The sequence below is a fragment of the Sanguibacter inulinus genome (genome assembly GCF_013415325.1).
GTDB classification, from domain to species: domain Bacteria; phylum Actinomycetota; class Actinomycetes; order Actinomycetales; family Cellulomonadaceae; genus Sanguibacter; species Sanguibacter inulinus.
In genome coordinates this window covers 1-57,671 of sequence record NZ_JACBYE010000013.1, presented here as the reverse complement: position 1 = coordinate 57,671, position 57,671 = coordinate 1, and the positions used below count along the sequence as shown (strand labels likewise).

46 protein-coding genes and 3 tRNA genes (1 of these 49 running past the window's edge) are annotated in these 57,671 nt (G+C 71.2%); 32 read left to right on the top strand and 17 right to left on the bottom strand.

All coding sequences use genetic code 11. The features are described from left to right. Positions 1-712, top strand: partial view of a phosphatase PAP2 family protein gene (locus HZZ10_RS07470; protein WP_179913031.1) — the 3' portion only. The gene continues 107 nt to the left of window position 1, outside the view; 712 of the gene's 819 nt are visible here — the last part of the coding sequence; the start codon falls outside the window, past its left edge; it ends in the stop codon at positions 710-712. 144 nt (positions 713-856) lie between these two features. On the opposite strand, the gene map is transcribed toward HZZ10_RS07470, so the two are convergent. Both map and rnhA read right to left on the bottom strand, forming a co-directional pair. Continuing rightward, on the bottom strand, positions 857-1,624 hold the full coding sequence (gene map, locus HZZ10_RS07465) for a type I methionyl aminopeptidase (RefSeq protein WP_056129693.1): 768 nt from the start codon (positions 1,622-1,624) through the stop codon (positions 857-859). Between the two features lie 36 nt (positions 1,625-1,660). Then, a complete protein-coding gene (rnhA, locus tag HZZ10_RS07460) occupies positions 1,661-2,149 on the bottom strand; it encodes a ribonuclease HI (protein ID WP_179913030.1) in 489 nt (162 codons plus the stop codon). A gap of 143 nt (positions 2,150-2,292) precedes the next feature. Between rnhA and HZZ10_RS07455 the strand changes: the two genes are divergently transcribed. From HZZ10_RS07455 to HZZ10_RS07405, 11 genes are all read left to right on the top strand, one after another. Beyond that, positions 2,293-2,368: transfer RNA gene (locus HZZ10_RS07455), tRNA-Arg, on the top strand. Positions 2,369-2,755: 387 nt separating this feature from the next. Continuing rightward, on the top strand, positions 2,756-3,208 hold the full coding sequence (locus tag HZZ10_RS07450) for an ATP-binding protein (protein WP_179913029.1): 453 nt from the start codon (positions 2,756-2,758) through the stop codon (positions 3,206-3,208). Between the two features lie 444 nt (positions 3,209-3,652). Beyond that, positions 3,653-8,209 carry a DUF7927 domain-containing protein gene (locus tag HZZ10_RS07445; protein ID WP_179913028.1) on the top strand — a complete coding sequence of 1,519 codons (4,557 nt, stop codon included), beginning with the start codon at positions 3,653-3,655 and terminating at the stop codon, positions 8,207-8,209. Between the two features lie 329 nt (positions 8,210-8,538). Beyond that, positions 8,539-9,456, top strand: a complete 918-nt coding sequence (locus HZZ10_RS07440) for a tyrosine-protein phosphatase (protein ID WP_179913027.1) — start codon at positions 8,539-8,541, stop codon at positions 9,454-9,456. A 64-nt stretch (positions 9,457-9,520) separates the two neighbouring features. After that, positions 9,521-11,176, top strand: a complete 1,656-nt coding sequence (locus HZZ10_RS07435) for a GTPase domain-containing protein (RefSeq protein ID WP_308507523.1) — start codon at positions 9,521-9,523, stop codon at positions 11,174-11,176. 1 nt (position 11,177) lies between these two features. After that, the gene (locus tag HZZ10_RS07430) at positions 11,178-12,767 is read left to right on the top strand and encodes a GTP-binding protein (protein WP_179913025.1); all 1,590 of its coding nucleotides are present in this window, start codon (positions 11,178-11,180) and stop codon (positions 12,765-12,767) included. Positions 12,768-13,000: 233 nt separating this feature from the next. Continuing rightward, complete coding sequence (locus HZZ10_RS07425) at positions 13,001-13,603, top strand: single-stranded DNA-binding protein (RefSeq protein ID WP_179913024.1); 603 nt, start codon at positions 13,001-13,003, stop codon at positions 13,601-13,603. A gap of 177 nt (positions 13,604-13,780) precedes the next feature. Beyond that, complete coding sequence (ettA, locus tag HZZ10_RS07420; RefSeq protein ID WP_056129736.1) at positions 13,781-15,463, top strand: energy-dependent translational throttle protein EttA; 1,683 nt, start codon at positions 13,781-13,783, stop codon at positions 15,461-15,463. Between the two features lie 49 nt (positions 15,464-15,512). Continuing rightward, entirely contained in the window at positions 15,513-17,996 is a 2,484-nt protein-coding gene (locus HZZ10_RS07415; RefSeq protein WP_179913023.1) for a dynamin family protein, read from the top strand. Then, positions 17,996-19,615 (top strand): GTPase, encoded by a 1,620-nt coding sequence (locus HZZ10_RS07410; protein WP_056129739.1) that lies wholly within the window; start codon positions 17,996-17,998, stop codon positions 19,613-19,615. Before HZZ10_RS07415 ends, HZZ10_RS07410 begins: the two co-directional genes overlap by 1 nt. An 80-nt stretch (positions 19,616-19,695) precedes the next feature. Then, positions 19,696-20,214, top strand: coding sequence for an acyl-CoA thioesterase (locus HZZ10_RS07405; RefSeq protein WP_179913022.1), 519 nt, complete (start codon positions 19,696-19,698; stop codon positions 20,212-20,214). Here HZZ10_RS07405 and HZZ10_RS07400 read toward each other — a convergent pair. The 3 genes from HZZ10_RS07400 to HZZ10_RS07390 form a co-directional block, all read right to left on the bottom strand. Continuing rightward, positions 20,189-21,184, bottom strand: coding sequence for a DNA topoisomerase IB (locus tag HZZ10_RS07400; RefSeq protein WP_179913021.1), 996 nt, complete (start codon positions 21,182-21,184; stop codon positions 20,189-20,191). The two genes, HZZ10_RS07405 and HZZ10_RS07400, sit on opposite strands and share 26 nt — an antisense overlap. Before the next feature lie 209 nt (positions 21,185-21,393). Further along, a complete protein-coding gene (locus HZZ10_RS07395; RefSeq protein ID WP_308507522.1) occupies positions 21,394-22,308 on the bottom strand; it encodes an acyl-CoA thioesterase in 915 nt (304 codons plus the stop codon). Positions 22,309-22,317: 9 nt separating this feature from the next. Continuing rightward, on the bottom strand, positions 22,318-22,719 hold the full coding sequence (locus HZZ10_RS07390; RefSeq protein WP_056129749.1) for a globin: 402 nt from the start codon (positions 22,717-22,719) through the stop codon (positions 22,318-22,320). Between the two features lie 194 nt (positions 22,720-22,913). Between HZZ10_RS07390 and HZZ10_RS07385 the strand changes: the two genes are divergently transcribed. After that, the gene (locus HZZ10_RS07385; protein ID WP_179913020.1) at positions 22,914-24,590 is read left to right on the top strand and encodes an MFS transporter; all 1,677 of its coding nucleotides are present in this window, start codon (positions 22,914-22,916) and stop codon (positions 24,588-24,590) included. A gap of 26 nt (positions 24,591-24,616) precedes the next feature. Here HZZ10_RS07385 and HZZ10_RS07380 read toward each other — a convergent pair whose 3' ends face one another. Beyond that, a complete protein-coding gene (locus tag HZZ10_RS07380) occupies positions 24,617-25,183 on the bottom strand; it encodes a GNAT family N-acetyltransferase (protein WP_308507521.1) in 567 nt (188 codons plus the stop codon). A 175-nt stretch (positions 25,184-25,358) separates the two neighbouring features. After that, complete coding sequence (gene ptsP, locus HZZ10_RS07375) at positions 25,359-27,062, bottom strand: phosphoenolpyruvate--protein phosphotransferase (protein WP_179913019.1); 1,704 nt, start codon at positions 27,060-27,062, stop codon at positions 25,359-25,361. A 132-nt stretch (positions 27,063-27,194) separates the two neighbouring features. Here ptsP and HZZ10_RS07370 point away from each other — a divergent pair, with 132 nt between their 5' ends. Together HZZ10_RS07370 and HZZ10_RS07365 are read left to right on the top strand one after the other, a co-directional pair. Further along, the gene (locus tag HZZ10_RS07370; RefSeq protein WP_056129765.1) at positions 27,195-27,425 is read left to right on the top strand and encodes a PTS sugar transporter subunit IIB; all 231 of its coding nucleotides are present in this window, start codon (positions 27,195-27,197) and stop codon (positions 27,423-27,425) included. Positions 27,426-27,439: 14 nt separating this feature from the next. Next, positions 27,440-27,952 carry a PTS sugar transporter subunit IIA gene (locus HZZ10_RS07365; protein WP_308507520.1) on the top strand — a complete coding sequence of 171 codons (513 nt, stop codon included), beginning with the start codon at positions 27,440-27,442 and terminating at the stop codon, positions 27,950-27,952. Between the two features lie 126 nt (positions 27,953-28,078). On the opposite strand, the gene HZZ10_RS07360 is transcribed toward HZZ10_RS07365, so the two are convergent. Continuing rightward, positions 28,079-29,020: a mechanosensitive ion channel family protein gene (locus HZZ10_RS07360; RefSeq protein WP_179913018.1), complete on the bottom strand. Its 942-nt coding sequence runs from the start codon at positions 29,018-29,020 to the stop codon at positions 28,079-28,081. Between the two features lie 140 nt (positions 29,021-29,160). Here HZZ10_RS07360 and malQ point away from each other — a divergent pair, with 140 nt between their 5' ends. Next, positions 29,161-31,338 carry a 4-alpha-glucanotransferase gene (gene malQ / locus HZZ10_RS07355; protein ID WP_056129769.1) on the top strand — a complete coding sequence of 726 codons (2,178 nt, stop codon included), beginning with the start codon at positions 29,161-29,163 and terminating at the stop codon, positions 31,336-31,338. A gap of 244 nt (positions 31,339-31,582) precedes the next feature. Here malQ and pepN read toward each other — a convergent pair whose 3' ends face one another. Then, positions 31,583-34,135, bottom strand: coding sequence for an aminopeptidase N (gene pepN, locus HZZ10_RS07350; RefSeq protein WP_179913017.1), 2,553 nt, complete (start codon positions 34,133-34,135; stop codon positions 31,583-31,585). Positions 34,136-34,553: 418 nt separating this feature from the next. On the opposite strand from pepN, the gene HZZ10_RS07345 reads away from it, so the two are divergent. From HZZ10_RS07345 to HZZ10_RS07330, 4 genes are all read left to right on the top strand, one after another. Continuing rightward, positions 34,554-35,171, top strand: a complete 618-nt coding sequence (locus tag HZZ10_RS07345) for a mycothiol-dependent nitroreductase Rv2466c family protein (protein ID WP_056130820.1) — start codon at positions 34,554-34,556, stop codon at positions 35,169-35,171. Then, positions 35,168-35,752 (top strand): hypothetical protein, encoded by a 585-nt coding sequence (locus HZZ10_RS07340; RefSeq protein WP_179913016.1) that lies wholly within the window; start codon positions 35,168-35,170, stop codon positions 35,750-35,752. Before HZZ10_RS07345 ends, HZZ10_RS07340 begins: the two co-directional genes overlap by 4 nt. After that, the gene (locus tag HZZ10_RS07335; protein WP_179913015.1) at positions 35,749-37,086 is read left to right on the top strand and encodes an alpha-amylase family protein; all 1,338 of its coding nucleotides are present in this window, start codon (positions 35,749-35,751) and stop codon (positions 37,084-37,086) included. The genes HZZ10_RS07340 and HZZ10_RS07335 overlap by 4 nt, the downstream gene beginning before the upstream one ends. A gap of 137 nt (positions 37,087-37,223) precedes the next feature. After that, positions 37,224-37,832: a flagellar basal body-associated FliL family protein gene (locus HZZ10_RS07330; RefSeq protein WP_179913014.1), complete on the top strand. Its 609-nt coding sequence runs from the start codon at positions 37,224-37,226 to the stop codon at positions 37,830-37,832. Positions 37,833-38,025: 193 nt separating this feature from the next. Here HZZ10_RS07330 and HZZ10_RS07325 read toward each other — a convergent pair whose 3' ends face one another. Further along, positions 38,026-40,047 carry a M13 family metallopeptidase gene (locus tag HZZ10_RS07325; RefSeq protein ID WP_179913013.1) on the bottom strand — a complete coding sequence of 674 codons (2,022 nt, stop codon included), beginning with the start codon at positions 40,045-40,047 and terminating at the stop codon, positions 38,026-38,028. 232 nt (positions 40,048-40,279) lie between these two features. On the opposite strand from HZZ10_RS07325, the gene HZZ10_RS07320 reads away from it, so the two are divergent. The 3 genes from HZZ10_RS07320 (at position 40,280) to HZZ10_RS07310 (ending at position 42,711) form a co-directional block, all read left to right on the top strand. Beyond that, on the top strand, positions 40,280-41,029 hold the full coding sequence (locus tag HZZ10_RS07320) for a hypothetical protein (protein ID WP_056129785.1): 750 nt from the start codon (positions 40,280-40,282) through the stop codon (positions 41,027-41,029). Between the two features lie 20 nt (positions 41,030-41,049). Then, positions 41,050-41,499 (top strand): ribose-5-phosphate isomerase, encoded by a 450-nt coding sequence (locus HZZ10_RS07315; protein WP_056130824.1) that lies wholly within the window; start codon positions 41,050-41,052, stop codon positions 41,497-41,499. 87 nt (positions 41,500-41,586) lie between these two features. Further along, entirely contained in the window at positions 41,587-42,711 is a 1,125-nt protein-coding gene (locus HZZ10_RS07310) for an Fpg/Nei family DNA glycosylase (protein ID WP_179913012.1), read from the top strand. A gap of 153 nt (positions 42,712-42,864) precedes the next feature. Here HZZ10_RS07310 and HZZ10_RS07305 read toward each other — a convergent pair whose 3' ends face one another. Continuing rightward, on the bottom strand, positions 42,865-44,184 hold the full coding sequence (locus tag HZZ10_RS07305) for a GNAT family N-acetyltransferase (RefSeq protein WP_179913011.1): 1,320 nt from the start codon (positions 44,182-44,184) through the stop codon (positions 42,865-42,867). A gap of 62 nt (positions 44,185-44,246) precedes the next feature. On the opposite strand from HZZ10_RS07305, the gene HZZ10_RS07300 reads away from it, so the two are divergent. After that, positions 44,247-44,597 (top strand): MGMT family protein, encoded by a 351-nt coding sequence (locus HZZ10_RS07300; protein ID WP_235533848.1) that lies wholly within the window; start codon positions 44,247-44,249, stop codon positions 44,595-44,597. Positions 44,598-44,731: 134 nt separating this feature from the next. Here HZZ10_RS07300 and HZZ10_RS07295 read toward each other — a convergent pair whose 3' ends face one another. The 5 genes from HZZ10_RS07295 to cysK form a co-directional block, all read right to left on the bottom strand. Next, the gene (locus tag HZZ10_RS07295) at positions 44,732-45,778 is read right to left on the bottom strand and encodes an LLM class F420-dependent oxidoreductase (protein WP_179913010.1); all 1,047 of its coding nucleotides are present in this window, start codon (positions 45,776-45,778) and stop codon (positions 44,732-44,734) included. Between the two features lie 38 nt (positions 45,779-45,816). After that, on the bottom strand, positions 45,817-46,848 hold the full coding sequence (locus HZZ10_RS07290; RefSeq protein WP_179913009.1) for an SdpI family protein: 1,032 nt from the start codon (positions 46,846-46,848) through the stop codon (positions 45,817-45,819). Next, complete coding sequence (locus HZZ10_RS07285; protein ID WP_056129804.1) at positions 46,845-47,198, bottom strand: GntR family transcriptional regulator; 354 nt, start codon at positions 47,196-47,198, stop codon at positions 46,845-46,847. Before HZZ10_RS07285 ends, HZZ10_RS07290 begins: the two co-directional genes overlap by 4 nt. Positions 47,199-47,468: 270 nt before the next feature. Further along, positions 47,469-48,053 carry a serine O-acetyltransferase EpsC gene (gene epsC, locus HZZ10_RS07280; protein ID WP_179913008.1) on the bottom strand — a complete coding sequence of 195 codons (585 nt, stop codon included), beginning with the start codon at positions 48,051-48,053 and terminating at the stop codon, positions 47,469-47,471. Between the two features lie 120 nt (positions 48,054-48,173). Then, complete coding sequence (cysK, locus tag HZZ10_RS07275) at positions 48,174-49,109, bottom strand: cysteine synthase A (protein ID WP_179913007.1); 936 nt, start codon at positions 49,107-49,109, stop codon at positions 48,174-48,176. A gap of 664 nt (positions 49,110-49,773) precedes the next feature. Between cysK and HZZ10_RS07270 the strand changes: the two genes are divergently transcribed. Further along, entirely contained in the window at positions 49,774-50,205 is a 432-nt protein-coding gene (locus HZZ10_RS07270; protein ID WP_179913006.1) for a hypothetical protein, read from the top strand. 79 nt (positions 50,206-50,284) lie between these two features. Here the strand turns inward: HZZ10_RS07270 and HZZ10_RS07265 are convergent. Then, a tRNA-Gly gene (locus HZZ10_RS07265) sits at positions 50,285-50,355 on the bottom strand. A gap of 408 nt (positions 50,356-50,763) precedes the next feature. On the opposite strand from HZZ10_RS07265, the gene HZZ10_RS07260 reads away from it, so the two are divergent. The 7 genes from HZZ10_RS07260 to HZZ10_RS07230 all read left to right on the top strand — a co-directional run bounded on the left by HZZ10_RS07260 (position 50,764) and on the right by HZZ10_RS07230 (position 57,540). Then, positions 50,764-50,837: transfer RNA gene (locus HZZ10_RS07260), tRNA-Pro, on the top strand. 326 nt (positions 50,838-51,163) lie between these two features. Next, complete coding sequence (gene tig, locus HZZ10_RS07255; protein ID WP_179913047.1) at positions 51,164-52,564, top strand: trigger factor; 1,401 nt, start codon at positions 51,164-51,166, stop codon at positions 52,562-52,564. A 227-nt stretch (positions 52,565-52,791) separates the two neighbouring features. After that, positions 52,792-53,415 carry an ATP-dependent Clp protease proteolytic subunit gene (locus HZZ10_RS07250; protein WP_056129811.1) on the top strand — a complete coding sequence of 208 codons (624 nt, stop codon included), beginning with the start codon at positions 52,792-52,794 and terminating at the stop codon, positions 53,413-53,415. A gap of 45 nt (positions 53,416-53,460) precedes the next feature. Continuing rightward, positions 53,461-54,159, top strand: coding sequence for an ATP-dependent Clp protease proteolytic subunit (locus tag HZZ10_RS07245; RefSeq protein WP_056129813.1), 699 nt, complete (start codon positions 53,461-53,463; stop codon positions 54,157-54,159). Between the two features lie 207 nt (positions 54,160-54,366). After that, positions 54,367-55,647, top strand: coding sequence for an ATP-dependent Clp protease ATP-binding subunit ClpX (gene clpX, locus HZZ10_RS07240; RefSeq protein ID WP_179913005.1), 1,281 nt, complete (start codon positions 54,367-54,369; stop codon positions 55,645-55,647). Then, positions 55,644-55,994 (top strand): chorismate mutase, encoded by a 351-nt coding sequence (locus HZZ10_RS07235; RefSeq protein ID WP_082543828.1) that lies wholly within the window; start codon positions 55,644-55,646, stop codon positions 55,992-55,994. Before clpX ends, HZZ10_RS07235 begins: the two co-directional genes overlap by 4 nt. Positions 55,995-56,343: 349 nt before the next feature. Continuing rightward, positions 56,344-57,540, top strand: coding sequence for a baeRF2 domain-containing protein (locus HZZ10_RS07230; protein ID WP_179913004.1), 1,197 nt, complete (start codon positions 56,344-56,346; stop codon positions 57,538-57,540). Positions 57,541-57,671: the final 131 nt, after the last annotated feature.

Here is a 57,671-nt window from a genome sequence, read left to right as displayed (position 1 = left end):
GCGTGACGACCTGGCAGGCCTGGACCAGCCTGCGCTCGAGTGGCTGGCGGACCACAGGACAGGTTGGCTCACCACGGTGTTCACGACGATCACCACGGTCTTCGGCCCCTACGTCCTGCCGGTGATCGTTGCCGTCGGCTGCGGGATCTGGGGCTGGCGGACGCACCGCTGGCGCGACCCGGTGATGCTCGTCGGCGCGATGGTCTTCTCGACGATCGTCTCGACCGTGGTCAAGGCGCTCGTGGCTCGTCCTAGGCCCGCGGGAGATCTCCAGACCGTCCCGGGCGTGGAGTCTTCCTTCTCCTTCCCGTCCGGCCACACGATCGGGGCGGCGACCCTCGTCCTCGTCGGCGGGTACCTGCTGTGGCGCGAGGCGCGCACCCGGAGCGCCTTCGTCGAGTGGACAGTCGTGAGCGTCGTGGTGGTGCTGGTGGTCGCGGCGAGCCGGCTGTACCTCGGCTACCACTTCATCACCGACGTGCTCGCGGGGGTGTGCCTGGCTGTCGTCACCCTCGGGGTGGTCGTCGGGATCGACCGCTGGCGCGGTGCGTCTGTCGGAGCGACCCACGGCGAGGAGATCACGCTCGCGGCGCGCGAGGAGGACGCCAGGCTCGGCTACGGAGCCGCTGGCCCTACCGCGGCGAGCCCCACCCCTTCCGCCAGGCAGGCGCCGCAGGACCCTAGGACAGCAGACGACCCCTCCGACCGCTGACGGTCGGAGGGGTCGAGAGGTGCAGAGCGGAGACGAGGCCGGGAGGCTCGCTGACATTCCTCGGCGTTCCGGGAAGTGACAGCGCCTGGGCGCTGACCGCGCAGCGCCTCAAGGCCGAAGTGCCCGGGGGGCGTGTCTCGTTCCTCAGAGAGCCGTGAGGATCATCGGCCCGTCGTCGGTGATCGCGATGGTGTGCTCCCAGTGGGCGGCGCGTGCACCGCGCGGTGAGCGCAGCGTCCAGCCGTCGTCGTCCTGCACGTAGTCTCCGTGACCGTCGGCGATGAACATCGGCTCGATCGCGATGACGAGGCCGGGCGTCAGCTTGAGTCCCTTGCCGCGGCGGCCCTCGTTGGGGACGAAGGGGTCCATGTGCATCTCGGTGCCGATGCCGTGCCCGCCGTGGTCCTCGAGGTTGCCGAAGCGTGCCTTGCGGGCGACCCTGGACACGGCGTGGCCGATGTCGCCGATCGTGCTGCCCACCTGTGCTGCGGCGATGCCGGCGTCGAGCGCGGCCTTGGTGACGTCGACCAGGCGCTGGTCCTCGGCGCGCGGTGTCCCGACGATGAAGCTGCGGGCGGAGTCGCCGCACCAGCCGTCGAGGACAGCCCCGAAGTCGATGCTCACGAGGTCGCCGTCCTGGAGGGCGTAGTCCGTCGGGATGCCGTGCACGATCGCGTCGTTGACGGACGCGCAGATGACCCCGGGGAAGGGGACGGGGGCCCAGTCGGGGTGGTAGTCGAGGAAGGGCGAGGTCGCGCCGGCGTCGGCGAGGACGCGCGCGGCGACGCTGTCGATCTCCTTGAGCGTCACGCCGACCGCTGCGGCGTCCTGCATGGCCTGGAGTGCGCGGGCGACCACACGGCCGGCCTCACGCATCTTGACGATCTGGGCGGGGGTCTTCATCTCGATCACGTCCCGAGCCTACTGCCCGAGGATGGTGCGAGGGCGTCAGCCGCGGGCGCGGACCTCGTCGACGCCGCGGTTCGCGAGCTCGTCGGCCTTCTCGTTGCCGACGTCGCCCGAGTGGCCCTTGACCCACGTCCACGTGATGGTGTGCCGTGCGACCTGCTCGTCGAGGGCCTGCCAGAGGTCGACGTTCTTGACGGGCTTCTTGTCACCGGTGCGCCAGCCGTTGCGCTTCCAGCCTGCGATCCACTTCGACATGCCGTTCATCACGTAGGTCGAGTCGACGTGCAGGTTGACCACGCACGGCCTCTTGAGAGCTCGGAGTGCCTCGATGACGGCCGTGAGCTCCATCCGGTTGTTGGTGGTCACGGCCTCGCCGCCGAAGAGCTCACGCTCGTGCCCGCCGGCCTTGAGCCACGCGCCCCAGCCGCCGACGCCCGGGTTGCCCTTGCACGCGCCGTCGGTCCAGATCTCGACGGTGTCGTCCTGCTCGGCGGGCGGGTCGGTCGGTGCGGGGGAGGGCTGCGTCATGCACACATCCTCTCAGGGCGAGGGTGTGGTCGAGGCCCCGGCGGGGGCCGTCCACCCACCCTGTCAGCACCTGTCGGTGCCGTGCAGAGACCGCGCGCCCTCGCCACGTGCTCGACGCCGCAGGTCTCGCATAGGATCGACGTGCCTCCGTAGCTCAGTGGATAGAGCAAGAGCCTTCTAATCTCTAGGTCGCAGGTTCGAGTCCTGTCGGGGGCACCAGGTCGTCGGGTGGGTCGGGTGCGGCCGTCCGTCGCCACCCGTGCGTGAGCTCGACCCCCCGGCTGTGCACAGGTACCCGGCGTGCGAGGGTGACGATCTCGTCGGACGATGTCTCCAGGTGACCGACCGCGGAGGTCGCCTAGCTCACGAGGACGGACGCGCAGACCTCGCCGACGACGGCGGGGCGAGCGCGAGGCGATCTCGGCGAGAGCCGAGGTCTTCGTGCGCGGTGCCACGCCTCGTGCCGACGAGACACCGCCAGCCGACCCGCTCGGGCCCTCGAGCGGGTTCCGCCCTCGGCCCACGTCCACGCCTGCGCGCCGCCCCGAGGTCCTGTCCGGGGGTTCCACGCCCGACGCGCAGGGTTCGTCAGACCCTGGAGAGTGCATGCCGTCGATCCCGCTCGCCCCGCTGCCGCAGCACCTCGAGACCGTCCAGACCTGGACGCTCGACTCGGTCTCAGAGCTCGGCAGGCTCCGGCGAGAGCTGTCGGAGGCGCTCCTCGAGTCCCACCCTGAGCACGCGGCGGCGCACGGCGAGCTGACGGAGGGCATGGTCCTGGTCTGCAGCGAGCTCGCGACGAACGCGATCAAGCACGGTCGTCCGCCGACAGTCGTCAGGCTGCTGAGCGACGGCGTCTACGTCCTCGACGTGATGGACCACGACCCTGTCAGCATCCCGGCCATCGCTCGCGGGCGCGGCGCTGGGGAGGGCGGCTTCGGGCTGGTCCTCACCGACATGTTCGCGGCCCGGGTCGGCTGGTACTCGGGGGACGAGACCAAGCACATCTGGGCGTCGTTCCCGGTCGACGAGCGGCGCGACGACGGCTCCGAAGGCTGACGCAGCAGCCGCCGCGCGCGAAGGTTCGTGCTCCCGTCCCGACACCCCGCTGCCCCGTCTCCCTTGACCGGGCCACAGCCGCGCGGTCGGGGAGACCTCCACTCCCGCACGGTCTCCCACGCGTCCCGTGAGGCCCGCTGTCCCGCCGGGGTGACACCGGGGTGCCCCCTGGACGTGCCGGGGTGAGCCACGGGTGGGCCTGGGGTGACCCTCGACCGAGCGGCGGGTGGTCTGCGCCCGGCTCGGGGTGAGGCGGCCTGCCCGCGACGGGTGACGACCGGGGTGGACGACGGGCGAGCGCCAGGTCACGGGCCGGACCGAGCGGGTGCAATCCGGGTGAGGGGCGGGGTGGTTGAGCGATCTCCCCGCTGGTCGCCGGTCTCCCGGGCCTAGCGTCGGCGACAGGCAAGACGTCTCGGAGTCACTGTCGCTGGAAGGTCGATCATGAAGAGAAGAGCAGGAAGTCTGGCCGGGGGAGGACTACGGTCCCTCGCCAGCAGAGCACGCTTCGCCGTCGTCGTGGTCCCGTCGCTCGTGCTCGGGGGTGTGGTGAGCGGCGCTGCTCTCCCCCCGGCACCTGCGGCGGCGTCCGAGGAGCTCGTCGAGACCGCTCGCACCGCCGCGAGCGCTCCGAGCCCCGACGATCTCGCAGCGGTCGACCCCGCGCAGACGACGGTGCCGGACCCGGCTCCTGTCGTCGAGCCGGAGCCTGTGCCGCCGGTCGTGGAGGAACCCGCACCTCCAGACCCTGTCGACCCCGCACCGCCGGCTGTCGAGCCCGCACCTGTCGAGCCCGCACCCGTCGACCCGGTGCCTGTCGGACCGGCAGCCCCCGGACCTACCACGCCTGAGCCGACGGTCCCCGACCCGGCGACCGACGAGCCCGCGACACCGACGTCCCCGGCTCCTGCGCCCCAGTCCCGCTCGGCTGCCCCGCAGCCCGGCGTCCCAGACGCCGCGGCAGCGGTCGACGACGAGGTCGTCCCTGCCGTGGTGCCCGACCCCACGACCACCCAGTCGGTCGTGACCGTCAAGGTCGGCGGCATCCGCACGACCCTGACCCAGGTGTCCCCGCTCGCCGGCGTGACGCTCCAGCTCTTCGACGGGGGGACCGCTGGCGCGACGACCCCGAGGCTCGAGCCGTGGGCGACCTGCGTCTCTGACGCGACCGGCGACTGCAGCTTTGTCGTCCCCGAGACCGGTGACGGCGGCGTGAACCGTGACGCGAGGTTCTGGGTCAAGCAGGCTGGCGCCGCGCCGAGCGGCTACTTCGCCAACGCGGCTCTGGCTGTCGGCGGCGACACGACGTCGCAGACCTACCAGTTCCGCACAGGCCTCCAGCTCCGCGGCGGCACCACCTACACCTCGACCACCGACTTCATGGTGAGCTCGGGACGCGGGTTCACGGCCTCGGGCGGCATCTGGCAGAGCTCGCTCGCCGACCCGGGCCTCCCGGCCCAGTGCGGGCTGCGTGTCGCGCTGGTCGTCGACCTCTCCGGGTCCGTCGGCCGGTACATCACCGAGATGCGCGGCGCAGCCTCGACTTTCGTCGACTCGCTCACGGGGACGCCGAGCTCGGTCGCCCTCTTCACCTTCGCCGACAACGCCCCTGCGGCGACAGGCGCGAACCTCGGGCTGACCCCGGTCTCGACCCCCGCGGGTGCGCAGACCGTCAAGAACCGCATCGCGAGCTACACCGCAGGTTTTGACACCAACTGGGACCGTGGCCTCTACCAGGTGGCGGCCTCGTCGACGGCCTTCGACGTCGCGGTGGTCCTCACCGACGGGAACCCCACGGTGTACGCGGCCCACGAGGGCCCGGGTGACCTCACCCGCTTCCGCGAGGTCGAGAACGGCATCTTCTCCGCCAACGCCGTCAAGGCCGAGGGCACCCGGGTCATCGCCGTCGGTGTCGGCGACGGGCTCGGGGGTGCCCCCGACAACCTGCGCGCGATCTCCGGTCCTGCCGCCGGGTCGGACTACTACCAGACCGACGACTACGCCGAGGCGGGCGAGGCCCTGCGCGACCTCGCGCTCGGCACGTGCAACGGGTCGGTGAGCGTCGTCAAGCAGGTCGTCCCGTCCTCCACCACAGGCGAGACCGTCACGGGGGCCACCCCCTCGGGCGGCTGGACCTTCGAGGCGAGCACCTCGAGCCCCGGTGTCACACCGTCCGAGCAGTCGGGCACCACGGTCTCCGGGACGGGCGCCGTGAACTTCCCGCTCGAGTACGCGGGTGGGTCGTCGACGGCGACGGTCACCGTGACCGAGCAGCAGAAGGACGGCTTCACCCTCGTCACGCAGGCCTCGAAACGGGCTGTGTGCACGGACATCGCCACGGGCGACCCCGTCGAGGTCACCAACGACCCCGACGACGCGCTCGGCTTCAGCGTCGACGCACCGGCGACGGCCGCGATCACCTGCACCGTCTACAACAGGGCACCGCAGCCTCAGGCGAGCCTGACCGTCGACAAGGAGTGGGTGGTCAACGGGACCACCTACACCGAGGGCAACCAGCCGATCGGCCTCGCCGCGCAGCTCACGGTCGACCAGACCCCGCAGCCCTGGTCCTCCCCGCGCGACGGCTTCGTCGAGGGGGCGCAGGTCGAGGTCGCCGAGACCACCGCGATCACCGGTCGCGACCTCTGCGAGGTCACCGGCTCGCGGATCACCGAGCAAGACGGCCAGACGGTCGACCTCCCCGTCCCGTCGACGATCACCCTCGAGGCCGGAGACGGCAACCGCCTCACGGTCACCAACACCGTCACCTGCGAGGCAGAGCTCACGCTCGTCAAGCAGGTGGCCGGCGGACCGGCTCAGCCCACCGACTGGGCCCTAGACGCCGTCGCACCGGACGGGTCCCTCCCCGGCCCGTCCGGTGCGACGGGAACTCCCGGCGCGACAGCCCTGGTCACCCCGGGCGTGCGCTACCCGCTCGTGGAGTCCGGAGACGGACGCTACGTGCAGACGATCCGGCCCGGCGCCGTGCTCGTCCCACCCTCGACAGGGTCGTGGCAGTGCGAGCAGGTCACCGAAGACGGCACAGTGGTCCCAGGCTTCAACGACGGGATCAACGGCGGTGTCACCGTCCCGCTCGGGTTCCGGGTCCGGTGCACCTCGGTGAACCAGTCGGCCACGCTCACCCTGGTCAAGGAGGTCGTCAACGACGACACCGGGACCGCCGAGCCCGCCGACTGGTCGCTCACAGCGACCCCCACGGGCGACGTCCCTGACGACGTCGTCACCGAGAGCGTCACCGGCTCGACCGAGGGTGTGACGGTCCAGGTCCGACCCGGGACCGTCTACGACCTCACCGAGTCCGGACCCGAGGGCTACGCGCTCGCCTCCCTCGAGTGCAGCACAGGCCCAGGGGACACCTTCGTCCCCGCGACCTCGGTCAACCTGGCCGCGCTCGACTCGGTGACCTGCGTCTTCGTCAACGACGACGTCCCCCCGCCGCCCTCGTGGCTGCTGTCCAAGACGAGCGACCCCGCCGACGGCTCCGTCGTCACCGAGGGCCAGACCGTCACCTACACCCTGCACGCCGTCAACGACGGGCAGGTCGACGTCCTCGGAGCCACAGCTGTCGACGACCTCACCGACGTGCTCGACGACGCGACGCTCGTCGAGCCCCTCGACCCGAGCCTCGCCCTCGACCCGGAGACCGGGCTGCTCACCTGGCAGCTCCCCGACCTCGTCGTCGGAGCCGCAGAGGCGACCGTGCAGTACGCGGTCGTGGTCTCCGAGGTCGAGACCGCAGGGACGCTCCACAACGTGGTGACTGCCGGGACTCCCGGTGGGCGCTGCCCGGCCGAGCTGCCGCCCGTGGGACGTGAGCTCGCCGCCGCGACCTTCCTGGCGGGAGCCTTCCAGGCCCTCGTCGAGAACGGCTGCGAGACAGACCACCCGACGGGGGAGGTCGACCTGTCGGTCGCCAAGACCCACGCGGCTGTGGTCGACGACGCCGTCGACTCCGGCTCGGGCCAGCGCCTGGACTACACGGTCGAGGTCACGAACGTCGGCGTCGACCCCGCCGCCGACGTGGTCGTCACCGACCCGCTGCCGGACTCGGTCGACTATGTCGAGGGCACGCTGGTCGTACCCGCAGGCTGGACGGCGCAGATCGTCGACGGGCTGCTCACAGCCAGCTCCGACGGCGACCTCGCCGCCGGGGAGGTCGCGACCTTCACCTACGCGGTCCTGGTCGGTGACGTCCCGCGGGCCGTCCCGGGCGGCGCCCACGACGACATCGTCAACACCGCCTGCGTCTCCTCGGCAGGGCTCGACGCCGACCTCGCAGACAACTGCGCGACCGACACGGTCCCCGTGAAGTCCGTGGCCGTCACGGCGCTCGCGGTCTGCGTGAACGACACGCCGTACGTCTCGTACGAGGTCACGCCGTCGAACGTCGTGGGAGACCCTGTCGTCGCCCTGATCTGGTGGACCGCAGCGGCCTACGAGGCCCGGGACGTGACGATCGGTGCCGCCGACACCGCAGCGCTCCTCGCCGACGGCGCCTCGCAGGTCGACCGGGTCACGCTGCCCGACGGCTGGGTCCAGGGTGACACCATCACGGGCGAACAGCTGTGGCCCGGTGCTGCTGTCGACGCCGACGGTGATCCCGTCGCCTGGCCCGGCTGGACGCAGAGGGCAGACGGCACATGGTTCCTCGACCCTGCAGCCCCGTTCTACGAGCTGCGCGGCGAGACCGTCGTGGAGGTCCGGGTGAACCCGTCGACAGGGTCGACCCTCGTCTACCCGCCGGCGACCCCGGACTGCGACGCCAACCCACCGGTCGTCGACCCGCCCACGGTGGCCCCGGCGTCCGGCGCGGTGCCCCGCGGTGGTCGAGGTGTCGTCTCCTCGCCGTCGTACCTGCCTCGCACCGGGGCCGAGATCGGCGCGGCGGCCCTGCTGGGCACCGGTCTGCTCGCCCTGGGGGCGATGCTCGTCGGGAGCCGCCGCAGGCGTGACGGGCTGACGCGGGACGGGAGGCTGTAGCGGCCGGCGGCGTGCCGGAGCGGTGAGGGTCGGGCTGCGGACGCAGCCCGACCACCGGTGGCGGGGCCCCACGAGCACCTGGGTCCCCGCCACCGGTGCGCGCCCGCGCAGGTGCCGCGGTGCATGCCTGCGCAGGTGCGCCTCGGTCGTCGTGCGCGTGGTACCTGTCTCGGAGCACCCGGTCGGGCGGCTCGGCTCCTGGGACGCCCCGTGGGTGCACCTGGACGGCGAGGCCCAGCCCCGTGGTCGTCGGCCCTCACCGCTCGCGAGTGCCCGGAGCGTGCCAGGGTGGTCTCAGGACGACCGACTGGCCGACGAGAGGCAGACGCATGGACCAGGCAGCACAGGCGAGCGCGACCCCGACCGCAGGAACCGTGACGCACGACCACCCGGTGCTCGACCTCGCCGGGACGTGGAACGCCCGTGACGTCGGTCGTCCGTCCGCACCTGGCGAGCCTGGGGGAAGCAGCGCCGGCAGCTCCGCGGGTGACGCAGGACCAGGGCCGGTGCTGCGCGGCGGGGTGCTGCTCCGCTCTGCCTCGCTCAGCACTCTCGCTCGTGAGGGTGTCGCGACGCTCGAGCGCCTCGGTGTCTCTGCGGTCCTGGACCTGCGGGGCGACCACGAGGTCGAGCGCGACGGAGCCGACGTGCTGCCTGCCGGGACCCGCCAGGTCCGGCTGCCCTTCGGCGACCTCGGCCGCTCGCACGCCGAGCCCGAGGGCGCCGGGGCCCAGGGCGCTCCGGCCGACCCGCGGGAGATGCTCGCGCGCCTCGCGAGCAGCGACGACCCCGCTGCGGCGGGGGAGAACCTCATGCACCGCCTCTACGCAGGCTTCGCCGAAGATCCTGCCGCGCTCGAGGCCGTCGCGGGAGCCTTCGAGACCCTCGCCTCCGAGCCCGGAGCCGTCCTGGTGCACTGCTCGGCAGGAAAGGACCGCACGGGCTGGGTCGTCGCCGTCGTCCAGCTGCTCTGCGGGGTCTCGCGGGACGATGTCCTCGAGGAGTACCTGAGGTCGGCCTCGTCAGCCCCGACGCTCGCGGCCACGCTCCCGGACGTCCCCGGGGTACCCCCGGCGTTCTGGGCAGCGTTCACGACAGTCCGCCCCTCGTACCTCCGGACCGCCCTCGACGCCGTCGAGGACACCTACGGCTCCCTCGAGGCGTACGCCGAGGCAGCAGGCGTCACCCCGGACGTCCTGGCCGCCGTGCGGGCACGCCTCGTCCGGCATGCCGGCCAGACCGGGTGAGATCGGCAGGCCTCACCCGGCGCGCGCGTTTGGCCTGACCACCGTTGCGGGCGAGAATCGTCGGGTGAGCATCAGCAGCGGTCGTCAGTCCCAGGGGTCGGCAGGTCCGTCGTCGCAGCCGTCTGGGTCGAGCGCCGACGTCGCCGAGCCGCACGTCACGGTCTTCGACGTGGTGACAGACCTGCGCCGTGACGTCGCCGCGGTCGAGCTCCCGCTGTCGATCGAGGGATCAGACGTGGCGGCAGGTCAACGCTCGCGTCTCGTCGACCAGCTCGACGACCACCTGCTCCCACGGCTCAAAGAGCTCTCCAGCCCGGCCGTCGTTGTCATCGCCGGCTCGACAGGGGCCGGCAAGTCGACCCTGCTCAACTCCCTGCTCCACGAAGAGGTCTCCGAGGCGTCGGTGATCCGCCCGACCACCCGCGAGCCCGTCGTCGTCTACAACCCGCAGGACGCCGAGGTCATCGAGGGCACCCCGCTCGTGGGTGCCGTGCGGTCTGTCGCCAACGTGAACGTCCCGCGGGGCATCGCCCTGCTCGACGCACCGGACCTCGACTCCGTCCTCGACGAGAACCGCGAGACGGCCAGCCGGCTCCTCGAGGGCGCTGACCTCTGGCTGTTCGTCACCACGGCGGCCCGCTACGGTGACGCCCTGCCCTGGCGGACCCTCGAAGGTGCCGTCGAGCGCGGTGCGACAGTCGCGATGGTGCTCAACCGCGCGCCCAAGGCCTCGCTCACCACGGTCCGCGGTGACCTCCTCAACAGGCTGCGCGAGCACCGGATGGAGAGCGCACCGCTGTTCGTGGTCCCTGACGCCGGTCCCCACGAAGGACTCCTCGACGCGTCGTCGGTCGCCCCGATCGAACGCTGGCTGCGCACGCTCGGCGGCGCCGACAGGGCCCGCTCTGTCATCTTGCGCACGCTGCGCGGCTCGCTCGCGGCGCTCCCGCCGTGGGTCGACGAGCTCAGCGGCCACGTCGAGGCCCAGCACGCGGCCGCCGTCCGGCTGCGCCGGGCCGCCGACGCCGCCCTGCCGCCCGTCGCGCAGGCGACCCGCCTCGTGGTCGAGTCCGGTCGCCTCTCGCTCGGCGCTGTCGAGACCCGGTGGTCGCAGCTCACGGCTCCCGCCAGGCTCGACAAGGCGATCTCGCGCTCGGGCCTCGCCCGTGGCTCGGCCCGCCGCGGCCGTTCGCGCGACGAGCACCTCGAGGCCCTCACCGAGACGGTCCGTGAGGCTGCCACGGCGATCCTCACGGTCGCCACGGCTGACGCCCGCGCCGCCCTGCGGGACGCGCTCGAGCCGCTCCCGGGTGGTGCAGGTCTGGTCCCCGAGGTCACGGAGGCCCAGGACGACGCGTCCGCGCTCGAGGCCGTCGACGCCTGGGTCGCCGCAGCGCGCGCCGACATCGAGCGCATCGACGAGTCCGAGGGCAAGCAGAACGCCGCGGCGGTCCGCGCCTTCGGGCGGGACGGCCTCACCGCCCTGCTGCTCGCCTCGGCGGTCGGGCTGGCCGCCGCCGAAGACCTGCTGGGACGCCTGCTCGGCAACGCCGGACGTGACCTCAGCCCCGAGGTGACGAGCAGGCTCGCAGACGCCGCCGAGGGCGCGGTGCTCGCGCAGGGTGTCCCCGTCCAGACCGCGCTCGACCACCCCGCCCTGGCCGACGACGCGGCGATCGGCCTGCGGGTCCGCCTCGCCGAGCTCGCCCAGCTGACCTGACATGACCACTCCACAGGAGCGCACCGTGACCCCGTCCGACACCCGCCCCGCCCGCCGCACGGCCGAGACCGCGTCGACGGACGGAGCGCGCTACTCCGAGCACGTCGCCAACCTGCGGCACGCCCTCGAGGTCGCCGGAGACAGGCTCGACCCGCAGGTCGCCGCCCATGCGCGCTCTGTCCTCGCCGGGGCCGACGAGCGGCTCGCCCTCGGCGTCGACCACACGATCGTCGCGCTCGCCGGGGGCACAGGCTCGGGAAAGTCGAGCACCTTCAACGCGATCTCCAGGCTCACCTTCGCCGACGTCGGGGTGCGCCGCCCCACGACGGCCCGGGTGACGGCCTGCGCCTGGAGCGACGACGCGACCCCGCTGCTCGACTGGCTCGAGGTGGACACCGAGCGCCGCATCAGCCGCGGCACCGAGCTCGACGGCGCGGAAGAGGAGTCCCTCGCGGGGCTGATCCTCCTCGACCTGCCCGACCACGACTCGATCGCCTCCGCGCACCGGGAGATCGTCGACAGGATCCTGCCTCTCGTCGACCTGCTCATCTGGGTCGTCGACCCGCAGAAGTACGCCGACGAGGCGCTGCACGCCGGGTACCTGCAGTCCTTCGTCGGCGCCGAGGCGTCGATGATCGTGGTGCTCAACCAGATCGACACGGTCGCGGCTGCTGGTCGTGACGCCCTCGTCGCCGACGTCTCACGCCTCCTGCGCGAAGACGGTCTGGTCGGGGTCGACGTGCGTGCGGTGTCTGCGCGCACCGGTGAGGGGATCGACGAGCTCCGGGAGACCTTGCGCGAGGCTGTCAGCCGCCGCAGCGTCGCGGCGCGCCGTCTCGCCGACGAGCTCGACCGAGAAGGCCGCCGGATCGCCGAGGAGGTCCCCGCGTCCGTCCTCGAGCAGGTCGGTCCGCTGGTGCCGGGCGAGGTCGACCGCGTCGCCGTCGCGGTCGGCGTGCAGGCTGTCGTCGACGACGTCCGCGCGAGCGTCCGCTCGGGTCGGACCGCGACCCGGGCACCGGAGTTCCGCAGCCCGCAAGAGTCTGCCGTCCGGGTGATCCGCAGCCGGTGGGTCAGCAAGGTGGCAGACGGCATGAAGCCTGCCTGGGCCCAGTCTCTCGACGAGGCCGTCCCGGAGCAGGACGCGATCTCCGCGGCGCTGCTCGGGGCCCTCGAGGCCGTCCCTGTCGACGCCTCGCCATCTGCGAGGGCGACGAGCCTGCGCAAGGCCGCGTGGTGGGTCTTCGGCGTGGCCGTGGTGCTCGCGGTCGCCGCGATCCTCGTGGTCGCGGGGGTCTTCGACGTGGAGGCTGCCTTCGGTGCGGTGGCAGGGGCTGCGGCAGGCGCCGCAGTCCTCGTGGCTGTCGTCCTGCTGATCGTCGGGTCACGGACGCGCGCGGCTGCGGCCGACGAGCGCGCGGAGAAGGTCAAGACCGCAGCACTCGACGCCTTGCGGTCGACGGTGGAGACCACGCTCGCGCGACCGGCGCAGACAGTGCTCGACGAGCACCGCACAGTGCGCGAGTCGGCGCTCTCGGTCCGGGACAGCGGGTCGGCTGCGGCCGCCGGGACGGGCCTCGCGCAGCGCTAGCTCCTCGTCGAGATCTCGTCGTCAGGCCGTCGTGGAGCTGTGCTCCACGGGCCTGGACGCTCGAGGACCGGTGCCCTCGTCGGTGCCTGCTCTGGGCTTGTGGCTCGTCCCCAGGGGCGTCTAGACAGCCGTCGTCCACAGTGCCCCGCAGACTCCTCGTCGGGCGCAACCAGGTCGCGCGATGCTCGGACTTCTCGACGTCCGACCAGGACGTCCGCAGTCGTGGAGGACCTATGAGCATCGACAGCAAGATCACCGTCTCCGGCTGGGTCGGGACCCAGCCACGCCACGTCGTCACGCAGAACGGCACGTCGTTCACGGTGTTCCGTCTCGGCAGCACGAAGCGCTACTTCGACAGGTCCCAGGAGAGCTGGGTCGACGGCGCGACGACCTGGTTCACGGTCAAGACGTGGCGCAGCGCTGCTGTCAACGTCGCTGAGTCCCTGCGGAGGTCCGACCCCGTGGTCGTCCACGGTGCCCTGTCGACCGAGGTGTGGGAGTCGCCCGACGGGCCCCGGACGACGCTGGTGATCGAGGCTGATGCGCTCGGCCCGGACCTCACCCGGGGTCAGGCCACGTTCCGGCACACGGTCCACCAGACCGGGGGAGAGGCCGTCCACCAGACCGGCGCCGAGGCGAGCACCTCGACGCCGTCCGGCGGCTCACCGCTCGACCCTCTCCTCACCGCACCTCTCGACGCTCTCGATGCCGCACCTCTCGACGCCGCACCCCTCGACGCGTCCGCGGAGGACCCGTGGCTCGTCGACGGGAGCCGTGCGCAGGTCGACAGGTCGGCGTCGGAGCCCTCCGAGACGGCCCCGGCCATGAGCGCGTAGGCTGGGGGGTCGAGCATCCCGCCGGGTCGCTCGGCCCCGTGGTCTCCTCTCGATCTCGCACCAGTCGTGCGTCGTCGTCGGGGCTGCGGTCGTGCGGCGAGCGGCGGGCATCCCCTAGAACTGCGCGCGAGCGAACCCGCTCCTGCGCCCGACGAGCATGAGGCGGACAGAGAGCCAGTGGCTGAGTTCATCTACTCCATGTACAAGACGCGCAAGGCGCACGGCGACAAGGTCATCCTCGATGACGTGACGCTGAACTTCCTCCCCGGAGCGAAGATCGGGGTCGTCGGCCCCAACGGTGCCGGCAAGTCGACCATCCTCAAGATCATGGCGGGGCTCGAGCAGCCCTCCAACGGCGAGGCACGCCTGTCTCCAGGCTTCTCCGTCGGCATCCTCCTGCAGGAGCCGCCGCTCAACGAGGAGAAGACCGTCCTGGGCAACGTCGAAGAGGGCGTCGCAGAGATCAAGGGCAAGCTGGACCGCTTCAACGAGATCTCGGCCCTCATGGCTGAGCCCGACGCCGACTTCGACACCCTCCTCGCCGAGATGGGAGAGCTCCAGGAGGCGCTCGACCACGCCGACGCGTGGGACCTCGACGCGCAGCTCGAGCAGGCGATGGACGCGCTGCGGTGCCCGCCGCCGGACGCCGACGTCAAGGTCCTCTCCGGTGGTGAGCGCCGCCGCGTGGCGCTCTGCAAGCTTCTCCTCGAGAAGCCCGACCTGCTGCTCCTCGACGAGCCCACCAACCACCTCGACGCCGAGTCGGTCCTCTGGCTCGAGCAGCACCTGTCCTCCTACGCCGGTGCGATCCTCGCCGTGACCCACGACAGGTACTTCCTCGACCACGTCGCGGAGTGGATCTGCGAGGTCGACCGCGGGCGCCTGTACCCCTACGAGGGCAACTACTCGACCTACCTCGAGAAGAAGGGCGAGCGCCTCAAGGTCCAGGGCAAGAAGGACCTCAAGCTCGCCAAGCGTCTCGCCGACGAGCTCGAGTGGGTCCGGATGAACGCCAAGGGCCGCCAGACCAAGTCCAAGGCTCGTCTGGCGCGCTACGAAGAGATGGCTGCCGAGGCAGACCGCACCCGCAAGCTGGACTTCGAAGAGATCCAGATCCCGCCGGGCCCGCGTCTGGGCAGCGTGGTCATCGAGGCCAACGACCTCAACAAGGGCTTCGACGGTCGCACCCTCATCGACGGGCTCTCCTTCACGCTGCCGCGCAACGGCATCGTGGGTGTCATCGGCCCGAACGGTGTGGGTAAGACGACGCTCTTCAAGACGATCGTCGGCCTCGAGCCCCTCGACGGCGGCGAGCTGAAGATCGGTGAGACGGTCTCGATCTCCTACGTCGACCAGTCGCGTGGTGGCATCGACCCGAAGAAGTCGCTCTGGGAGGTCGTCTCCGACGGCAACGACTACATCAAGGTCGGCAACGTCGAGATGCCGTCGCGGGCCTACGTGGCCGCCTTCGGCTTCAAGGGCCCGGACCAGCAGAAGGCCGCAGGCGTGCTCTCCGGTGGAGAGCGCAACCGTCTGAACCTGGCGCTCACCCTCAAGCAGGGCGGGAACCTCCTGCTGCTCGACGAGCCCACCAACGACCTCGATGTGGAGACCCTCGGCTCGCTCGAGAACGCTCTGCTGGAGTTCCCGGGCTGCGCCGTCGTGGTCTCTCACGACCGCTGGTTCCTCGACAGGGTCGCGACCCACATCCTCGCCTACGAGGGCACCGAGGAGAACCCCGCGTCCTGGTACTGGTTCGAGGGGAACTTCGCCTCGTACGAGGAGAACAAGGTCGCGCGCCTCGGTGACGACGCCGCACGTCCGCACCGCGTCACGCACCGCAAGCTCACCCGCGACTGATCTGTCCGCCACGGGTGTGGACCAGGGGAAACTCCGGCAGACTGCATCCATGACAGACGGATCGCCGCACGCGGACCAGGTCGACGACGACGATCGTGTCGTCGTCGACCTGGTGTCGTCTCTGACGGACCTGCGGTCCGCGATCCACAGGGCGGGTTTCCCGCTCGAGACGGTCACCGCTCCGAGGGCACGGGCGGAGCGGACCAAGGCCCTCGACCAGCTCGACGACTATCTGCTCCCGCGGCTCAGGTCGCAGGACGCACCGATGCTCGTCGTCGTCGGCGGGTCGACAGGCGCCGGCAAGTCGACACTCGTCAACTCGATCCTCGGAGAACGGGTCACCGCACCCGGAGCGCTGCGCCCGACGACCCGGTCGCCGGTCCTCGTCCACCACCCGCTCGACACTGAGTGGTTCACGAGCGACCGCATCTTCCCTCACCTCGCTCGCGAGACGGGCGGGACCCCGTCCAGCGTGCCGCCCCCACCCCCGCACGGCGCGTCGGGGCCCGGTCGCAGCCCGGACCGTCGCCCGCACGGTGACGACAGGCCCTCGCGCTCTCTGCGCCTCGTCCCGTCCGAGGCGCTGCCGCGCGGTCTCGCGATCCTCGACGCCCCCGACGTCGACTCGGTCGTCGCCGGCAACCGAGAGCTCGCCGCTCAGCTGCTGGCCGCGGCCGACCTCTGGCTCTTCGTCACCACGGCCGCCCGCTACGCCGACGCCGTCCCGTGGGAGCTCCTCGACGAGGGCGCCTCCCGACGCGCGCAGGTCGCGATCGTCGTCGACAGGATCGACCCCGGGGCGGAGGTCGTCGCCGACCACCTCCGCGAGATGCTCGCCGCGCGCGGGCTCGGTCACGCCCCGGTCTTCGTGATCCGGGAGACGTCCCTCGTGGACGGTCTGCTCCCCGTCAGCCTCGTCGCGCCGGTGTCGCGCTGGCTGACTGCTGTCGGGAGCGACGCGACAGCCCGCGACGCCGTCGTGGCCGCGACCCGGGACGGGGTCGTGGACGACCTCGTCGGCCGGGCGCTCGTGCTCGCCGACGCTGCCGACGCCCAGGACGCCGTGGCCTCTGCCCTGCGGCGGACCGTCGAGCGGGCATGCGACGAGGCGGCGCGCGAGATCAGCACGTCGACCTCCGACGGGTCCATGCTGCGTGGTGAGGTGCTCTCACGCTGGCAGGACTTCGTCGGGACCGGTGAGTTCATGCGCGGGGTCGAAGAGCGGATCGGCCGCGTCCGTGACGCTGTCAGCGGGTTCTTCCGCGGCCGCCCAGGGAGCGCGCCCAAGGTTGCGGTCGCGATCAGCAGCAACCTCGAGGCCATCGTCTTCGACGCCGCGGACCGAGCGGCAGAACGGTCCTACTCGGCGTGGCAGGACGACACCGCCGGTGCCGCGCTGGGCCCCTCTCTCGACCTCTCGAGGGCCTCGGGCGCGCTGCGTCAGGACCTCGCGGAGCAGGTCCGCGGCTGGCAGGGTGACGTGCTCGCCCTCGTGTCCGAGCGCGGCGCCTCCAAGCGCGGACGGGCACGGGTCCTGGCCGTCGGGGTCAACGGGATCGGCGCAGCACTCATGATCGTGGTCTTCGCCTCGACCGGAGGGCTCACCGGCGCCGAGGTCGGGATCGCAGGCGGGTCGGTGCTCCTCGCCCAGCGTCTCCTCGAAGGTGTGTTCGGTGACGACGCCGTGCGTGCGCTCGCGCGCGACGCGCACGGGTTGCTCACCCGGCGCGTCCGTGCGCTCCTCGACGCCGAGGCCGCACGGTTCACCTCCCGGATCGACGAGGCCTTCGGTGCCGGGGAGAGCGGCACGCCGACCGGTCAGGGCGGGACGTCGGACGGTGCTGGACAGGTGTCAGGGTCCACCACCCGCCCTGGGAGTGACACCACGACGGACCCAACCAGCTCGACGACCCGGGCCAGCTCGACAGAGGGCCTGGGTCGAGGTGCGGGCCCGGAGCTGAGGGCCAGGGCGTACGCCGTCCAGCGTGCCGCTGCCCAGGGACGGGCCGGTCGGGCGACCCCGTCGTTGCACCCGACGACGGTGCCGCTCGACGGAGCCGTCACGGGCGGCCACGTCGTCGGCGCGAGCGCCGGCGCAGGTGGGACGCTCGAGGCGGACGAGCGGGTGCGGGTCGGACGTCTGCGTGGGGCCGACCTCGAGATCGTCGAGAGCCCGTACGCTGCTCCGGTGCCACCACCACCGCCGTCGCCTCCCGCACGTCGCGGCATGCTCAGCAGGTTCTGGCACCGTCGGGCGGACCGTCAGGACGCCGGGCAGCCCGCGGTCCCGCCGGCTCCGAGCGGCTGGCCAGAGGCAGGCTCACAGGCCAGCGGTCCGACTGTCGTCCAGCCCCGATCAGGCGACGTCGACCGCACAGACGCGTCCCGACGGGACGACACTCTCCGAGCACCAGCACCAGCACCAGCACCAGCACCAGCACCAGCACCAGCACCAGCACCAGCACCAGCACCAGCACCAGCACCAGCACCAGCACCAGCACCAGCACCAGACGACCGGGAAGGTCCGCGCTGATGCGGGCTCTCGCGACCTCTGGCCGCCGCCGGAGCGAGGCGCTTACCCTGCGGGTCCAGGCGCTCGAGAGTGCTCTCGAGGCCGGGCGCGGATGGCTCGACGGGCCCACGGTCGAGCGCGGTGAGCAGGTCGCCGCACACGCCCGTGCGAGGCTGGACCAGTCGGTCGACCACACTGTCGTCGCGCTGGCAGGCTCGACGGGCTCGGGGAAGTCCTCCATCTTCAACGTGCTCGCCGGTCACGACCTGGCGACCCCGGGGGTCCGCCGGCCGACCACCTCGCGGGCGATGGCGGCAGTCTGGGAGGCAGACCCGCAGGGGGCGCAGGCGGCGTCCCGGCTGCTCGACTGGCTCGACGTCCCGTTGCGGACCTTCCTCGAGCCCGGAGCCGACAACCAGGGTCTGGTCCTCCTCGACCTGCCAGACCACGACTCCGTGGTCGTCGAGCACCGGGTGCGCTCCGACCTCCTCGTGGACCGTGCCGACCTGCTCGTCTGGGTGGTCGACCCGCAGAAGTACGCCGACGCCGTCCTCCACGAGCAGTACCTGCGCCCACTTGCCGGTCATGCCGGCGTCGTCGTCCTGGTGCTCAACCAGATCGACAGGCTCTCGCACGTCGACCAGCTCCAGTGCCTGGCGGACCTGCGCCGTCTCGCAGCCCAGGACGGGCTCGGGTCGTGCCCCGTCATCGGTCTCTCTGCTGTCACCGGACAAGGCGTGGGCGAGCTGCGCTCGCTCGTTGCCTCGGCCGCAGCCGCCCGCGAGGCCGCGACCTCTCGACTGCTCGCCGACGTGCGGGCCGCTGCCGAGCGTGTCTCGCAGGAGTGCGGCCCCGCGCGCGAGATGCGCAACCGGGCCGCAGCGCGAGGCGAGCTGACGACGGCGCTGCTGCACGCGGCACGTGCTGACGTGGTGGTCGACGCGGTCCGTGCGTCGTCCTTGCTGCGTGCCCGGGCTGCCACGGGGTGGCCGTTGACACGGTGGGTCGGACGGTTGCGCTCCGACCCTCTGCGGCGGCTCAACCTGCTGCGCCGGGACGTGCGGACCGAGCTGAGCCGCACGTCTCTGCCGCCCATGGACGCGGCGATGGCTGCCAAGACCCACACAGCCGTCCGGGAGTACGTCGACGGTGCCTCGGCCGGAGCGCCGGGCCCGTGGGTGCTGGCCACACGCGCACTCGTCCGGGACGACGGGCTGCCCGACGCCCTCGACCAGGCTGTCGCACGGACCGAGCTCGACGGTGAGCGGCGTCCCCGCTGGTGGTCGGTCGCGTCGGCCGTGCAGTGGGCCGCGGTGGCCGTGCTGCTCGTCGGGGTGCTCTGGCTCGCGGGCCTGGCGGTGCTCTCCTTCATCCAGCTGCCCGTGGCGAGCTCGCCGGACATCGAGGGATACCCCATCCCGACGCTGCTGGTGGTCGTCGGGCTGCTGCTCGGCGTGATCCTCGCTCTCATCGCACGTCTGCTGTCCTACATCGGCGCGAACAGGGCGGCCAGGCGCGCAGAACGGCGGCTGCGGGTCCAGGTCTCGGCGGTCGCGAGCCTGTCGGTCGTCGAGCCTGTCGAGGCCCAGCGGCACCTCCTGGACGAGTGCCGAGCGGCTGCGGCCCTCGCTGCCCGCTGACCGGACCAGCATCCGTCCGGGGGTCGGCTGGCGCTGGGCAGCGTCGCGAGGTCCCACCCGAGGTGTGCTGAACTTGTCGGGTGACTCGTCTCTTCGTCCCCGTCCAGCTCAGGTGGTCCGACCTCGACGCCTACGGCCACGTCAACAACGTCGAGATGTTCCGCATCCTCGAAGAGGCGCGGATCACGGCCTTCTGGGCGCATCCTGCAGAGGAGGCGTCACCGGCGGCCGCGCACGACGCCTGGCCCACGGCGGTCCTCGACTCTGGTCCCGGTGCCTCCTCCCACACCTTCGTGGCCCGTCAGGAGATCGAGTACCTGCGGCCGCTCGGCTTCGCCAGGCGACCTGTGCGGGTCGAGATGTGGATCGGGCACATGGGCGGCGCGAGCCTCGACGTCTGCTACGAGGTGCACGACGACGCGAGCCCGACCGGGCGATCGGGCCCGGGGTCGACCGCACGACCCGTCGCGCGGGCCGTCACCACGATCGTCCTCGTCTCGGCCGCGACGGGTTCACCGCGCCGCATCGCTCCTCACGAGCGCGCTGCGTGGGAGCCCTTCGTCGGGGAGCCCGTCAGCTTCCGTCGCCGAGGAGCCTGATCACCGCAGCCTCGGCGGCCGAGCGGGTGCTGCACGGCGGGATGGTCGAGCCACGCTCCCACAGGTCGAACAGGCGCGGGTCGATGTAGGACGCGCGGGCGACCGTCGGGGTGTTCCCGAGCTCGCCCGCGACTGTGCGGACCACGCCGGTGACGACAGTCTTGCGCTTGCGGTCGGACGAGGGCGCGGGACCGGCTGCCTCGAGCAGCTGGGCCGCGAGGACGGTGGCGTGCCAGGTCCTGAACACCTTCGCGCTCGCGTCGGAGCCGAGGCGCTCTTTGACGTAGCCGGAGACGTCGGCAGACGAGACTGTGTGCCACGTCGCGGGGCTGCCGGGCTTGCGCCAGGCGACCAACCTGTCGGAGGGGTCGCGACGACGCAGGAAGGTCCGGACGGCCGCGTGGACGTCGGGGTCCTCGATCGTGATGTCCTGGTCCTTGCCGGACTTCGCCGGGAACTGGAACCGCACCGTCCCGTCACGTCGGGCGGTGACGTGGGACCGCAGCAGGGTCGAGACGCCGTGGCTGTCGTTCTTCGCGGCGTAGGACTCGCCGCCGAGGCGGAAGAGCCCGACGTCGAGCAGCCTGAAGACGACGGCGAGGGCCTTGTCGCGCGGCATGCCGGGCAGCTGGAGGTCGCGGGTGACCCGCCCCCGCGCCCCCGGGAGCCTCGACCCGACCTCGAGGGCGTGGTCGTGCTTCGCCCTGTCGCGGCGCTCGCGCCACTGCGGGTGGTAGATGTACTGGCCGCGCCCGGCAGCGTCGATCCCGTAGGCCTGCACGTGCCCGTTGGGGTACGGGCAGATCCACACCTGCTCCCAGGCTGGCGGCACCACGAGGTCACGGCAGCGCTCGAGCACCTCGGGGTCCTCGACGCGCTGACCCGAGGGGTCGACATAGCTGAAGCCGCTCCCGCTGCGCCGGCGGGAGATGCCAGGCTGGGAGACGGTGACACGGCGGAGGCGAGGCATGGGACGATTCTGACCCCGCGCGAGCGGCGCAGCATCCTGAAGCCTGTGCAGAGCCAGAGCCAGAGCCAGAGCCAGAGCCGGAGCCGGAGCCTGTGCAGAACCACAACCCGAGCCAGAGCGGGTGCGCGCCCAGAACCAGTTCAGAGCCCGGGCCAGAGCGGGACCCGGCGCAAGAGCCAGCGCGTGACCCGGCCCCAGCGCCGCGCAGCCTACGGGACGCGGACCATGCCCTCCTGGGCCACGCTCGCGACGAGCACACCTTCCTGCGTGAACACCTCGGCCGTCCCGAGCCCTCGGCCACCCTGGGCCGAGGGTGACCCCTGGACGAACAGCAACCACTCGTCGACCTGCACGTCGCGGTGCCACCACATGGCGTGGTCCAGGCTCGCGACGCTCAGGCCCGGTGTCATCCAGCTGTTGCCACCCTTGCGCAGGACGGGCTCGAGCATGATCTGGTCGCACGCGTACATGAGGAGCGCGCGGTGCATCAGCTGGTCGGCCGGGACCTCTCCGCGGGCCCGCATCCACACGCACTGACGGTCGGTCTGCTCGCCGCGCGGGCCGAGGTACAGGGAGCCGTCGACGTGACGGACGTCGAAGGCGCTCTGCCGCGACCAGAAGTCCGCGACAGGGTGGTCGATGGCGCCCAGCTCCTCCTGAGCGGAGCGGACCTCGTCGGGGGCCGGGACGTCAGGCATGGCGGAGGAGTGCTCGACGCCCTCCTGGAGCTCCTGGAAGGAGGTGATCATCGAGAGGATCGCGCTGCCGCTCTGGTACGCGTGCGTCCGGCGGGCGCTGAAGGAGCGGCCGTCCCGCAGGCGCTCGACGGCGAAGTCCACGGGCTGCTGGATGTCTCCGGCCCGCAGGAAGTATCCGTGCAGCGAGTGGGGGAGACGACCGCGGTCCACGGTCGCCCCGGCGGCGAGGAGTGCCTGGGCGAGGACCTGACCTCCGTAGACACGACCGTTGGGCTGGTGCACGCTCGCGCCGGAGTAGACGTCTTCTCCGGTCTCGGCCCCGAGGTACTGCAGGTCGAGGACGGACAGCAGATGAGCGAGCGGGTCGTGCGGGGCCGTCTGGTCGGGCGAGACGGTCTGCACTGTGGCCTCGGTCTGGTCGGTCACGCGGAGCTCCTACTCGTCGAAGGTGTTGATGAGTGAGTGGGCAGCCCGGTCCAGGTAGTCCCACAGGGTGGCGCGGTGCAGCGGCGCGAGGTCGAGAGAGTCGACGGCGCTGCGCATGTGCAGCAACCAGTGGTCACGAGCCTCCGGGTTGACCTTGAAGGGCGCGTGCCGCATCCGCAGCCGCGGGTGCCCGCGGGTGTCGGAGTAGGTCGTCGGACCGCCCCAGTACTGCTCGAGGAACAGCGTCATGCGTTCCTTGGCGGGCCCGAGGTCTGCCTCGGGGTACATGGGACGCAAGATCTCGTCCTCGGCCACGCCCTCGTAGAAGGCGTCGACGAGCCTGACGAAGGTCTCGTGGCCGCCGACCTGGTCGTAGAAGACGTCGGTCTGTCCGGGGGTCTGGTCGCTCACCCAGCCATCATCGCAAAGTTCCCGGCCGGCCCGCGCACGCTCACCCGGGTCGAGGCGCCTGGGGCCGTCGCGCTCGGGGTGGTCCGCAGGCCTTCTTGTGACCCACCTCACCAGATGCTTGCCAGTGGACCCCCTGTGCTCCTACGTTCGAGCCAGGAGACCGCGTGCGCGTCCTCCCTGATCGGAGGGTCCAGATGAGTACCTCACCGTCCCAGACCACGCACACGACGCAGGCCGCACCGTGGCTGCCGCTGGTCGTCGTCGTCCTCACCCAGATCCAGGCGTCCTTCGCCGTCAACGCGCTCACGGTCTCGATGGAGGGGATCACCACAGACCTGAGCACCCCCGCGACGTCGGTCGGCACGGCGATCACCGCCGGCACCTTCGCGATGGCCGCCTTCATCCTGCTCGGTGCCAAGGTCGGTGCCAGGTACGGGTCGCGCACGGTCTTCCAGGTCGCCGTCGCGATCCACGCGCTCGCGATGGCAGGCGTCGCGCTCAGCCAGAGCCCCGCGATGCTCTTCGTCGCCCAGGCGTCCTCGGGCGCGGTCATCGCCCTCATTGCCCCGGCCCTCACGGTGTTCATCGCGACCAGCTATCACGGTCCGCAGCAGGCCAAGGCGATCGGCCTGCTGGCCGCTGCGATCCCCGCAGCCGGGGTCCTCGCGCTGCTCGTGGCGGGGACCTTCGCGACGACCATCGGCTGGCGGTACTCCTTCGCGCTCATGGTGGCCCTCGGCGCCGTGAACCTCGCGCTGAGCTTCAGGCTGAAGCCTGTGCCCCCGCAGCCAGGGCTGTCGATCGACTGGGTCGGAGCCGGGATCGCCGCCGCCGCGATCATCGCGCTGAGCTTCGGCTTCAGCGGCCTGGGCTCGTGGGGCGTCGTCCTCGCCACCCCGCAGGCCCCCGTCGAGGTCCTCGGCCTCTCGCCTGCCTTCGTGCTCGTGATCGTGGGGGCTGTGCTCGGGCAGGTCTTCTTCCGCTGGGTGCGCCGACGCCAGGACGCCAGGCAGTCGCGGATCTTCGACCTGCGGGTCCTCGCGACGGGCTCGGAGAAGGCCGTCACGGCGTGCATGGCCATCATGCTGTTCGTCGGGACAGCGGCGAACTTCCTCATCCCGCTGTACATCCAGGTGGTGCAGGGGCGCTCCAGCATCCAGACGTCGTTCTCGATCATCCCGTACACGTTGTCGATCTTCCTCGCCAGCACCTTCGTCGCGTACCTCTACGCGCGGTACTCGCCGAGCCTGCTGGCCCGCTGCGGGTTCGTCGTCGTCGCCCTCGCGCTCGTGCTGCTCGCCTTCACCATCAAGAACGACTGGGGCCAGGTGCTCGTCGTGCTCGGCCTGGTCCTGCTGGGCCTGGGGCAGGGAGCGATCGTCGCCCTGGTGTTCAACACCCTGCTGTCCTCGGCGCCGCGTGAGCTCGCCGGTGACGTCGGGGCGTGGCGAGGGCTGGTCCACAACCTGTCGGGGAGCGTCGGCATCGCTGTCGCGAGCGCCTTCGCGGTCGGCGTGCTCGCCTCGACGGTGGCGAGCAGCGCCGCCCAGCACCCCGAGATCCCACCCGGCCTCGTCGCGCAGGTCGACCTCGACGACGTGAACTTCCTCAGCAACGCCCAGGTCGCCGAGGTCCTGGCGCGCACGACAGCCAACCCTGTCGAGCTGGCCGCGGCGATCGAGGTCAACAGCGAGGCGCGGCTGCGGGCGCTCCAGATCTCGCTGCTCGCGCTCGCGGGCATCGCGACGCTCGCGATCGTCCCGGCCGGTCGGATGCCCAAGGTCCGTCCGGGGGACCTTCCCGAGGTCCTCGAGCCTGACGACCCTGACGCGATCGACGACGAGACGGCGACGAGACCGGAGCGCGGCTGAGAGGGGCTCTCGGTCTCACCTCGGTCTCAGAGCTCGAGGGTCATGAACACGCTGTGCGGGTCGTCCACGTAGCTCCCGAAGGGCGGGCACTCCACAAATCCGGCCGCGGCGTAGAACCGGCGGGCTGGGGCGAAGAACTCCATGCTGCCGGTCTCGAGGGAGATCCGGCGAACCCCTCGGCTGCGCGCGTCCTCGACGAGGTGCGCGAGCATCCGGGAGGCGATCCCCTCGCCGCGACGGGCTGGGTCGGTGCGCATGCTCTTGAGCTCGGCGTGGGAGCTCTCCGGTGCACGGTGCCCGTCGTGGCCGCTGCCGCCTCGGCTGCTGCGGTCGCCGCGCTCTTCGTCGTCGTCGTCGCCGTCGCCGTCGTGGTCGCCGAGGTCAGAGGGCAGGTCGGCGAGCGCGCCGGTCCCGACGAGGACGCCGTCGAGGCGCGCGACCCAGACCCGGACGCCCTGGCGCGACAGGCCGTCGAGGTCGAGAGCGTGCTGGCTCTCGGGAGGGGCGGTCGGTGCCATGTCGGCCAGGTGCGCGGCCAGGAACGTGTGCAGGTGCGGGTCGGCCAGGTCGGCGCGGGAGATCTCGAGAGTCACCGGGACATGGTGCCGCCCGAAGATGACAGGAGTGTTTCGCAAGGCCCAGTCCACGGACCACAGCGTCACAGCCGCGGAGACCAGATGGCAGAGCCCCAGAGCCCCAGAGCCCGAGAGCCCGAGAGGACGGGAGCGACTGAGGGTCAGACACTCACAGACTCACAACCCCAGAGACTCACAACCCCAGCTGGTCCAGCACCGGCAGCCGCGACCGCACTCGTGCCTTCGCGTCTTGCGCGGTCTCGGCCGACGTGGCCAGCAGCGCGAGCTCGCGGCACTCCTCGACCGTCACCTCGGCGAGCACGGCGGCGACGTCGGGGATCGCGCGTGCGGTCATCGACAAGGACGTGACGCCGAGCCCGACGAGCACGACGGCGAGCACAGGGTTCGACGCGGCCTCCCCGCAGACCCCGACGGGCCGTCCCTGCTGCGCGCCACCGGCGCAGGTGGTGGCCACGAGCTGGAGCACTGCGGGCTGCCACGGGTCGGACAGCTCGGCGAGCGACCCGAGCAGCCTGTCGGCGGCCATCGTGTACTGCGTGAGGTCGTTGGTGCCGATCGACGCGAAGCTGGCCCGCGCGAGGATCGGACCGGCGAGCAGCGCGGCGGAGGGCACCTCGACCATCACGCCCGGGACGTCGAGCCCGTGGGCTGTGCACGCGGCGACGAACTGCTCGGTCTCGGTGACCGTGGAGACCATCGGGGCCATCACCCACACCTGCGCGGTCTCCGCGGCGGCAGCCCGGGCGATGGCCTCGAGCTGCTGGTCGAGCAGCTCGGGGGAGCGCAGGGCGGTCCGCAGCCCACGGACGCCGAGCGCCGGGTTCTCCTCGTCGTCGGAGGTGAGGAAGGCGAGCGGCTTGTCCGCCCCGGAGTCGAGGGTGCGGATGACCACCTTGCGGCCGGCGAAGGCGCTGAACACGCGCCTGTACGCGGTGACCTGCTCGTCGACCGTCGGCGGCTGCTCACGGTCGAGGAAGCAGAACTCGGAGCGGAACAGCCCGACACCCTCGGCCCCGGCGCGGGCGGCCGGCTCGGCGTCGGACGGGTCACCGATGTTCGCGAGCAGCTGGACCCTGTGCCCGTCCTTCGTCCGGCCCTCGCCGTCGAAGGTGCGTGACCTCGCGGCGACGGCGCGGACCGTCGCGAGCTCGTCTGCGGTCGGGTCGGCGACCACGAGGCCCGTCGAGCCGTTGACGAGCGCGAAGTGCCCGTCGCGGAGGAGGTCGTGAGCACCCTGGGCGGCGACCACCGCCGGGATGCCCTTGGCGTTGGCGACGATCGCGGTGTGCGACGTCGGTCCAGCGCCGTCGGTGACGATCGCGACGACCTGAGCAGGGTCGAGAGAGGCTGTGACGGACGGGGCGAGGTCGAGCGCCACGAGCACGAAGGGCGTGTCGCAGCTCGGCAGGCCGGGCTTGGGCCGCCCGGTCAGATGGGCGACCAGCCTGTCGCGGATGTCGTGCACGTCGCTGACCCGCTCGGCGAAGTACCCGCCGAGCGTCTCGAACTGCTCGGCGACGTCGGACGCGGCCTCCCACACGGCGCGCTCGGGGACCAGGTAGTCGTCGAGGACCCGGCGCTGGGCGTCGGCGACGAGCGTGGGGTCCGCGGCGATCGCGGCCGTGGCCTCGAGGATGCCGCGGGCCTCGCCCGTGGCTCGGGCGGCGTCGGCGTCGAGGTCGGCGGTGACCTGGTCGCTCGCCTCCTGGATCGCCGCGGCACGGGCGTGGTGGTCTTCCCGCGGCGAGAGCCTGAGCCCGGGGGAGGGCTCGGCGATCGGCAGGGGCATGTGCACCACGGGGCCGGCCACCAGGCCGGCGCAGACTCCGATCCCCGAGACCGTCCTCGTCGACGGGCGGGGTGCAGTGGTGTCCATCCGTACCTCCTGATCAGCGCAGTCTCCAGGCAGTCTCGCAGTAAAAACGCGTCGAGGCGACTACTCTTGGACCAGAGTCGATGAGCACGGCCGGCATCGATCCGCAGACCACGATCTATCAGGAGTTCTTTCATGAGCAAGGCACAGCAGATCCTCGCCGCACTGGGCGGACAGGCCAACGTCGTCGACCTGGAGCCGTGCATCACGCGACTGCGTGTCGAGGTCGCGAACCCGGACCTCATCAGCGAGACCGACCTCAAGGCGACAGGCGCCTTCGGCGTCGTGCGCTCGGGCCGCATCGTCCAGGTCATCGTCGGCCCGGAGGCCGACAACCTGGCCGCCGAGCTCGACGGCCTCCGCTGACCGGAGCGTCACAAGTGGACCTCGGGGACGCCGCAGCCGTGACCGACCAGCCAGCACCCGCCCCGGTGCGGCTGGTCGCACCCGTGTCGGGTGAGGTCGTCGCGCTGGCGGACGTCCCCGACCAGGTCTTCGCAGAAGAGATCGTCGGCCCCGGCCTGGCCATCGAGCCGCGCTCGGCCACGGGAGGCACGGACACCGTCGTCCAGGCCCCCGTCGACGGGACGATCGGCTCGCTCTACCCGCACGCCTTCGCGATCGAGACCGACGACGAGCGCACTGTCCTCGTCCACCTCGGCATCGACACCGTGACGCTGCGCGGTGAGGGATTCGAGCTGCACGTCGCCTCGGGCGACCAGGTCACCGCCGGGCAGCACCTCATCACCTGGGACCCTGACGCCGTCGCGGCTGCGGGGATGTCCACGGTGTGCGTCGTCATCGCTCTCCAGGGCGAGCCTGCAGACGTCGACAGGGTCGCCGAGCCGGGCCAGCAGGTCAGCCGCGGCGACGAGATCGCCCGCTGGCGCTGAGCCGACGACCGCGCACGACCCCGTCCTGACTGTGCGCGGAGCCTCGTGACTGCGTCGCAAGGATTCCCCGCACTCCGGGATTACCCGCCCTCCGCCCCGAGCGCGGTAGGCGGGCGACCGGGCCGCTCACTCGGCTGCGAGGGCCAGACCTGCCTCGGACAGCTCCGTGCGCACGGCCTCGCGCAGCGCGCGGGCGACGTCCCACTGCATCGACGGGTTGGTCCGCACCTCGATGTTGAGGGTCACGCCCGCAGCGCTGAGGGTCTCGATGCCCACCACACGGGGTGTCTCCTGCAGATAGGTGCTGAGCACGGGGTCGGCGGTCAGGCGGGCGCCGGCCCGGGTGAGGGCGGCGCGCGCCTGCTCGAGGTCGGCGTCGACGGCCAGCCCCACCTCGACCGTCGCCCGGGCCCAGCCCTGGGTGCGGTTGCCGACGCGCAGGATCTCGCCGTTGCGCACGTACCAGAGCGTGCCCGAGGAGTCGCGGACCTTGGTGATGCGCAGCGCGACGGCCTCGACGGTCCCGGAGACGTCCCCGACGGTGATCGTGTCGCCGACCCCGTACTGGTCCTCGAAGAGCATGAACATGCCCGACAAGAAATCCTTCACCAGGCTCTGCGCCCCGAAGCCGAGGGCGACGCCGGCGACCCCGGCTGACGCCACGAGCGGCATGATGTTGACGCCGACCTCGTCGAGCATCATCAGCACGACGATGGCCCCGACCACGAGGGTCGCCGTCGAGCGCAGCACAGAGCCGATCGTGCGGGCGCGCTGCGCCCGCCGGGCCGCGGCGAGCGGGTTGGTCTGCAGCACCGCCGTGCCGACGCCTGTCGCGGCGAGGTTGCGCAGCCCACGCCGGTCCATGAGCGAACCGCTCGCCAGGTGGTCCGTGACGGACTTGATCATCCGGCGCAGCAGCACGAGCACGACCAGACCGACGAGCGCCGTGAGCACCAGGCGCAAGGGTGTCCCGACGAACCAGTCGCCCCACGAGCTCAGGCTCGAGGCGTCGAAGGGCTCGGTGCCTGCTGAGGCGCTGACGGTGCTGAGGGTGGAGGAGAGAGCCATGGGGTCCACGCTACCGAGACCCCGGCGCGCCCGTGGTCCCGTCCCGCAGACGTGCGTGAGTCAGCACCTCGACAGGGTGCGCTGCGCCACACCGCCCGCGCTGTGATGCCCAACCCGCGAGTCTCTGGCAGGATTCACACGTGGACCCCACTGAGCGCGCGACCCTCTCACCTGCACTTGTCGACCTCGCCGAGGCTCACGGGATCTCCCCCGACCACTGGGGATTCCACGGCGAGAAGAAGAGCGCACCCGCCTCGACCCTCGTCGCGATCCTCGGGGCGCTGGGAGTCGACGCGACGTCGCCCGAGAACATCGACGTGGCGCTGGCGACGGTCGTCGACGACGAGTGGCGCCGGATGCTCCCGCCGACCGTCGTGACCCGCCGCGGCGTGGCCTACAAGGTGCCCGTGCACGTGACCGACGGCGTGGACGTCGAGGTTTGGGCCGAGCTCGAGGACGGCACGCACGTGGCGCTGTCGCAGGTCGACGACTACGTCGAGCCGCGGACCGTGGACGGCCGGACCATCGGCCGGGCGACCTTCGAGCTCCCGGCCGACCTCCCGCTCGGCTGGCACGAGCTCCGTGCCCGCACCCGTGACGGCCAGTCTCGCGCCGTGCTCGCGGTGACACCCGACAGGCTCGAGCTGCCCGCGCACCTCGCGGACGGCCAGCACTGGGGCCTCATGGCCCAGTTCTACTCGGTCCGCTCCCGGCAGTCGTGGGGCATCGGCGACTTCGCGGACCTCGCCGACATCGCGTGGATCGGCGGCCAGCAGCTCGGCGCCGACTTCTTGCTCGTCAACCCCGTGGCCGCCGCGGAGCCGACCACCCCCATGACGCCGTCGCCCTACCTGCCGGTGAGCCGACGCTTCGTCAACCCCATCTACCTGCGGGTCGAAGACATCCGCGAGACCGCCTACCTCTCGGCCGCCGACAGGTCGCTGGTCGAGTGGGCCGCGGACGACGTCCGCGAGCTGAGCACAGACCCTGGCCCGATCGACCGCGACGCGGTCTGGGACGCGAAGAAGAGCGCGCTCCGGGTCGTCTTCGAGGCGCCGCGCTCGGCTGCGCGCCAGAAGGCCTTCGTGGACTTCTGCCTGTCGCAGGGCAGCGGGCTCGAGAGCTTTGCCACGTGGTGCGCCTTCACCGACCACCTCGGCTCGGGCGAGTGGCCCGAGGAGTACCGCACCCCGGGGTCCGAGGCCGTCGCGCGTCTGCGCGAAGAGCTCGCCGACGAGGTCGACTTCTACTCGTGGCTCCAGTGGGTCGCCGACGTCCAGCTCGAGCAGGCGCAGCGCGCTGCGCGCGAGAGCGGCATGGGGATCGGCATCATGCACGACCTCGCCGTCGGCGTGCACCCCGAGGGCGCCGACGCCTGGGCCCTGGCCTCGGTGATGGCACGCGGCATGGAGGTGGGCGCGCCGCCGGACATGTACAACCAGCAGGGGCAGAACTGGTCGCAGCCGCCGTGGCACCCGCGCGAGCTCGCCCGTGCCGGGTACGCGCCGTATCGCGACCTCATCCGGACGGTGTTCCGTCACGCCGGCGCGCTGCGCATCGACCACGTCATCGGGCTGTTCAGGCTCTGGTGGATCCCGGCCGGCACCCCGGCCGACGAGGGTGCCTACGTGCGCTACGACCACGAGGCGCTCATCGGGATCCTCTGCCTCGAGGCGCACCGCGCGGGCGGCGTGGTCATCGGTGAAGACCTCGGTGTCGTCGAGCCCTGGGTCCGCGGGTACCTCAACGACCGCGGTGTGCTCAGCACCTCGGTCCTGTGGTTTGAGAAGGACGAGGACGGGCGGCCCTTGGCTCCTGAGGCCTACCGCCCGCTCTCGCTGACGACCGTCACGACCCACGACCTCCCGCCGACCGCCGGATACCTGGCCGGGGAGCACGTCGAGCTGCGCGAGCGGCTCGGGCTCCTCACCGAGCCCGTGCACCAGGTCCGCCAGGAGGCCCGCAAGGAGCGCGAGCAGATGGTGCTCGCGCTGGCCAGCCGCGGGCTCGTCGGTGACGAGCCGTCGGAGCGCGAGCTCGTCGAGGCTCTCCACAGGTACATCCGTCAGACCCCGGCCGCGCTGCTCGGTGTCTCCCTGGCCGACGCCGTGGGGGAGCGCCGCGCGCAGAACCAGCCGGGCACCGACCAGGAGTACCCGAACTGGAAGGTCCCGCTCGGAGACTCCAGCGGCAGCGTGGTGCTCGTGGACGACCTGGCGCACAACGCGCGTCTGCGCTCGCTCGCCGCGGTGATGAACGAGGGGACCGGGCGGAGCCAGGGCGAGGGCCCAGAGGGCTCCGACCGCTCAGCCGGCTGACAGCAGCAGCACCACCAGCCGAGGAGCCCCAGCCGACGACAGGCTGAAGGCCGCTCTCCGACTGCTCAGCCGGCTGACACCGGTCCCAGCCGTCAGATAGCAGCAGCCGACGACAGGCTGTCGTCGACCCTGCGGACGGCGACCCTGCGGACGCTGATCCTGCGGACGACGACAGAGGCCCGCCCTGGTGCACGAGCACCAGGGCGGGCCTCTGTGTCCGCGGGGCTGGTCAGCCCCGCATTCGTCAGCGAGCCGCGTCGACAGCCTGGGCGCGCAGTGCGCGCTCGACCCCGGCGAGGGACTCGTCCACGAGACGACGCAGCGCGGGAGCGGCGTCGGGGTGCGCTGCGAGCCACGCCTGGGTCGCGTCGCGCAGGCGCTCGTCGGCGAGGGCCGCCGGGTAGAGCCCTTCGACGAGCGTCTCGGCGATGTGGTAGCTGCGGCTCTCCCACAGCCCCTCGATCGCCGCGAAGTACGGCTCGACGACCGACGCGAGGACCTCGGGGTCGTTCACGTGGCCGAAGCCGATCGTGGTCGAGCGGACGATCGCGTTCGGCGCGGTGTCGGACTCGACGAGAGAGTCGAAGGCGGCACGCTTGCCCTCGACCGTCGGGATCGTCGCGCGGGCCCGCGCTGCCGACTGCTGGCCGTTCGAGGTGTTGTCCTCGGCGAGCGTGGCGTCGATCTCGTCGGCCGTGGCGGCCCCGGAGAGGACCAGCCCGTCGAGGATCTCCCAGCGCAGGTCGGTGTCGATCGTCAGACCGTCGAGGGTGACCGATCCGTCGAGGAGCCCCCGCAGCGTCGTCGTGTGCGCCGCAGAGCTGGCGACGGCCGCGAAGTACTTGATGAACTGGAACTGGGCGTCCGACCCGGCCTCGGCGGCCTGCGCGAGGATCCACAGCCTGTTGCCGACGGTCTCGACCGTCTGCGGACGGGTCGCGGGTGCGACGTAGCTGCGCGCGGCGAGCGCGAGCTGGGCGAGGGTCGTGCGGATGGTCGTCGACTCGGTCTCGGTCGCGATGTTGCCGAGCACGAGGTCCACGTAGTCGCTCGCAGGGGTCTCGCCGTCGCGGGTCGCGTCCCAGACCGAGCCCCAGACGAGGGAGCGCGCGAGCGGGTCCTGGATCTTCGCGAGGTGCGCGATCGCGACGGCCAGCGAGGCCTCGTCGAGGCGGATCTTGGCGTAGGCGAGGTCGTCGTCGTTGAGGAGGACGAGGTCGGGGCGCGCGCGGCCGACGAGCTCGGGCACCTCGGTGCGCTCGCCGTCGACGTCGAGCTCGACACGGTGGGTGCGCACGAGCGCGCCCGAGGCGTCGATGTCGTAGTACCCGATCGCGAGACGGTGCGGGCGGATCGTCGGGTAGTCGGCCGGGGCGGACTGCAGGACGGCGAAGGACGTGACGACGCCCGCCTCGTCGACGGTGATCTCGGGACGCAGCGTGTTCACGCCCGCGGTCTCGAGCCACAGCGCGGACCAGGAGCCGAGCTCACGGCCGCTCGTGGTCTCGAGCTCGGTGAGGAGGTCGACGAGCTCGGTGTTGCCGTACTCGTGCTTGGCGAAGTACCTCGCGACACCGGCCATGAAGGCGTCGATGCCGACCCACGCGACGAGCTGCTTGAGGACGGAACCGCCCTTGGCGTAGGTGATGCCGTCGAAGTTGACCTGGACGTCCTCGAGGTCGTTGATGGTCGCGACGATCGGGTGCGTCGAGGGCAGCTGGTCCTGGCGGTAGGCCCAGGACTTCTCCATCGCGGCGAAGGTGGTCCACGCCTGCGTCCACTCGGTGGCCTCGGCTGTCGCGAGGGTCGAGGCCCACTCCGCGAAGGACTCGTTGAGCCACAGGTCGTTCCACCACTTCATGGTGACGAGGTCGCCGAACCACATGTGCGCGAGCTCGTGCAGGATCGTGACGACCCGGCGCTCCTTGATCGCGTCGGTCACCTTGGACCTGAACACGTAGGTCTCGGTGAAGGTCACGCAGCCGGCGTTCTCCATGGCCCCGGCGTTGAACTCGGGGACGAACAGCTGGTCGTACTTGGGGAAGGGGTAGGGGTACTGGAACTTCTCCTCGTAGAAGGCGAAGCCCTGGCGTGTCTTCTCGAACACGTAGTCCGCGTCCATGTGCTCGGCGAGCGAGGCCCTGCAGAACACACCGAGCGGGATGACCCGGCCGTCGCTGCTGGTGAGCTCGGAGCGCTGGACCACGTAGGGACCGGCGACGATCGCGGTGATGTACGTCGAGATGCGCTGGGTCGGCTCGAAGGACCACGTGGAGGTGCCCTCGCCGGCCGGGACGGGCTCGGGCGTGGGGGAGTTGGAGACGACCTCCCACGCGGACGGCGCGGTGACCGTGAACTGGAAGGTGGCCTTGAGGTCCGGCTGCTCGAAGGCCGCGAAGACGCGGCGGGCGTCGGGGACCTCGAACTGCGTGTAGAGGTAGACCTCGCCGTCGACGGGGTCGACGAAGCGGTGCAGACCCTCGCCCGAGTTCGTGTACGCGGCGTCGGCGACGACGCGCAGCGTGTTCTCCGCGGCGAGCCCGTCGAGCTGGATCCGGGAGTCGGCGAAGACGGCCGCGGGGTCGAGGCTCTGCCCGTTGAGGGTGACCTCGTGGACCGTCGGGGCGACCAGGTCGATGAAGGTGGCCGAGCCGGCCTGCGCGGTGAACCGGACCTCGGTGGTCGACCGGAAGGTCTCGGGACCGATCGTGAGGTCCAGGTCGATCACGTACGAGTCGACCGCGACGATGCCGGCGCGGGTGGTCGCTTCAACGCGGGTCAGGTTCTGTCCGGGCACGGACGCCTCCTCGGGGGATGCGGTGCCGGCAGGCTGCGGAGGGGCTGGTGAGCGCGCCGAGGCAGGTCCGGGCACCTGGTGGGTGGGCCTGATGCGGCCAAGGACGATCATGTCACGCCAGGGGCCCGCGTCGCAGGCGACAGACGCGTCAGGTGTCGGTACCGTCGAGAGCCAGACCTGGGTACGGCTCGAGCGGGAATCGACGGCTCGTCGCAGACGTTGTCACTGGTCGACGACACGTGGGCCCGGTCTTCGCCGGTGCCCGCCGACCGTCGGTCAGGGCGGCGTCCCGAGCCGTCAGCACGACCGCAGCACGCACGAGCCCAGCACGCACGAGCCCAGCAGCACGACCCCAGCAGCACGACCCAGCCCGCAGGCGGCACCGGCCACGGTGCCCACCCCGACGAACCGGAGCGACATGACCGAGCAGACCACCACCCAGACCGCCGACTTCTGGTTCGACCCGTTGTGCCCCTGGGCGTGGATGACGTCTCGCTGGATCGGCGAGGTCGAGAAGGTCCGCGACATCACCGTCCGGTGGCACGTGATGAGCCTGTCGGTCCTCAACGAGGGGCGGGACCTGCCCGAGAAGTACGCCGAGCTCATGTCCAAGGGCTGGGGCCCCGTGCGCGTGGTCACCGCGGCGCGCATCGAGCACGGCGAGCAGTTCGTCAAGCCGCTCTACGACGCGATCGGCACGCGCCTGCACCCGGGTGCCCGTGAAGACTTCGAGGCCGTGATCCTCGAGGCGCTCGACGAGGTCGGGCTCCCGGCGTCGCTCGCCGAGGCCGCCACGTCGGACCGCTACGACACCGAGCTGCGGGCCTCCCACAAGGAGGGCATCGACAGGGTCGGCGAAGACGTCGGCACCCCGGTGGTCGCCTTCGGAGACGTCGCGTTCTTCGGTCCCGTCGTGACCCCGGCACCGAAGGGCGAGGCCGCCGGTCGCCTGTGGGACGGCTGCGTGCTCGTGGCCGGGACGCCGGGCTTCTTCGAGCTCAAGCGCACCCGGACGCAGGGACCGGTCTTCGATTGAGCCCCGCAGTCCACCTCGGTCTCCCGGCTCCCCGTGCCTCCCTGGGCGGGGGCGGCCGGGCCTCCGCGCGTCTGCGCGAGGTCCCGGCAGCCCCGTGGTCGACCCTCGCGAGCGACGCGCCCGAACTGGCCGCAGCGGTCGCCGGGCGCTTCGCCGCGAGCGAGCGGCACGTCCTGGCGACCATGACCGTGAGCGGTGCACCCCGCGTCAGCGGGTCCGCCGTGCAGATCCGTCACGGCGAGCTGCTGGTACCGGTCGTCCTGCGCTCGCCCAAGGGCGCTGACCTCGCCGGTGACCCGCGCTGCGTCATCCACTCCAACCCCGGGGACGGGTCGATGGTCGGGGACGTGAAGATCACCGGCCGGGTCACCGGGCTGGTCGGGGCTGACGGCGAGCTGCGCCCGCACGGGCGCGACGCCGTCGACGTCCTCGTGCTCCTCGAGTCGCTCCAGCTGTCGGTCCGGGACCAGGAGACCGGCGAGATCACGGTGACCCGGTGGGTCGCGCCCGAGGTTCCGCCTCTCGACGGCCCGGCGGCCCAGGCGGCCGCACCTGCGGATGCGGCCGAGGACCTGCGATGACCCGCCCTCCGGACTGGGTCGAGCACGCGATCTTCTGGCACGTGTACCCGCTCGGTGCCGTCGGCGCCGAGCCCACGGCTGCCGAGGCGGGCGAGGCCGTCCAGCACAGGCTCGACAGGCTCGTGCCGTGGCTCGACCACGCCGTCGTCCTCGGCGCCTCGGGGATCCTGCTCGGCCCGGTCTTCGCGTCCTCGACGCACGGCTACGACACCGTCGACCACTTCCGGGTCGACCCACGCCTGGGTGACGAGGCCGATCTCGTGGCGCTCGTCGACGCGGCCCACGCACGCGGTCTCAGGGTCGTGCTGGACGGGGTGTTCAACCACGTCGGGCAAGACTTCGCGAGGTTCCAGGATGCGCTGGTGAGCGGCCCCGGCTCGGAGTCGGCAGCCTGGTTCAGGCTCCGCTGGCCCGACGACGGCGGTGCTCCGACGCACGACGACTTCGAGGGGCACTCGGCCCTCGTCGCCCTCGACCACTCGAACCCGGCCGTCGCCGAGCACGTCGTCGAGGTGATGGGCTACTGGGGCGACCGCGGTGTCGACGGCTGGCGGCTCGACGCCGCGTACGCCGTGCCCCCGGCCTTCTGGGCTCCCGTGCTCACCGAGGTGCGCAGGCGCCACCCCGGCACCTACGTGCTGGGCGAGGTGATCCACGGCGACTACCCGGCCGTGGTCGCCGAGTCCGGCATGGACTCGGTCACGCAGTACGAGCTGTGGAAGGCGGTCTGGAGCTCCCTCAACGACCGCAACGCCTACGAGCTCGACCACGCGCTGCGCCGCCACTCCGGCTTCGCCGAGACCTTCGCCCCGGCGACCTTCGTGGGCAACCACGACACGACGAGGATCGCCAGCCGCCTCGACGACCCCCGGCACCTCGCGCACGCGCTGGTCGTCCTGTTCACTGTCGCCGGGACTCCGACGATCTACGCGGGCGACGAGCTGGGGCTCGAAGGCGTCAAGGAAGACCGAGCAGGGGGCGACGACGCGGTCAGGCCCGAGCTCGCGGCTTCTCCGCCGAGCGACCCCGAGCTCGACGCAAACAGGGCCTTCGCGCTACACCGTGAGCTCGTGGGGATCCGCCGACGGCACCCGTGGTTGCACAGGGCGCGGACCGAGGTGCGCGTGATCTCCGACACGGTGATGACCTACGTGTCGTCGTCGGGAGAGGACGCCCTCGAGATCGCGCTGAGCACCGACGACGCGCCTGTCGAGATCGTGCTCGACGTGCCGGTGACCTGGCTGGCAGGCGCGGGTGACCTGGCCTCTGACGGGGTCACGCTGCGTCTCGAGCCCCACGGGTGGGCCTGCCTGGAGCGCCTCGCACGAGCCTGATCTGCGCTCGTCGGGGCGGCCCTCGGGGTCCTGCGCTGCGGGCTCCGGGGGCGGGACATCCCCAGGGTGACGTGACATGCTGCCCTGTGCGGGGACGGTCCGTCGCTCCCGCAGACCACACGTGAGGAGACCATCGAATGGCAGGAACCACGCCGACCTCCGCCCCGCGGAGCACCCCGGGGAAGCGCAGGCTGCCACCCTGGCTCGTCGTGTTCATCGCGTTCGACGTCCTGCTCGTCGCGGGGGCCGCCTGGCTCCTCCTGGGCGGGTCGTCCGGCTCGGACGCCGACGACGGCGCCTCGTCGGCGCCTACGTCGGAAGCCTCTGCCGGGGCCACCGACGCCCCTGCGGACCCGGCCGAGCCGGACCCGTCACCCACCCTCGAGATCGACCCCGCCGAGGCGACCGTGATCGCGTCCCCGACCGGCAACATCACCTGCTCGATCGTCCCCGTGGGCGTGCGCTGCGGCATCGCCTCTCTCGCGGCCGAGCCCGCACCCGTCGCCGGGTGCGAGGGCACAGTCGGTCACGTGGTCGAGCTCACCTCGGCCGGTGTCTCGACCCCGTGCGTCCCCGATGCCGAGAAGCCCACCGAGGCCGGGCCCGACGTCGCCGTGCTCGACTACGGTGCGACGAGCGAGGTCAACAACTTCGTCTGCGAGAGCACCGAGTCCGGGATGCGCTGCACGGACTCCACGACCGGGGACGGCTTCGTGCTGGCCCGCGCGGGCGTCTCAGGGGCCTGACCCCAGGGACCCGAGTCTCAGAGGCTGACCCCCAGGGCCCTGCGACAGACGCACGCAGTACGCAGGCACGAGGAGAGCCCTCACCACGACCCGTCTCGACGGGCTGCGGTGAGGGCTCTCCTCGTGCTGCTGCTGGTGCTCGTGCTGCTGCTGGTGCGGCGCACCGCTGCGAGGGGCAGCGGTGCGCTCAAGGTCACCAGATGCGGACGCGGTCCTCGGGAGCGAGGTACAGCGCGTCGCCAGGCTGCACGTTGTAGGTGGTGTGGAACTCGTCGAGGTTGCTCACGACGCCGTTGCAGCGGAACTCTGCGGGGGAGTGCGGGTCGGTCGCGAGGCGCTGGATCATCGCCTCGTCGCGCATCGTCGTCTGCCACACCTGCGCCCAGGACAAGAACACCCTCTCGGCGCCCGAGAGCCCGTCGACGACAGGTGCGCCGGACAGCTCGGTCCCGAGGGAGATCTCGTAGGCCTTGAGCGCGATGGACAGCCCGCCGAGGTCGCCGATGTTCTCACCGATGGTCAGCGCGCCGTTGACCGTGCGGTCCGCGTCGAGCTGGGCGGGGTGGAAGGCGTCGTACTGCTCGACGAGAGCAGCGGTGCGCTTCTCGAACTCGGCACGGTCAGAGCCCGTCCACCAGTCCTCGAGGCGGCCCGAGCCGTCGTACTTGGACCCCTGGTCGTCGAAGCCGTGCCCGATCTCGTGACCGATCACCGCGCCGATGCCGCCGTAGTTGGCGGCGTCCTCGGCCTCGGGGTCGAAGAACGGCGGACGCAGGATCGCGGCCGGGAAGACGATCTCGTTCATCGACGGGTTGTAGTACGCGTTGACCGTCTGCGGGGTCATGTGCCACTCGTCGCGGTCGATCGGCTTCCCGATCTTGGCGAGCTCGCGGTCGAGGTCGACAGCGTTGGAGCGCCGCACGTTGCCGACGAGGTCGGCCGCGTCGACGACGAGCGCCGAGTAGTCGCGCCAGCGGACGGGGTAGCCGACCTTCGGGGTGAAGGCCGAGAGCTTTGCCAGAGCCTTCGCCTTGGTCTCCTGGCCCATCCAGTCGAGCTGGGTGATCGACTGGCGGTACGCCTCGATGAGGTTCGCGACGAGCACGTCCATGCGGCTCTTGTGCGTCGGCGGGAAGTGCCTGTCGACGTAGACCTTGCCGACGGCCTCGCCGAGGGCGCCCTCGACGAGGGACACACCACGCTTCCACCGCTCGCGGACCTCCTGGGCTCCGGAGAGCGTCCGGCCGTAGAAGTCGAAGTTCGCCTCGACGAGCTCGTCGGTCAGGTACGGGGCGCGGGCGCTGACGAGGTGGTAGACGATCCACGCCTTCCAGTCCTCGACGGGCTCGGTGGCCCACAGCCCGGCGAAGCCCGTGAAGAAGTCGGGCTCGCGCACGACGACCTGGTCGAGCGAACCCTCGGGGGCCCCGACGGCGAGGGCCCAGGCGCGCCAGTCGAACCCGGGTGCGGACTCGGCGAGGGCGGCGAGCGTGGTGGGGTTGTACGTGAGCTCGGAGTCGCGGTCGCGGACCACGTCCCAGTGGTGCCCGGCGAGCTTCGTCTCGAGGGCGAGCACGGTGTCGGCGGCGGTGGGCGCAGAGTCGGTGGTGTACGCGCCCGAGAGCGCGAGCATGCGCGCGACGTGGCTGCGGTAGGCCTCACGCGTCTCGGCGTACTTCTCCTCGCGGTAGTACGACTCGTCCGGGAGGCCGAGGCCCGCCTGGTACAGGTACACGACGTACTTCTCGGGGTCCTTGGCGTCGTTGTCGACCCAGAACCCGAAGGCCCCTGCGCCACCTGTGCGCTGGAGCGCACCCAGGGTCCCGGTCAGCTCGGGCTGGCTGGTCGCGCCGCGGACGAGCGCGAGGTCCTGCTGGAGCGGGTCGACCCCGGCTGCCTCGACCGTCGCGGTGTCCATGAAGCTCGCGTACAGCGCACCGATCTGGGCCTCTTCGCCGCTCAGGTCGTCACGTCCGCCGAGCTCTTCGATGATCTGCCGCACGTGGGCCTCGGCCTCGTCGTGCAGCTGGCGGAACGCGCCGTCGGAGGCACGGTCGGCGGGGATCTCGTGGCTGGCGATCCAGCGGCCGTTCACGTGCCTGTACAGGTCGTCCTGCGGGCGGACCTCGGGGTCCAGGGCCGTCACGTCGATCCCGGACGTCGCCGGAGGTCGCAGGTCCTGCTCCTGGGCTGGTGTGTGCTCGTTCGTCGTCATCGGTCCAGGCTATCCGTCGCCGACCCGCTCGACCCCTCAGGCGCCTCGACGTTCGCGCAGGGCGTCGTCGGGGCCGCGCCGTCGGGGCCGCGCCGCATGGGGATGGGGAGAGGTGCCCACGGTCCGGGGGCCCAGATCGCAGCGCGACGCACCCCACCTGTGGTCCTCTGATCCTGCGAGGTGCTCATCGGCGCTCGCCGGACACCTCCCCCCGACTCACGAAGGACATCTCATGCAGACCCTCACCCCCTGGACCGCACCCGACCCCGTCGTCCGTCAGCTCTCGGACGCGCAGGGGTTCCAGAAGGCCGTGGCGCCGTCGAGCGCCGCAGCGAAGGCCTTCGGCGTCTTGCTCGTCATCGGCCTCGCCCTGCTCGCCTACAACCTGGTCAGCGTGTTCCGCACCATGAGCGAGTACGACGCGGGCGGCGACAGGTTCTTCGAGGTGTTCTTCTCCACAACGGGGGAGAACTTCAGCACCGACCCGATGCTCGTCGCCTACGTGTGGGGACCGATCATCCTCATCCCGCTCGCGATCATCATGCTCGTCGTCTCCAAGCTGACCCGCGGCAAGCGGACCGAGGCCGCCTTCGCCGCGTACTCCCGCGACGGCTACGTCGCCAAGGCCCTCGGTCTGCCGTTCCGCTTCGCGGCCAACAACTCCCAGGTCGTGCCCCAGGTCATCGTGCCGGCGCACCTCGGGTCCGAGGAGGTCTCACGCTGGATGGCGGGCGTCGCGCAGCAGGTCAGCACCCTCGACAAGGCGGGGTCCAAGCAGCTGACGAAGACTCTCGTCTCCAAGCTGTCCAAGCCCGAGGTCGCCATCCCTGCCGAGACGGTCTTCCCCGGCTCGCCGCCCTTCGCGCTCCTCGTCCACGCACCCGACGCCGTCGGCGCGGAGACCGTCCGCGCCGTCGTGCCCGGCGAGCGCAGCACCCGCGCCTACATCGTCAACCTGTCCAAGGTCGAGGGCTGGAGCTGAAGTTGCGGCATGATGTGAGCATGCGCGTTCACATCGCTTCAGACCATGCCGGCTACGAGCTCAAGAGCTTCCTCGTCGAGCACCTGACGACCGCCGGTCACGACGTCGTCGACCACGGTGCCCACGAGTACGACGCCCTCGACGACTATCCGTCCTTCTGCTTCGCGGCCGGCGAGGCCGTCGTGGCCGACCCGGGCAGCCTCGGCGTCGTGATCGGCGGCTCCGGCAACGGAGAGCAGATCGCGGCCAACAAGGTGCCCGGGGTCCGGGCTGCGCTCGCCTGGAACCTCGACACTGCTCGGCTGGGCCGCCAGCACAACGACGCGAACGTCGTCGCCGTCGGCGGGCGCCAGCACACCGTGGCCGAGGCGGCGTCCTTCGTCGACGCCTTCCTCGCGGAGCCCTTCAGCGGCGACCCGCGCCACCAGCGCCGGATCGACCAGCTCGCCGCCTACGAGGCCGCACGCTGATCCTGGTGGGGGACTGCACCGCCGGACCGGACCGCCGACTGCTCGTGGCCTCACGAGGTCGGCGGTCTTCGGCGACCGGGGGGTCTCGTGCCTGAGGGGCACACGGTCCACAGGCTCGCCCGCACCTTCGGTGAGGTCTTCGGTGGCCAGGCTGTCGAGGTGTCCAGCCCTCAGGGCAGGTTCGCCGCCGGTGCGGCGCTCGTCGACGGCCTCGTGCTGCACGCGGCCGAGGCCGTCGGCAAGCAGATGTTCCTCGGGCTCGGGCCGGCCGACCACAGCCCGAGCGCCCCTGGCCTCGCAGACGGCCTCCGGTGGGTGCGCGTGCACCTAGGGCTCTACGGGTCGTGGACCTTCGCGAGCGACGGCAGCGCCGAGGTCTCTCATGCCATCGGTGCCCCGCGTAAGAGGGTGGGGGAGCGCGAGACCGTGCTCGCCGCCGCCGCTCCTGAGGGGAGCACGACCGGTGCCCGGGCAGGCGTGACCAGTACCCGGCGGAGCGATTCCGGTGCCCTGGGAAGCGTGTCCCGGATCGCGGGCGCTGGAGACGACGACGCACTGGGCGACGACGCAGACCTGGACGTGTGGGAGCCCCCCGACCCTCGCGGAGCAGTCCGCGTGCGGATCCTCTCGGCCCACGCCGTCGCCGACCTGACCGGGCCGACAGCCTGCGAGGTCATCTCCCCGGAGGCGGCGCTCGCGGTCCAGCGGCGTCTGGGGCCCGACCCTCTGCGCAGCGACGCCGACCCGGAACGGTTCGTCTCGGCGGTCCGCAGGTCGCGGTCGGCCGTAGGTCTCCTGCTGATGAACCAGGACGTCGTGGCGGGCGTCGGCAACATCTACCGCGCCGAGGCCCTGTTCAGGGCCGGTCAGTCGCCGACGACCCCGGGGCGAGACGTGCCGAGCGAAGTGCTCCACGAGATCTGGGACGACCTCGTCGTCCTCATGGCCGACGGCGCTGCGATCGGCGCGATCGTCACGACACGCCCCGAGCACCGCGGCGACGGAGCAGGCGCTCCGCCGCCGCGAGGCCGTCGGGCCGTGCGCCAGAACACCGATGCCGCTCCTGGTGCTGTGCCGCGCGACGAGTCCTTCTACGTGTACCAGCGCGACGGTCTGCCGTGCCGGGTCTGCGGGACCGAGATCGCACGATCAGACATGGCAGGCCGCAACCTCTTCTGGTGCCCGAGCTGTCAGCGCGACGATCGCCGGTGACCCGGTGACCCGGTGACCCGGTGACCCGGTGACCCGGTGACCCGGTGACTCGGTGACTCGGTGACTCGGTGACTCGGTGACTCGGTGACTCGGTGACTCGGTGACTCGGTGACTCGGTGACTCGGTGACTCGGTGACCCGGTGAGACCTCCGCTCAGAACACCCAGCTGCAGACCGGTGCCACGGGCCACCCGAAGCCCGACGCCGCGCGGAGCAGGGAACCGTCTGTGTGCTCTTCGACGCGGCCCGCGCTCGCCAGGGCGGCGAGCGACGTGCCACCCAGATACGCAGCGCCCAGCTCTGTCACCGACAGGCTGAGGTCGGGTGCGTCGTCGGTCCGCACCACCGTCGCGGGCCCGAAGGCTGTCGCGGTGAGCCGCCAGGACCCCTCGTTGGTCGGCAGTCGCGGGTCGGTGACGTGCAGGACGAGGTCGAGGTCGGTCGTGTACGTCCGTGCGGCGAGCGCACCGGGGACGTCGACGATCCTCACCCAGACGTTGTCGGCGATCTTCGGTGCTGCCGCCCGAGGGTCGACGAGCAGCGAGGCGATCGGGTCGTCGAGGGGGATCATGAACGGCTCGATCTCGTGCGTGAGGTCGAGGTCGAGGATCGTCGACCACAGCCTGTGCGTGGCCGTAGGGTCGAGCCCGACGACCTCGCCCGTCGAGACCGTGCCGCGGGGACCGGTGTGACCCCAGTCGACCTTGCGTCGGAAGGTCGTGTAGCCCCGGGGCTCACCGTCCGACTCGACGACGACGATGCGTCGCGGCTCGCGCCCGTTGCGGAAGGCTGCGGGGTCGTCCAGGTGGACGGTCCTCAGCTCGTCGGTCTCGCGGGTCGCCCACCCGGGCCTGTTGATGCCCGATGCCGGGGTGGGCTGCCGTCCGGCGCGGGCGTGCAGGTCGCTCACGAGCTCGCCGTGGACGGCGGGGTCGAGCGTCTCGATCCTCACGGTGAGGTCCTCCGAGCCCGCGACAGGACGGAGCGTCGCCCCGCGGGGGACGGTGAGCCGCAGGTCCTGGGCGGCCAGGCCGTAGCCGAAGCGGCCGTAGATCGCGGCCTCGGCGGCGAAGAGAGCCGAGACAGTCTCACCCCGCTCCACGCAGTCGGCGAAGTGCTGGTCGATCATCGCCGAGAGGATGCCGCGGCGACGGTGCTGAGGGTGGACGCCCACCCAGGTGAGACCGGCGACAGGGATCTCGGCGCCCGGGACGGGGAACCTGCTGAAGGGGTACGACGAGTGGATGGCCGCGAGGCTCTGCCGGACCGGGACGGCCCCGTCGATGGGGACGGCGTCAGGGTCGGGGGTCTCGACGATCACCCCACGGGTCCGCTCCCAGGTCAGCGGCAGCGGCAGCTTCTTGGACTCTGCGGGGTCGACCGGGGACGGGAAGGTCCAGTGGTCGAGCTCGATGAGCTCGTCGCGTCGTGACTCGGGCAGCTGGATCTGGGTGTAGCCGTCGGGGAGTGCCATGCCTCGACTCTGCCAGCGGCCACCGACAGGGGCCAGGGTTTTACGGTGCGTAGTCTGTGCGGGTGGACGAGGAGTACCTGGAGAGCGTGCTCGACGTCGTCGAGACGGTCCCGCGCGGGTCGGCGACGACCTACGGCGACGTGGCCGAGGTCGTCGGGCGACGGCTCGGCCGCGGCGGACCTCGCCAGGTCGGCGCTGCGCTGCGCGATTCCGGCGGGGCGGTCCCGTGGTGGCGCGTGGTCAACGCGCAGGGGAGGCCACCGGCCCACCACGTCACGCGTGCGCTAGACCTGCTGCGCGACGAGGGGTGCCCTCTCGTCCCCGACGGCTCGCGCGTCGACCTCCGAGCCGCCCGGGTGGACTGGGACGAGCAGATGGACCTGAGTGCGGGATCGGGGTCCGAGTCCGTCTGACACCGGACCGCCCGAGACCTGCGCGCGGCTCGAGTCTGCTACGACGGCACTGTGCCTGGCAGAAGCGGTCAGACGTCGCCACCCCGACGGGCCCGGCGGCGCCAGAACCAGCCGGCCTGGTCGCTCTGAGCCCCTCAGGCAGCAGCCATGACCGCCCGCAGCGCCGCGGCGTCGCCCTGGACCACGACAGTCGTCACCGCGGTCTGCTCCCACAGCGCCAGCCGCTCGCGGATCCTCTCGGACGAGCCGACCAGCGCGATGTCGTCCACCAGCTCGCGCGGCACGGCTGCTGCGGCGCGCTCGCGGTCGCCCGCGAGGTAGTGCGCCTGGATCTCGTCCGCCGCCTCGCTGTAGCCGAGCCTGTCGACAGCGTTGCGGTGGTAGTTGGCGCCCTTCGCCCCCATGCCGCCGACGTAGAGCGCGATGAAGGGCCGGACCTGGTCGGCAGCCTGCTCCGGGTCGTCGTGCACGACGACAGGCACCGTCGCCGAGACCTCGAAGTCCGCCGCAGGCCTCAGCCCGGGTCCGCGCCGCGCGAAGCCGTCGTCGAGGAGCTCACGGAACTCGTGGTCGAGGCGTGGGGCGTAGAACAGCGGGAGCCACCCGTCGGCGATCTCCGCGGCGAGCGCGATGTTCTTGGGGCCTTCTGCGGCGAGGTGGATCGGCAGGTCGGCGCGCAGCGGACGGACCGTCGAGCGGAGCGCCTTGCCGAAGCCTGTGACGGGGCGCCCGCCGGCCGTGCTCTCGTCGAGGGGGAGCGGGTAGGTCGGGCCAGGGGCCGTGACCGGGGCCTCGCGACGCAGCACCTGACGCACGATGTCCACGTACTCGCGGGTCCGGGCCAGCGGACGCGGGTAGGGCTGGCCGTACCAGCCCTCGACGACCTGCGGGCCGGAGACGCCGAGACCGAGCACGAAGCGACCGCCGCTGAGGTGGTCGAGGGTCAGTGCGGCCATCGCCGTGGCCGTCGGGGTCCGGGCCGAGATCTGCGCGACGGCCGTACCGAGCCGGATCCGCTCCGTCCTCGAACCCCACCAGGCGAGCGGGGTGAGGGCGTCCGAGCCGTAGGCCTCGGCGGTCCAGACGGAGTCGACGCCGAGGGCGTCTGCCTCGACCACGGCCTCGGCCATGCCCTCAGGGGGGCCGGCCGACCAGTATCCGGTGTGCAGTCCGATGCGCATGCGTCTCCTCGACGGTGAGGGGGTAGGACCCAGCGAGCCTAGCTCTCTTCGGCGGTGCTCTCAGGAGTCCCGGCCGGACGGGCCGCGCGGTGCCTGTCGGCGAAGGCGTTGAGCAGCGCCGCTGCGGTCGCGGCGTCGTCGACCGTGACGACGAAGCGGCGGCCACCGGTCGACCGCACCTCGAGGGTCTCGCCCCCGCGGATGACCACGCCGGTCCGTCCGTCGGTCGACGTCCGCCACCCGTAGCCGCCGAAGTCGCGCAGCGGGACCACGTCGTCGACCGTCGCGTCCACGATCTCGTCGACGGGCAGGTGCTTGCGCGGCACACCGAGGGTCGAGCGGACGGTGAGCCCGGTGACGTCGACTGTCACGATCCACGAGAACATCGCCAGGCTCAGCAGCACCAGGGCGACCGGGACGGCCAGCAGGCCCCAGGTCCCTGCTGTCGTGACGGCTGCTGCGACGAGCACGGCGGCGAGCAGCGTGATGACCATCCCCGTCGAGCTCGAGGTCCTGCGGACCCACACGGCCCGCTCGTCTGCGGTGAGAGGGATGCGCGGGACGTCGTCGCGAGGTCTGTCGGTCTCGGGGGAGGGCTCGTCACGGGGGAGCACGAGCGCGACGAGCAGCCCGAGCGCGAGAGCACCGACGACTGCCACGGTGATGGCGAGTCCGACGCCCCCGACCTCAGACCCGTCGGTCAGGCCTCGTTGCGGGGCGAGGGTGCCGACTGTGAGGGCGGCGACGAGTGTGGCGACCCCGACGTTCAGACCGACCGCGAGCTGCCGGAGGTTGCGGACGCGCCCGGCCCAGAAGGCGAAGGCCCAGAACGCGGCCACCAGGACTGCGCACCCCGCGACGGTGCCGACGAGCAGCGTGCTCAGCGAGCTGAAGCCGTCAGGACCGTCGCTGCCCCAGTGGGTCGCGACGCGTGCGGGCAGCTCGTCACGCCAGGATGCTGCGACGCCCGCGCCCGCCACGAGGATGACGAGAGGTAGGACCAGCCCGAGGAGAGTGGTCGACCCCCGATGCTGGACGGGCCCTGGTCGGGTGCTGCGGGCGGTGGTCATGAGAGGGCCTCCTTGAGCAGGGCGAGCGTGGTCTCGGGTGAGAGGTTCAGGGCGCGGGACTCGGCGGCGACGGCGGCGACGGCGTCGCGGAGCGTCGCGAAGTCGGCGCCGGCGCGCTCCGTCACGACGGCCCCGCGTCCGCGACGCAGGTCGATCAGCCCGTCGTCGCGAAGGTCCTGGTAGGCGCGCAGGACCGTGTGGACGTTGAGGTCGAGCGAGGTGGCGAGCTCACGGGCCGAGGGCAGCCTCTCGCCGACGGCGAGGTCGCCGCGTGCGACCCCGAGGCGCACCTGGGTCGCGAGCTGGGCGAACAGCGGCTCGCCGGCTGTCGGGTCGATGCGGAAGAGCATGACGCAACAGTAGTTGTTCTATCGCAACTAGCACAAGTGAGATGTGTGGCGTCCGCCTGGCTGACCGTACGTCTGGAGGTCTGGAGGTCTGGAGGTCTGGAGGTCTGGAGGTCTGGAGGTCTGGAGGTCTGGAGGTCTGGAGGTTTGGCGGGCGGCGCGGTGGACCCGCGACCCGCGAACTCGTGCACCGGCGTGCTGGTGGACCGCGTGACCGGAGGACATGATCCTGCACGGCTCGAGGACCTCGCGGTCCCGCTCGCCGCCCTTGTCTCAGATGAAGATCGCAGGGTCTTCGCAGTAGTCGACCCCCGGGGACGCCGCGGGGCGCCCCCTGACGACCGCCGGGACGCCGACGGCGACGGTGCCGTCCGGGACGTCTTTCACGACCACGGCGTTCGCGCCGATCTGCGCGTCGTGACCGACCGTGACGGCGCCGAGCACCTTCGCCCCCGCGCCGACGACCACCCTGTCGCCGATCGTGGGGTGCCGCTTTCCGTGGGTCATCGAGCGTCCACCGAGGGTGGTGCCGTGGAAGAGGGTGACATCGTCACCGACGACCGACGTCTCGCCGACGACGACACCCATGCCGTGGTCGATGAACAGCCGACGGCCGATGGTCGCCGCCGGGTGGATCTCGATGCCTGTCGCCGAGCGCGTCGCCTGCGAGAGCAGCCGGGCCGGCAGGCGCAGTGCCGGGTTGCGCCACATCCGGTGGGTCACCCTGTGCGCCCAGACGGCGTGGACCCCGGGGTAGGCCAGGGCGACCTCGAGCGAGCTGCGGGCAGCCGGGTCGCGGTCGCGTGCGACCTGGAGGTCTTCGCGGAGCAGCGTCCAGGCGGCGGTGAGGCGTGACATGAGAGTCCTTGGGTCGTCAGAGGCGAAGAGGTCCCGTGCGCGCCGACGGGCGTGCACGGGACCTGGTGCAGCAGGCCTGCCGCGTCAGTGCGAGGACGCAGCTGGCCGGGCGGGCTGGGCTCAGTCGAGCAGGTCCGCGTAGAGGATCGACGTGAGGTAGCGCTCCCCGAAGGACGGCACGATCACGACGATGAGCTTGCCGTCGTTCTCCGGGCGCTTGCCGATCTCGAGCGCGGCGTGGATCGCAGCGCCGGAGGAGATGCCCACGAGGAGCCCCTCTTCCTTCGCGGCACGGCGGGCGACCGCGACCGAGGTCTCGGCGTCGACGTCGAAGACCTCGTCGTAGACGGTCGTGTCGAGGATGTCGGGGACGAAGTTGGCCCCGATGCCCTGGATCTTGTGAGGCCCGGGCTGCCCGCCGTTGAGGATCGGCGACTCGGCGGGCTCGACGGCGATGATCTTGACCTCGGGCTTGCGCTCCTTGAGCACCTGCCCGACGCCGGTGATGGTGCCACCCGTGCCGATGCCGGCCACGAAGATGTCGATCTCGCCGTCGGTGTCGGCCCAGATCTCCTCGGCCGTGGTCGCACGGTGGATGGCCGGGTTGGCCTCGTTGGCGAACTGGCTCGCGAGGATCGACCCAGGGCGCTCGGCAGCGACCTCGTTGGCCTTGTTGACAGCGCCCTTCATGCCCTCGGCCGCAGGGGTGAGGATGAGCTCGGCGCCGTAGGCGCGCAGCAGGGCGCGACGCTCCTTCGACATGCTCTCCGGCATGGTGAGGACGACGTCGTAGCCGCGGGCTGCGCCGACGAAGGCGAGCGCGATGCCGGTGTTGCCCGAGGTGGCCTCGACGATGGTCCCACCAGGCTTGAGCGCCCCCGACGCCTCGGCCGCGTCGATGATCGAGACACCGATGCGGTCCTTGACCGAGTTCGCGGGGTTGTAGTACTCGAGCTTGGCGACGACGGTCGCGCCGACGCCCTCGGTGAGCTTGTTGAGGCGGACGAGCGGGGTGTTGCCGATGAGCTGGGTGACGTCGTCGTAGATGCGTGCCATGAGGTCCTCTTCTGAACGGTCCGCCGGGGCGGAGCTGCGGGTGGGGTACGGGAGGTTCTGAAGGTGCAGAGGTGCTGCCTGGATATCGGCTACCGGGTGGCCCCGGTGGACCCCAGGTCGAGCGGTCGGGGGACCCGGGTCACGGCCCGCCGCGGCGTGGGAGGCGCGGGGTGCCTCGTGCGGGTGGACCGCCGGCAGGATCGCCAGAGGCACGGGAGACGAGCGGTGATCGGCCCGGCTGTGGGCAGGGATCAGCGCTCTAGAGACACTGCAGACAGCAGGGGGAGGAGACCGCCCGGCCGCAGTGCGCGCCGTGACCGCGGAGCCGCGGGTGCGCGGCAGGCTCGGACGTCAGGGTCCGGAGGCTCGTCGTGCTGCGCTCGCGCACCGTGCCTCCCCCTCGTCGTCCCTGAGCGGCCTGTCGGGCGCTGACGTCGAGGACGCCAGCCGACCCTGGCCTGCCCGAGCGACTGTATCGACAGTGCAGGTGGGGTGCAACGGTGTGCCGCCCGGTGGTCTGACGAGGGGCGGGTGAAAGGGGAGGTGCACGGCCCGCCCGGAGCCCCGGGGGTGCTCCAGGCCGGAGGGCCGCGTGCGCGCTCGTCTCCAGGCGGGCGGCTCGCGGTCGGTACTCTCGGGGGACCGTCACGAACCCAGGGGACCCATGAAGCACCGCACTGCGACCGCCGTCGCCCTCGCCTCTGTCGTCGCCCTCACGAGCGCCTGCTCGGCGGCCGGGAGCGCGAGGGAGCCCCTGCCCATCGGTGCGGGCACACCGTCGCCCTCGGTCTCTGTCGAGATCACCGCAGACCCGGCGCCAGAACCTTCGACCAAGCAAGAACGGATCGACGCCGCGCGGGACCCGAGGCCGCGACCGACACGTCAGCCTCAACCGAGCTCTCGCGACCTGTGGCGGTTGACCTTCGACTCGGAGTGGTTCGACCTGGGCGAAGAGAAGCAGGCCGACATCTGCGAGGCGTGGCGCCTGCACGGCAACGCCAAGGCGCACGAGCTCTTGGTGGTGCCCGACACGATCTCGGCCTACGAGGTGGGGACGAGGCTCGAGGACGAGCTCTGCCTCGACCACCCGGGCTGACACCCGACAGATGCATGAAGCCCCCGTCCTCGGAGTGAGGACGGGGGCTTCATCATGCTGATGAGGATCGTGCTGTCGGAGCGGGCGACGAGAATCGAACTCGCATCATCAGTTTGGAAGACTGAGGCTTTACCACTAAGCTACGCCCGCACGGTTCTGATCCGGGCTCCTTGCTCGACCGCTCGGCCGGCTGATCCTCACGGAGAGGTCCAACGTCTGCACGGAAGAACTGAGCGGTCCGGAACGAACCTGCGACAGACACCCTAGCAAAGGATCAGGGGTGGATCGCACGCGGCAGGGCCCACGCCGCTGAGACAGACGACACCCTGGTCGCGCTCGGTCGGACAGGTCGGTGGGCTCCTGCTGAAGGCGCCCTCGCTCGTCTGCCGCGGAGTGCTGCGGATGCTGCGCACGACGGCTCGGACGACGAGCGCCGAGGTCGCACGGCCTCTGGACCAGCGTCGGTCCCGGCTCGGCGAAGGCGTCGCGCTGCCGGTGTGCCGACCACTCCCGACGCCGTCTATGCTTGGCCGAGCGTGCGCCGCCCAGCGGTGCCCGCGGGGTGTGGCGCAGGTTGGTAGCGCGTCCGGTTTGGGACCGGAAGGTCGCAGGTTCGAATCCTGTCACCCCGACTCGCAGCGGAGGACCCCGGCGCTGGAGAACTCGACTCGTGCCGCGGTCCTCCGTCGCGATCGACGTGCCGCCTCCCCGCCGCCGTCATCCTCCGCGGCCCGGCTCCGCGCCCACGGGCCCCTCTAGGACCTCTGCTATGTCCTCGCGCCGTCCGTGGCGTACGATCTTCAGGTTGCTCGTGGGCGAGTATGGCTCGCGAGACGCGGTCCCTCTGCGGTGACGGCCCAGCCAGTCGCCGAGCGGTTGGCCGCGAGGACGCACGAGAACCTCAGTAACGTTCGTGCCGGGCTATCGGCATGCCATCGAGCAGTTGGAGATCATCGAAGTGAAGAGCGCCGTCGAGACCCTGGACCCGACCAAGGTCAAGCTGACCGTCGAGGTGGAGTACGACGAGCTCAAGCCGAGCATCGATCACGCGTACAAGCACATCGCCGAGCAGGTCTCCGTCCCCGGATTCCGCAAGGGCAAGGTGCCTGCACGCATCATCGACCAGCGCGTCGGCCGTGGGGCCGTGCTTGAGCACGCGATCAACGAGTCGCTGTCCGGCTTCTACCGCCAGGCCGTGTCGGAGACGGACATCCGTCCGCTCGGCCAGCCCGACGTGCAGGTCGTGAAGGTCCCCGAGCTCGAGACCGAGGGTGGAGAGCTCCACTTCACCGCCGAGGTCGAGGTCCGCCCCGAGGTCGAGCTCCCCGAGCTGTCGTCCATCAAGGTCGCGGTCGACGACGTCGAGGTCACCGACGACGACGTCGACGGTCGCCTGGACTCGCTCCGTGAGCGCTTCGGCACCCTCGTCGGTGTCGACCGCCCCGCGGCCGAGGGCGACTTCGTCGTCATCGACCTCAAGGCCACCGTCGGCGACGACGAGGTCGACAACGTCTCCGGCGTGTCGTACCAGATCGGCTCGGGCAACATGCTCGAGGGCCTCGACGAGGCGCTCACGGGTCTCTCGGCCGGCGAGACCACCACCTTCGTCGCACCGCTCGCCGGTGGCGAGCACGAGGGCCAGGACGCCAGCATCACCGTCGTCGCGACCGCTGTGAAGCAGCGCGACCTCCCCGAGATCGACGACGACTTCGCGCAGCTCGCGAGCGAGTTCGACACGATCGACGAGCTCAAGGCCGACCTGCGCGAGCAGGCCGCCGGCGTGAAGCAGTCCAACCAGGCCGTCCAGGCCCGTGACCTCCTCCTCGAGGAGCTCACCAAGGCCGAGGTGCCGCTGCCTGCAGGCGTCATCGAGGCCGAGGTCGTCCGTCACCTCGAGGGCGAAGGCCGCCTCGAGGACGACGAGCACCGCGCCGAGGTGACCGAGCAGACGCAGGTCGCCCTGAAGAACCAGATCGTGCTCGACATCCTCGCCGAGAAGCTCGAGATCAAGGTCGCTCAGAACGAGCTCCTCGACTACCTCGTCAACGCGAGCCGTCAGTACGGCATGGACCCGAACACCTTCATCAAGACCATCGACGAGAACGGCCAGATCCCGGCCATGGTCGGCGAGGTCGCACGCTCGAAGGCTCTCGCCGTGGCACTGCGCCAGGTCGAGGTCGTCGACGGTGAGGGCAAGGCTGTCGACCTCTCCGAGTTCATCGGTTCTGACGAGGACGACGCTGCGGTCGAGGCCGCTGGCACCGCCGCCGTCGAGGGCGCCGACTCCGAGGTCGTCGAGTCCGACGCCGCAGAGTCCGAGGCAGCAGAGTCCGACGCGGTCGAGACCGACAAGGCCTGACACACCTCAGGGCCCCTGGCAGGGTCCGGCCGCAGGGCCCCGTCTCCGTGCGAGACGGGGCCCTGTCGTCTCTCTCGGCCCCCGCGAGAGCTCGCCCACCAGCAGCCCCGCACGCACCGAGCACTGTGCGCCCAAAGCGAAACAGACCCGGTGCGGGACGAAACACGGGTGGGGCTCGCGTTAGGGTCACAACAAGCAAGGGTCAGCAGCACGAAGAAGGAGTTCGCGTGAACGAGCAGATGCCAGTGGCAGCCCGCGGAGACGTGGCAGGCCTGGGCCTGAACGACAGCATCTACAACCGCCTTCTCAAGGAGCGGATCATCTGGCTCGGCTCGGAGGTGCGCGACGACAACGCGAACGCCATCTGCGCCCAGATGATGCTCCTGGCAGCGGAAGACCCCGAGAAGGACATCTTCCTGTACATCAACTCTCCCGGTGGGTCGATCACCGCGGGCATGGCGATCTACGACACCATGCAGTTCATCCAGCCTGACGTCGCGACGGTCGCGATGGGCATGGCCGCCTCGATGGGGCAGTTCCTGCTGTCCTCGGGCACCAAGGGCAAGCGCTACGCGACGCCCCACGCCCGCGTCATGATGCACCAGCCCTCGGGCGGCATCGGCGGTACGGCCACGGACGTGCGCATCAACGCGGAGCTCATCCTCCACATGAAGCGCGTGCTGGCCGAGCTGATCGCCGAGCAGACGGGCAAGAGCACCGAGCAGATCCACACCGACTCCGACCGCGACCGCTGGTTCACCGCTCCTGAGGCGCTCGAGTACGGGTTCATCGACCACGTCGTGACCCACGCCGGGTCTGTCGCCGGCGGCGGCGGCACGACCGGCTCCTGAGCCGGCTCCGCCCCCATCACTTGAAGACCTTTGAGGAGTAGACCCATGAGCACCGAGTCTCAGTTCATCAGCACCGCGCAGCGTCTCGCTGGTGCGGGCGGCGTGGCGATGCCGTACGGCTCGCCGTCGTCGCGGTACATCTTCCCGCAGTTCGAAGAGCGCACGGCCTACGGCATCAAGCGCCAGGACCCGTACAGCAAGCTCTTCGAGGACCGCATCATCTTCCTGGGTGTCCAGGTCGACGACGCCTCGGCGGACGACGTCATGGCGCAGCTGCTCGTCCTGGAGAGCCAGGAGCCGAACCGCGACATCATCCTGTACATCAACTCACCCGGTGGTTCTTTCACCGCGATGACGGCGATCTACGACACGATGCAGTACATCACCTCCCAGGTGCAGACGGTCTGCCTCGGGCAGGCCGCCTCGGCTGCCGCCGTGCTGCTCGCCGCGGGAACCCCGGGCAAGCGCCTGGCCCTCCCCAACGCTCGCGTGCTGATCCACCAGCCCGCGATGGAGGGTGGCGGCTACGCCCAGGCCTCGGACATCGAGATCCAGGCCAACGAGATCATCCGCATGCGCGAGTGGCTCGAGGGCACCCTGGCACTGCACTCCGGTCGGGACGTCGAGCAGGTCCGCAAGGACATCGAGCGCGACAAGATCCTCTCGGCCCAGCAGGCCGTCGACTACGGCCTGGTCGACAGCATCCTGGAGAGCCGCAAGTCGGCGATCCAGAACAAGGGCTGACCACGACGAGGGCCGACCAGCCCTGAGAGCGTGACCCCGGCAGCGGCCGGGGGTGAGATACCGTGCACCCGTCGGAGCGCCATGCTGACTTTGGCGCTCCGATGGTGTGCAATGGAAGATGTTCGACCAGCAGTCCCGAGGACGTGAGCGGGGTGGGCTGGATGCCATGATCCGCACCCGACCGGGGCGGTCCCGGGAGGAGACGGCGTGACACGCATCGGCGACGGCGCTGACCTGCTGAAGTGCTCCTTCTGCGGGAAGTCCCAGAAGCAGGTCAAGAAGCTCATCGCAGGCCCTGGGGTCTACATCTGCGACGAGTGCATCGACCTCTGCAACGAGATCATCGAAGAAGAGCTCACCGAGGCGGCTGAGGTCGGCATGGTCGAGCTCCCCAAGCCGCGGGCGATCTTCGACTTCCTCGAGCAGTACATCATCGGCCAGGAGGGCGCCAAGCGGTCGCTCGCCGTGGCCGTCTACAACCACTACAAGCGGATCCAGGCGGGCGAGGGAGCCCGTTCGGTCGGAGACGACGCGGCCCAGGTCGACATCGCGAAGTCGAACATCTTGCTCATCGGCCCGACGGGCTGCGGCAAGACGTATCTCGCGCAGACCCTCGCAAAGATGCTCAACGTCCCCTTCGCGATCGCCGACGCGACAGCGCTGACCGAGGCCGGCTACGTCGGTGAAGACGTCGAGAACATCCTGCTCAAGCTCATCCAGGCTGCGGACTACGACGTCAAGAAGGCCGAGACGGGCATCATCTACATCGACGAGGTCGACAAGATCGCCCGGAAGTCGGAGAACCCGTCGATCACCCGTGACGTCTCGGGCGAGGGCGTCCAGCAGGCGCTGCTGAAGATCCTCGAGGGCACGACGGCCTCGGTCCCACCCCAGGGCGGTCGCAAGCACCCGCACCAGGAGTTCATCCAGATCGACACGACGAACGTGCTGTTCATCGTGGCCGGAGCCTTCGCGGGGCTCGACGAGATCATCTCGTCGCGGGCCGGCAAGCACGGCATCGGCTTCGGTGCCCCGCTGCACACCGCTGACGCGACGGACGCCTTCGGTGACGTCATGCCCGAGGACCTGCTGAAGTTCGGGCTCATCCCCGAGTTCATCGGGCGTGTCCCGGTCATCACGACAGTCACCCCGCTCGACCAGACGTCGCTCGTGCGGATCCTCACCGAGCCGCGCAACGCCCTGGTCAAGCAGTACCAGCGGATGTTCGAGATCGACGGTGTCGAGCTCGAGTTCACCGACGACGCCGTGGCCGCGATCGCCGACCAGGCCCTGCTCCGGGGGACCGGCGCACGAGGTCTGCGCGCGATCATGGAAGAGGTCCTCCAGCAGGTGATGTTCGAGGTCCCGAGCCGCGACGACGTCGAGCGTGTGGTCGTCACCGGTGAGGCCGTCCTCGAGAACGTCTACCCGACGCTCGTCCCACGCACGGACCTCGGCAAGAACGCCCCGCGCGAGAAGAGCGCGTGACCGAGCAGCCGAGCGACCCCACGCAGGACCCGAGCATCCGCACGGAGATCTTGCGGCTGCGGGGGAGCATCGACAACATCGACGCGTCGCTGATGTACCTGCTCGCTGAGCGCTTCAAGTGCACCGAGCGCGTCGGTGAGCTCAAGGCGCAGGGTGGGGTCGCCCCCGCCGACCCGCTGCGTGAGAGCCAGCAGATCGAGCGGCTCGGGCGGATCGCTGCGGAGGCTGGGCTCGACCAGCGTTTTGCCGAGGAGTTCCGGTCCTTCATCGTCAGCGAGGTCGTCCGGCGGCACGCTGCGATCGCCGCCGAGCGCGGTCAGGACACTGTGCTCGACACGTTCTCCTGACCTGACCGCGGCTGGCCCGCCCCGGTTCTGGCTGGGTTCTCTGGTCCTGGTTGGCCCGCGGTTTGGTCCGAGCAGTGCGGTCAGGGCTCCGCGTCTCGCGGCGCGACCCAGGAAGGCTGCGTGCCGCTGCGCGCCCCAGACAGGCTGCGTGCCGCTGCGCGCTGTGCCTGGTGGCTGCCGTGCCCACCTGCTGGACGTCTCGACGTGGGGGTGTCGGGCCGCCCACCGGTGCATGTCTGGTGCTCACCCCTGGCCACTGGCGTGACCGGGTGAGGTGCGACAGACTGGGTCGTCCGGGCAGCCCGGACCGCGGCTGTCCGTCCCGACGAGACAGCTGCGAGGACTCTGGATGAAGATCGACTGGCTCAAGCCCCTGCTGGGCGCACCCGGACCGTTCGTCACCGTGTACATCGACGCGACGAGGTCAGGCGAAGGCGACCGCGAGGTCGAGAACAGGTGGAAGAGCGTCCGCAGATCGCTCGAGAAGGACGGTGCGACGGCGCCCGTGCTCGACACGATCGGCGAGGAGATCGTCCGGCCGACCCGGGTCGGTGGTCCGCACGGTCGGGTCGTCGTCGCCGACGAGACAGGTCTGCTGGTCGACAGGGTCACCAAGACGCCTCCCGCGGTCCAGAAGGGCACCTACGGCCCTTTCCCTGCGCTGCTGCAGGCTGCAGGAGCCGCTGACGAGTCCGTCGACTACCTGAGGATCGTCGTCGACCGCCTCGGTGCGGACCTCACGTGGTCCGAGGCCGGGGGACATCTGCCGTACGCCGAGCACGAGTCTGTCGAGGGCGGGCACGACGTCGTCAACAAGGCGAGCTCGGGAGGGCTGTCGCACAAGCGCATCGAGTCCCGTGCGGAAGACTCCTGGGAGCGCAACGCCGAGGCCGTCGCCGCCGAGGTCGACCGTCAGGTGGCTGCGCACCGCCCGGAGGTCCTGCTGCTCAGCGGAGACGTCCGAGCGGTCGCACTGCTCAAGGGAGCGCTCCAGAAGAAGACGGCCGAGCTGGTCGTCGACGTCGCTGGCGGGTCCCGCGGGCACGGGGTCAACGAAGATGCCTTCGAGGCCAACATCACCGAGGCTCTGGAGGCCTTCCGCGTCCAACGCCGGGAGAAGGTTCTCGACGAGTTCCGGCTCGAGCACGGTCGCAGCACCGGGGGAGTCACCGGTCTCGCCGACGTCATCGCGGTCCTCGCACGCGGCCAGGTGAAGGAGCTGCTGCTCTCGGACGAGTACGGGCCAGGCTCCGAGCTGGACGGCCGCTCGGTGTGGGTCGGTGCCGAGCCCTTGCAGATCGCCGCCTCGCGCGACGACCTGGCGGACCTCGGGGCCGTGACGGACGAGCACGAGCTGCCGGCGACGATCGCGCTGGTCCGTGCTGCTCTCGGTCAGGACTCCGGCCTGACCTTCGTCCCGGCAGAGTCGCTGTCGCTCGTCGACGGTGTCGGCGCGCTGCTCCGCTGGCACGACAGCGGGACACCCGGGGACGAGCTCGCCCCGAGCATGTCCTCCGACGGAGGCCGCATCGAGAATCTCGGCTGACGCTGACGCTGACGCTGACGCTGACGCTGACGCTGACGCTGACGCTGACGCTGACGCTGACGAGCACGACACAGCACGACACAGCACGACACAGCACGAGAGAGAGCGGCGGTGACCACCTTGGTGGTCAC

Bases quoted from the DNA above. Each gene is read 5' to 3' on its own strand.
- rnhA (WP_179913030.1), bottom strand. From the start codon at position 2,149: ATGACGCAGCCCTCCCCCGCACCGACCGACCCGCCCGCCGAGCAGGAC.
- HZZ10_RS07450 (WP_179913029.1), top strand. From the start codon at position 2,756: ATGCCGTCGATCCCGCTCGCCCCGCTGCCGCAGCACCTCGAGACCGTC.
- HZZ10_RS07445 (WP_179913028.1), top strand. From the start codon at position 3,653: ATGAAGAGAAGAGCAGGAAGTCTGGCCGGGGGAGGACTACGGTCCCTC.
- HZZ10_RS07440 (WP_179913027.1), top strand. From the start codon at position 8,539: ATGGACCAGGCAGCACAGGCGAGCGCGACCCCGACCGCAGGAACCGTG.
- HZZ10_RS07430 (WP_179913025.1), top strand. From the start codon at position 11,178: ATGACCACTCCACAGGAGCGCACCGTGACCCCGTCCGACACCCGCCCC.
- HZZ10_RS07425 (WP_179913024.1), top strand. From the start codon at position 13,001: ATGAGCATCGACAGCAAGATCACCGTCTCCGGCTGGGTCGGGACCCAG.
- HZZ10_RS07415 (WP_179913023.1), top strand. From the start codon at position 15,513: ATGACAGACGGATCGCCGCACGCGGACCAGGTCGACGACGACGATCGT.
- HZZ10_RS07410 (WP_056129739.1), top strand. From the start codon at position 17,996: ATGCGGGCTCTCGCGACCTCTGGCCGCCGCCGGAGCGAGGCGCTTACC.
- HZZ10_RS07400 (WP_179913021.1), bottom strand. From the start codon at position 21,184: ATGCCTCGCCTCCGCCGTGTCACCGTCTCCCAGCCTGGCATCTCCCGC.
- HZZ10_RS07385 (WP_179913020.1), top strand. From the start codon at position 22,914: ATGAGTACCTCACCGTCCCAGACCACGCACACGACGCAGGCCGCACCG.
- ptsP (WP_179913019.1), bottom strand. From the start codon at position 27,062: ATGGACACCACTGCACCCCGCCCGTCGACGAGGACGGTCTCGGGGATC.
- HZZ10_RS07370 (WP_056129765.1), top strand. From the start codon at position 27,195: ATGAGCAAGGCACAGCAGATCCTCGCCGCACTGGGCGGACAGGCCAAC.
- HZZ10_RS07360 (WP_179913018.1), bottom strand. From the start codon at position 29,020: ATGGCTCTCTCCTCCACCCTCAGCACCGTCAGCGCCTCAGCAGGCACC.
- HZZ10_RS07345 (WP_056130820.1), top strand. From the start codon at position 34,554: ATGACCGAGCAGACCACCACCCAGACCGCCGACTTCTGGTTCGACCCG.
- HZZ10_RS07335 (WP_179913015.1), top strand. From the start codon at position 35,749: ATGACCCGCCCTCCGGACTGGGTCGAGCACGCGATCTTCTGGCACGTG.
- HZZ10_RS07330 (WP_179913014.1), top strand. From the start codon at position 37,224: ATGGCAGGAACCACGCCGACCTCCGCCCCGCGGAGCACCCCGGGGAAG.
- HZZ10_RS07325 (WP_179913013.1), bottom strand. From the start codon at position 40,047: ATGACGACGAACGAGCACACACCAGCCCAGGAGCAGGACCTGCGACCT.
- HZZ10_RS07320 (WP_056129785.1), top strand. From the start codon at position 40,280: ATGCAGACCCTCACCCCCTGGACCGCACCCGACCCCGTCGTCCGTCAG.
- HZZ10_RS07315 (WP_056130824.1), top strand. From the start codon at position 41,050: ATGCGCGTTCACATCGCTTCAGACCATGCCGGCTACGAGCTCAAGAGC.
- HZZ10_RS07305 (WP_179913011.1), bottom strand. From the start codon at position 44,184: ATGGCACTCCCCGACGGCTACACCCAGATCCAGCTGCCCGAGTCACGA.
- HZZ10_RS07295 (WP_179913010.1), bottom strand. From the start codon at position 45,778: ATGCGCATCGGACTGCACACCGGATACTGGTCGGCCGGCCCCCCTGAG.
- HZZ10_RS07290 (WP_179913009.1), bottom strand. From the start codon at position 46,848: ATGACCACCGCCCGCAGCACCCGACCAGGGCCCGTCCAGCATCGGGGG.
- HZZ10_RS07285 (WP_056129804.1), bottom strand. From the start codon at position 47,198: ATGCTCTTCCGCATCGACCCGACAGCCGGCGAGCCGCTGTTCGCCCAG.
- epsC (WP_179913008.1), bottom strand. From the start codon at position 48,053: ATGTCACGCCTCACCGCCGCCTGGACGCTGCTCCGCGAAGACCTCCAG.
- cysK (WP_179913007.1), bottom strand. From the start codon at position 49,109: ATGGCACGCATCTACGACGACGTCACCCAGCTCATCGGCAACACCCCG.
- HZZ10_RS07270 (WP_179913006.1), top strand. From the start codon at position 49,774: ATGAAGCACCGCACTGCGACCGCCGTCGCCCTCGCCTCTGTCGTCGCC.
- HZZ10_RS07245 (WP_056129813.1), top strand. From the start codon at position 53,461: ATGAGCACCGAGTCTCAGTTCATCAGCACCGCGCAGCGTCTCGCTGGT.
- HZZ10_RS07230 (WP_179913004.1), top strand. From the start codon at position 56,344: ATGAAGATCGACTGGCTCAAGCCCCTGCTGGGCGCACCCGGACCGTTC.